Here is a 57,671-nt window from a genome sequence, read left to right as displayed (position 1 = left end):
ATGCCATTTGGAGGTATTAAGAAAAGTGGTTTAGGAAGGGAAGGTGTAAAGTACGCCGTAGAGGAGATGACTGAGATAAAAACTATTATAATAAAAAATATTAGATAAAAAATTAAAAAAGTTAATAAAAAAGGTTGATAGTAATGTCTACTAGGAATCTATTTACCCTAATTTTTATTACCTTTATCTTATTGTTAAGTTGTCATGCTATAGATACAAAATACAAATGGGTTTCAACAATACCCATCCATTACGTTCCTCTCTCCTCCATTACCAGTGAAGACCAGTTGAACTACTACCTAAAAAACGATGATATAATTGTTTTTTACATAGACGATAAGTTTAACAGGAGGAGGAATGACTGGAAACTCTACAAACTCAATATAACTAGAGTTGTCCCAGAAAAGATTCCAGATTATGGGGAGTATATCTTTGTAGACTTGGGGAACAGTATAGTACTCTATCCTGAAGATTTTATTACATCCACTACAAATACAAAGTATGTTCTCCGTGATAATGACGGAGGACTAATATACTGTCCACCGAAACCTGTAAATAATACTCAGTATATCGCTAAACATGTACCTCCTACATATGTAGAGGTACCAGGCAAGATTCCAAGATATGACGGTTATGCCGTAATAACCAATGGTACCTTCATACTTTACCCTGAGAAGTACGTAGTTAGAAGAGAGGACGGTGTTTTAACCTACCATCCACCTATGAACTCTAGTGAAGATGTTGAATACCGAGAGGTGTATGGATATACAGTTAACAAAACTCCAGACTACTACAACTATACCTTGGTTCCTACTGAAGATATATTTATAATATACCCCAAGAAATACATTGTAAGAACTGAAGATGGTGTACTGATCTACAATCCACCTGTAGATGTGAAGGAGGATCTTCCAATATACAACATCAGTACAAGGGTAATAGATGCCGAGAGAGGTATATTTGAAATCAGACCTAAAAAGGTGCTTATAACCCACCACATAGATCCAGATGACAAAGAGATACTGGACTTCCTAGGATACTATGTATCTAAGAACAGCGGAATCTTCGCCTATATAAATAAAGTACCTCCCAGATATAGACACACCCTTATAACAGGTGTGGCTGTACAGAGGGCTGTATTAGATGATAAGGGAGATTATATAATAGAAGTAGCAGGACGTAAATTAAAGGTAGATTGGAGAGATGATAAACTAATAAATAAAAAGATAAAACATCTAAAGGCACTTTCAAAACTCCTGAATATAAACATTACATATATCTCCACAGGTTCTGAACTTCTAGATGTTGTCGAAGAGAGTGATATAGATAAAAATGAGTTGGAAGAACTACTTAACGACTACTGGTTCAGGAAATGGCATGAGGATACTTACTTCCACACCTATGTAAGTTCCCTCAATAAAGGATACTACTCGAAAGATTTAGATATCCTATCCATGGGTTACTATCCAACTATATACGTCCATAAGGCACCTGAAACCTTTAAAAATGATCCTGTGGGAGGTTTCTATCCAGAAACAGTATCTTACGTAGGAACTGTTAAAAAGGGGTACTGGAGAAAGGAAATAACCTCTGAAAACGAGTACTATCATTACATAAAGGATGAACCTAGTACAGATAAAGATGGTGGTATTACCCTCTGGTACTATCAGGGAAAATCTGTACCTTTAACTACAGATTCCAAGTTAAGCGAGGACAAATACAAATACTTTAATCACTGGTTTGTAAAGAACTACGGCAACGCCTTAGCCAAGGGAGTAGATGGGTTGTTACTACCTTCAAGTGATAAGTACCTCTTAGATGCGATACTTGGAAGGAACAATAGGGAGTTAAATTGGAAGTTGAATATAAAAGATAATGTAGAGTATATTGTAATACCTGGAAAAGGGAAGTCTACTATAGAAGATAATATCACAATACTTAAAGTACCTGGCATATTTGAAGATCTCTATGGGGTACCCTTTATAAAAGAATGTTATGTCCCTCCAGAGGATGAAACACCTGGTGTATATATAGGAGATATAGTTGAATATAACTATAGCATCCTGTACCATTGGAAAGATAATTACACCTGGATCTGCTCATTTAGAGACTACTCTCGATGGATAGACAACTACATAAAAAGTAATATCTATATAAGAAACAACAGTATAGTCCTACAGTCAAATATTCCTATGAAGGTAACTGTATATAGTAAGGGTATTGTCTACCCAGAGAACGTATCTGTTGAAGAATACAATAAGGAGTTGAATAAAATAGTTCTATACCTCCCAGGAGGGGCCTATATTATAAACTGATTCCTCCCCCCTTAAAAGAGTGAATCTTTTAATTGTGAAATTTTTCATTTTTTTACTCTAATTACACTCTTAAACAAAACTCTTTTATATTAAAATTCTTTTAAAGATATCTTGATAGTATATAAAAGAATTTTTAATAATTTTTTATTATCTATTTATTTTAATTTATATGTTTAAAATAATTTTTGGTTATTACTATTTTTATTAATTAAATAATTTTTATATTATTATAATATTTATAGTATCATCTACTCACAACTGGTGGTATCAATGGATGTATGGATAGATTTTACAAATTCGCCTCATGTTCATTATTTTTCGCAACTTATAAAGAGGTTTGAAAGGAAGGGGATTGAGTACATCATAACCTACAGGAGATTTAAAAATCTTGAATCTATAGTTGAACTCTACAATTATAACTCCCATCCTATACTGGTGGGATCCCATGGAGAGGAATTGGATGAAAAACTTATTAACTCTGCAGATAGGATTATTAAACTGACTAAAATAGTAATGAAAAATAAACCTCAGGTGGCTATTGCAAAACACTCAGTTGAACTTCCAAGAGTGGCATTTGGTTTAAATATCCCTTCTATATTCGTAGTAGATAACGAGTATGCAGAGGCCCAGAATAGGCTGACATTACCACTAGTAGATGAAATAATATCCCCCCAGGGCACCAACAAGGATCTTTTAAGAAATCAGGGCGGTAGAGATTTTTTAACCTTTGATGGCACCTGTGAGGTGGCACATATCAATTCCCGGTTGAACAACGTACTACCCTTGGATAGAGAGATAGTAGAGAAGATGGGGCTAAGTAGGGATCTCCCTCTTATAGTTATGAGGCCCTGTCCAAATTCCTCCTACTGTAACGGTAAAAGGGATATACTGCCCTATATAATAAAGGAGTTAAGGAGGATCATGGACTGCAATATCGTAGTATTTCCAAGGAGTGAGAAACAGAAGAAGGTATATTCCCCTCTAGGAGTTACCATACCTGAGGTTGTAGACTCCATATCTTTACTTTACTATGCAGATGCCATGGTTGGTGCAGGAGGTACGATGAATAGGGAGGCTGCAGTTATAGGAGTACCTACTGTTTCATGCTATCCTGAACGTATTCTCGGTGTAGATAACTATCTGATAGAAATGGGCAGGATGGTACATCTACTATCTGTTAGGGAGATTGTAAATTATATAGAGGACAACATTGGAAAGAGGAACAACAGTATAAATTTGGAGGATCCTACAGATCTGATGTTTGAGAGGGTATGTGAATACTTAAAAAGATAAAGGGGGGGCTCTATGTTCAAGTTTAAAAAAAAATTTCCATTAAGGAGTCCAATATACTGATAAAAACAGAGAATAAGGTGTATATCGAAATAGCTAAGAGTGTACTCCTTAGGGAGAGGCTACTTCTTGAGAATTATATCAGAAAACATCCAGAGTTTTTAACAAGTTATGAGCCTTTAGAAGTTGAAGAGGATGCTCCAAGGGTTGTAAAACTTATGGCGAGATCTGGGGAGAATGCAGATGTCGGCCCTATGGCAGCAGTTGCAGGATCTATCAGCCAGATAATCGTTGAGGACCTCTCTAACTACGGATGTAGAAATATTATCTCTAACAACGGAGGAGATATAGCATTGAGGTCCACTGAGGATGTTGTTGTTGGATTGTATGCTGGGAATTCGCCACTCTCCGCCAAGGTTGGATTTAAGATAGATAGGGATCGGACAATTGACGGTTATGGTGTATGTACCTCCGCTGGAACTGTAGGCCACTCTGTAAGTTTTGGGAATGCAGATGCTGTAGTTGTCTTTGCAAAAGAGAGCAGTATTGCAGATGGGGCTGCTACCAGTATAGGAAACTTTGCAGTCGGCTCTCCAGAGGAGGCTATAAACAGGTCGTTGGAAAGGGCAGAGTGTATTGAAGGTATTGACGGGGTCTTTGTAGTTGTTGGAAAGTACGCTGGTAAGGTGGGAAGGATTCCTAAGTTAGTTAAAACAGAGAGGAAAATTACCTATGGAGAACTCTTTGAGATGATTTGATTTCAGAAAATAATAATTAAAAAAATAAGATAAAAAATGAAAAAATTTACTCTTTTACCTAAGATATTAAATATCTTTCAATTCCCTAACTTTTTTGATTTTTGTTAATTATTTTTTATTTATTATAATTTTTATCAAATTTCTCAGTGGCTATTGTTTGATGAAATATTTTACTATTTTAACATTTTATTAAAAACCTTACTCCATTGGCAATATTCCAGCGTCCCTACAGGTTTTTATATCCACTATTATACCATTCCATGGATTATCGTCCTGGAGAACATTCCAATACTCTTCCAGTTGTAGGTTTCCACTTATCCAGGCCTCTTCAAAACTTGAACTTCCAACCAGGGTTGTTTCAAGTGCGTCGATGATACCACTTCCAGGTTTAACCTCCCATGCTACAAAAGCATGTCCAGGAACTATTATAATATAGGGGTGCATTCCTAAAGCTTCAATGGCTGAGGCGAAAAGAACTGCTCCATCGATACAGTTACCAGAAAGTGTTTCCAAAGATTCCCTTGGTAGTTTCACTTTTTGAACATAATCCTCTCCAAAGGCAATTGGAGTATTAACGTAGGACATTCCAGCATCCTGTAAGGTGTTGTATATGGCCTTAACTTGTAGGGCTGTATATACCCTCCACTCTTCTATGGAATCTCCAGGGTACTGGTATCCAGGAAGACTTCTGTAAAGTCCATAACTTCTGTAAAGATCGTCAGTTGCATACTCCTTGGCTACTGCAAGTAGATATTGTACTGATGTATCCTTTGGAGTTACAAAAACAGCGATATATTCATACATTGGCCATAGATTACCCTTGCTATCTTTTATTGCCCAAACCATTGTATCCATTGGATAGACATCGATCATAGTAGTTTCTTCATCCCAAACCTTCCATTCTCCATTCTTTTCATACTCGATCTTATAATGTAAACTAAACTTGGTCTTTGTCTTAACATCTTCAATCTTTTCCCTGATTAGAGGAATAGTCTGATTTATTACCTTAGTTTCTCCTGGCATTACTGTTACTGTTGTTATTGCTGGATTACTGTAGGACTGATATTCAGATGTTAGTTTAACTGTTACTGGAATGTCCATTGGATTTTTTATCTCGAAAGTTATATCAGGTAATCCAAGTTCATAAAAAGCATTGTAAAAGGCTAAGGGATAGGGTTCGTAATAAATAGTTGTTGTTTCAAGTTTGATAGTTGAGGTCTGGGCCTGTTTTGGAGTTATCTGTTGCGGAGTTGATATCTGAATCTGTTCTGGAGTTGCCTGTTGTTCTATACATCCAGTGAGGATTATTGAGAGTGCTAAAACAAGGACGACCCATATCTTCTGGATCTGGCTGTATAACATAAATACACCTCAATTATTATAAGAGGATATATAAATTGTTTTATTTGTTCTTTTATAAAATTAGTATAGATCTTGTAGTTTAAAAAATAATTTAAAAAAATAAAAACAGTAATTAAAAAATTAAAAATTATAATAAAAATTATAAAAATTTACAGTAAAAAAGGTAAAAAAGATAAAATAAAGGATATATAATCTTACTTAATAGGCACGAACATGGATCCTCTAGTTGCTCCTACTCCTGGAGCACCATGTTTAACGATCTGTCTTGTCAGGGCAAACTCTCCTAGATACCTTCCAATAGCCTCCTCTACTATTTTTACCTCCTTAAACTCCTGTCCGTTATGTATTCCAATGGTTAATCCTACCATCTCAGGAATAATTATAAAGTCTCTACAGTGGGTCCTTATTACCTTAGGCTCTTTACCTCTGTTTAATAACCTTCTAGCCCTTCTAATCTTCTTCAACAACTTTCTATGCTTTGGGTTTATGCCCCTTGCCAAACTCCTTAATAAACTCCTCCTCTGTCTTGCTGGGAGAAGTTCTGCAAATTTTTTCAGTGGCATCTTTTGGAGTTCTTCTAGAGTATGGCCCCTATACTTAAACTCTCCTCTCCTCCTTAGAGTCTCCTGTTTTTTCTTCCTTGCCCTTCTTCCTCCAGATTTTTTAGCCATGTTTTCACCGTTTTATACTTTTTTACCTCCTTCTACCTGTTCTTCTAGCAGCAATATGTCCAACCTTTCTACCTGGAGGTGCATTTCTTGAAATTGTTGTAGGTTTACCAGTGTGCTGGTGCCTACCTCCACCGAATGGGTGATCTACTGCGTTCATTGCAACTCCTCTTACCCTTGGCCATACTACTGCCTTAGCCTTCATAGCGTGGTACTTCTTACCAGCCTTTGTGAAAGGCTTCTCCTTTCTCCCTCCTCCTGCTACAACACCTATTGTAGCCCTACACATGGGGTGTAAAGGTTTTATCTGTCCTGAAGGAAGTTTTACCATAGTTTTTTCACTGTCGTGGGCAATTATATAGGCGTAACTTCCTCCAGATCTAACTAACTTACCACCATCTCCAGGTATAGTTTCTATGTTGTATACAGGAATACCTTCAGGTATGTGGCCTATTGGTAGTACATTTCCAGGTTTTATCTCTGCCTTCACTCCACACTCTATCCTGTCGTTAACTTTCATACCCTCAGGGACTAACATCAGTTTCTCTTCACCGTTGTCAAACTTTACAGTAGCCACTGGGGCACTTCTTCCAGGATCATGTAGTATGTCTGTTATTATCCCGACAATTTTATCTTTTTTCTCCAATTCGTCAAACTTTCTATACTTAACCTTTCCTCTTCTCTTGTGGGTAGGTGAGGTGTACTTTGGAGTACCTCTACCCCTATTCTGGGATATCAGCCTTTTACCCATCTTATCACCTAAAAGAAATTAATTAGTAGATACCTAAGTTGGCTGCAACCTCTCCAGCGTCGTACTCGTCCTTCAGTTTCACATAGGCCTTTTTTCTTCCCTGGGGTGTAATAAGTACATTTACCTTACTTACCTTTACGTTGAAGAGTTCCTCAACAGCCCTCTTAATATCTCCCTTAGTAGCCCTCTTATCTACGTAGAACACCAACTTGTTCTCCTCCTCGATAAGTCTCATAGTCTTTTCACTTACTACAGGCATCTTGATAATATCAAAAACATCCATAGAACCACCTCATTAAAATCTCTCCCTTAACTTCTCTATAGCCCCCTCAGTCCAGAGTGTCAACCTCCCAGCATCTCCTCCTGGTGCTATATGAAGTATTCCTAAACTATCTACAGTTATCACATCTACACCTGGTAGATTCCTGGCACCTTTAACAGCATTACAGAGATCACTTACAACTACCAATACACTCTTAGGTTTTCTATATCTTCTACCTCTCATTTTACCTTTTCCAGCCCTGATCTTAATACCGTTTTTCGCCCTCTCAACGTCTTTATCTAAACCTAAGTTTTTAAATATCTCAAATACCTCTTTGGTCTTAGATACACCTTCAAATTCATTCTCTATAACTAATGGAATAGAAGGTACATCCTCTACAACATGTCCCCTGTTCCTTACCAACTCAGAGTTGGCAGAGGCTGCTATAGCACTCATTAATGCCTTTATCCTCTCTTTCTTGTTTATCCTCTCATGGAGTATCTTCTCCACTTTTGGAGGATGACATCTTCTACCTCCTACAGCCTGGGGCACAAATGCAGCCTTACCTTCTCTTGTTCTCCTAACCCTTGCCATACCATGTCCTTTACCTATGGACTTTGCAGAGGTCCTCTTACCTGCCATTGGATCTACTCCCTTTGGCTGCAACCTTGCAGTAAATGCAGATAGGAAAGCCCTCCTAATTAAGTCAGGTCTATAGTCAGTTTCAAATACATATGGTAATTCTATCTCCCCCTTTTCAGAGCCATCTACACCGTATACTTTAGTTCTCATATTAACACCTTAAAATTATTTTTTAATTGCCCTGTTTAGACTCCCTACTTAGATAGGTTATCTCAGGTAGTCCAAACTTATCCTCTGGACACCTTATAGCACTTCTCAATACAATAAGCCTCTTTGGAGGACCTTGAACTGAACCTTTAAGGATTACGTAGTTGTTCTTGATTATTCCGTAGTGTAGGAACCCTCCCTTAGGAGTTACTTCTTCTCCGTTATCTCCAATCTTCAGTATCCTCTTGTTGTACTCTGTCCTTTGGTGATACCCCATCTGTCCAGCCATTGGTACTGTCCACATAATTCTCTTAGGTGTCCAGGGTCCTATAGAACCTACGTGTCTACCTACTCCCTGTCTCTTATGTTTTCCAAACTGTATCTTTACCCCCCATCTCTTAACAGGTCCCTGGAACCCCTTACCCTTTGTAACACCTATTGTATCTACAAACTCGCCCTCTGAGAATACATCCTTTATAGACATTGATTTACCTAGTATCTCCTTGGCGTAGGAGAGTCTCTCGTTGATGTTTTTACCACCTATTCTTATCTCCAGTATCTCAGGCTTCTTCTTTGGGAGGCATGTATTTTTGGGATTTGTATGAACTATGGCCCTTACATCAACTATCTTATCTACAAGTTTATCTAACTTGTCCACGTCAGATTCTCTTTCCTTTGGAAGGGTTATTTTTCTAGACAGTTCTTTATCTAAGTTATCAGCCCATACCTCAGTTAACGTCTTTAAACCCCTTGTAGTCCTTTCATAGACTCTGATGCCAGCAACGTTAATATCGGGAGCCTCCAATATGGTTACAGGTGTAAATACCTCCTGTCCAGCGTTTGGGCTTTTTGGATTGTTCTCCTTAATTAGAGCGTGTGTAGTTCCTGCCTTATATACAGGGAAAGCCTGGAGTCTAATTCTCTCCTCATCTGGCCAGGACCTTATTCTTGGAACTGGTCTCTTAGCCCTCTTCCTTGGACTAAAGGCCAAAGAACCTCTACGAGGTCTATTTCTATTCATACCCATAGGTATAACCTCCAAATTTTAATTTAATTAATATAATTACAAAAATTGTTAGAAGAATGTGTTTTTAAAGAATTTAAAAAGAGGATAGAGATGGAATAATACTTGTATTCTTTACAGAGTCTTCTTATATATACTTAACCCATAAATATTAATAACCTTGAAATGCCCATAAGGATAAATTTAAGAATAGTATATAAAATTTTTGGTGAGGTTATGAAAGGGATGGACTTAATGAAGTACTTTGAAAAAAAGGATAGTACCAGAGAAGAGATATTGAAGATCTCCAGGGAGATAGTAAGAGATTGTGCCATGAATATCCGCCACGTTCAAAAGATGAAGAGGGATGAGATCTCCTTTGAAGTGGTAGAGAAACTTAAAAAGTTGGAGGAGTTAACAGAGGAGTACTACGATTTCGGAAAGTATCTAAATCTGCCTCAACAGGAGTATGTGGAATTTCAGGTATTTTACAGTATAGTGTTTGAGGGAAGATATTTAGATTACCATGAACTGGAGGTAGAGGTTAAACCTGAGAACTACGTTCTAGGGATCTGTGATGTAGTGGGGGAGTTGAGAAGGATGGTATTAGAGTCTATAAAAAAGGACGATATTGAAAGTGCTGAAAGGTACTATAAATTTATGGAGAAAATATACGATGAAGTAATAAAGTATGACTATTATTATGTAATTGAAGGTCTAAGGAAGAAGCAGGACATATGTAGAGGTATCCTAGAAAAAACCTACGGAGATATAGTTACCTTCGTTGAAAATCTAAAGTTAAGGAAAGAACTTGAGAAACAGAGGGAGATTAAAGATTAAGAAATTTAAAAAATATAATATTTTTTATTTTAATTGTTTAAGGTAATCTAAATATTTAAATAAATAAATACAGTTGATATTAAAAAATATGGTAGGGCAGCGGGGATTTGAACCCCGGACCACTCGGTTATCAGCCGAGCACTCTAACCAGGCTGAGCCACTGCCCTACTTTTTTCTCCAAATTGTGCAAAATTTAATAAGTCAAAGTAGTATATAAACTTTTCTATAATCACTTAATTTGAATATAAAAAAGTATGGATATGTAGGTAAAATTATAGATGTCCCATAATATTTAATCATTATAACAATAAATAGATCGAAAACTAACTAAAGGAAATTAAAGTTATGGATAAATAAGTTAAATATTATTTCACTAGAAATAGAATAAAGAATATTTTAGGGTGCAATTATGATACTGTTTAAGGCCGATTATAAAAATTATTCTGTTCCCCAGTTAGAGAAACTGAGATTTAAGGAAGAAGACTTCTATAAGAGATATAATCACTGTGTACTGCTACAAACCTGTAACAGGGTGGAGGCATACTTTGATCCAAACTTTACAAACTTGGAAGATCTTAAAGAGGATTTTAAAGACTTTGAATTGATAGAGGGTGATGACGCCATTATCCACCTCCTGAGGTTAGCCGCAGGACTAGAGTCTATGATAGTTGGAGAGGATCAGATACTTGGGCAGATAAAAAGGAGTTATCATACTGCAAAGAAGTATGGAAAAACTACAAAGTATCTAGATATAGTGTTCCTAAAGAGTATCCATATAGGCCAGAGGGTAAGGTCTGAGACTAAAATAAATAAAGGGAAAGTATCCATAGCAAGTGCTGCTATAGAACTGTTGGAGAAGACTGTAGGACTGAATAATAAAAATATATTAGTTATAGGTGCTGGGGAGATAGGGACCCTCGTAGGTAAGGTACTTATAGAGAAAAACATCAAGGCTATATTCGTTGCAAATAGGACCTATGAGAGGGCTGAAAGGCTTGCGGAGAAACTGGGAGGCATGGCTGTACATTTTGATAAATTGAAAGAGGCCCTCAACTTCTGCGATGTAATTATATGTGCCACAGCATCTCCTCATAAGATATTGGATAAGGAGATACTTAAGGATGTTAAAGGAGAGAAGATCATTGTAGATATTGCCAATCCAAGGGATGTAGATGATAACGTAAAGGAACTTCCAAATGTTAAACTGTACACTATAGACGACTTAAGACTTGTATCTAAGGAAAATTTAGAGAGGAGAAAGAGAGAGATACCTGCTGTAGAGAGGATCATAGAAGAGGAGTTCCCTATCCTTCGAAAAAAACTTGAAAAACTTAACCTTGAATATCTAATAAAAGATTATAGAAGTTATATAGAGGGTATAAGAAATAGGGAGTTGGAAAAGGCTCTGAAAAAAATAAGATGTGGAAAGGACCCAGAGGAGATTTTAGTTAAGTTTTCAGAGGTTTTTGCAAAGAGGCTGCTCCATGACTTTATAGAGATTATCTACAGTAGTGATGTAGATAGAGAGGTTATAAAGACCATAGTTGCCTTGTTAAAAGATAGGGAAAGATCTTTAACTTAGAACTCTATAGGTATTGTTTATCCATTCAACGTAGATAACATCTCCTTCTCTGTATACACCATCTACTAGTGCCATTACAGAGGCCTTGGTACCCCATCTATCTGAACCTGCAACTACCATTATGGAGTAGTTTGGATTGTAGGGGTTCTCTATAGTTTGTATTACACCTACATGTTTTCCAGGATATTCTCTAGTTATTGGTACCTTCAGATACTTTAAAATATCTTTGGTGAGTTTATTTGCTTCAGGTCCTCCTACTAGAATAATGTTACAATTTACTGTTAGTAGGTTTTCACTATCTAAAAGGACATTTGGAGTATAGTATTCCACTAAACTTCTGTTAAATACTTTTCCATCTTTCAAGATGAACATCTCACTGTCGTTCTTTATTAAGTAAGCACCTTCTCCAAAATCTACCATATCCCTATCTTCAAGACTTACCTTGTAGTTGTTGATGTAAGTTATCCTAAAGTATTTAAAAAGTGTACTGTTTACCATTTTAATATGGTAGTTGTATATACTAAGAGGCCCTTTAACATTCTCTGGATCTCTATAAATCAAATTTATTTTATCTTCAGATAAAGATACTGTAAAATTCCTATTGAGGGAAAAATCTTTACCATCTTCTAGGATAGCGATGTTGTATATTTTTATTATAAACTTCCTTTTATCTACTCCCTCATAAAGTAGGGCTATCTTTTCATCTAAATAACAAATCTTACCCTTTCTTAATTTTACATTTTTTTCTACCGATGTATTACCCTTGCAAATATCAACAATTAATACCTGATTATCGACAGATACTAACTTTGGAATTATTCTATAATCACTATAGTTGAAAGAGGAATTAGTAGCGATCTTTTTTACTGAAGTGTATAGAATCAATTTCTTGTCATCTCTATTTAATACCTCATATTTTTTACCTAAGAAATCTATTTCATTATCGTTAGTTATCTTAAATGAAAGAATTATTTCTTTATATCTTAATTTACTATTGTTCTCTATTTCATATTCTATATACAATTTATATCTACCTTTATCCAAAGAAAGGTTTTTATTGTCAAGTATAGGTACATATTCTACTTTTCTTTCTAGAATATCCACTGCACTCTCATTCAAGATTTGGATCTTCCTTTTTAAGTAATACTTGTCCATAATCATCTTAGCGTACTCTACATCTGGAGTATCCTTGTTGGATATCACCAAGGCTGGAGTGGAGGTTATCGATAGGGAATAACTTAAAGGAAGTATTAGAAAAACTACCGCCATTACCTTAACTATTTCAATACATCTCAAACTTATCACCATTTAATTTATGAGTATAATATTAATAATAAAGAGGTTATTTATTTTTTATTTATGTGAATATAATATAGGTGAGAGATTGAGTGATAGAGAAGAAAAGGATATAAAAAAGTTGAAAGAAGAGTTAATACATGCTCTAAAGAATAGAGGCTGTATCAAATTTGGTGATTTCATCCTTTCATCTGGAAAGAGGAGTAACTACTATATAGATATTAAAAGGGCCATTACAGATCCAAGGATATTAAAAACTATCGCAAAAATGATAAGTAATTATATAGATGAGGAGTTAAAAAATAAAAACTTAAAGATTGGAGGGATTGAATTAGGTTCTGTACCAATAGCCACTGCAGTATCTCTTGAAACAGAAAAGGAGTTAATAATAATACGTAAAAAATCCAAAGACTATGGTACTAAAAGTAAGATAGAGGGGGATTTGAAAGAGGGGGATATGGTTATCCTAGTTGAAGATGTTACCACCACAGGAGGGAATGTTATAAAGGCTGTAGAGGAGATTAGATCCATGGGAGGAGTTGTTGATAGGGTATTTGTAGTAGTGGATAGAGGGGAGGGAGCCAAGGATAACTTAGAAAAAATAGGTGTTAAGTTAATACCTTTAATTACTGTAGATGAATTGATGTAAAAGGTATTGGAAATTAATATTCCGATACTATAGCCTCTGCCATATAAACCAATTTACTAAAATTCCACCTTTTTAAGATACTAAGATAGAGTAAGTTTTAAATACTTTAAATTAAACTATATGGTGAAAAAATACTCCTAAAGAAAAGGAGTGGATTAAAAATCATAATTAAGGGATTTTTAAGTAAAATTATTTTTATTTTTTAAATTTTAATACAGTGTTATTGGGATAGAATGGGTCTAAGGAAAAAGATAGTAACCTTTCTTCTATATTTCTTAGGGCTAACTATTATTCTTGCCATAATCATACACGTTGGAATCACCGAGGTTGTATCTGTACTACTATCTACAGACCCTCTTATCTTTTTACTGGCGGTACTTCTCTATTTTTTAGGATGTTATATACTTACTTTAAGATGGAAAACTATCCTGTCTATAAGTAATTGTAGAGCATCTTCTAAAAACCTCTTTTTACTGATTATGATGGGACAGTTTATAAACAATATAACCCCATCTATGAAAGGAGGGAGTGAACCTTTTAGAGCCTATTATCTCTCGAAGTTGGAAAATATCCCAAAATCTATATCTTTCTCTAGTGTTATAGTTGAAAGGGTTTTAGACACTGTTGCCTTTTTAGTATTGTCCCTTCTTGTGATTCTGTACTTTCTGATAGAAGGTATCCCCCTTGTAGAAGAACTTGTGGTAGTGTGGTTATTAATAGGTGTCCTCATGGTTATCAGTGTATATATTATAATGCATAGATCCCTCCCCTACAAAGTGGCATCAAAGTTGATAAGGATAATATCCTATGTATCTTCTAAAAACATACCTGAAAAGGAGATTTATAAGTCGATAGAAGATCTACAACAGAATATACTTTTTCTCCATAACAATAGAAAAAAGATGGTAATGCCCTTTATCCTTACCTTTCTCTGGTGGTTTTTAGATATATTTAAAAATTACATACTCTTTCTGTCCATTGGTTATAGAGTATCTCCAATAGCCCTCTCTTCAACCTACTTAGTCTCCCTACTTGTAGGTATCCTCCCCACATTACCAGGTAGTCTTGGAGTATCTGACGCTGTATCTATAACACTCTACTCCTACTTTGGAATTCCTCACTCCATCTCCACTACTGGAACCCTCTTAGATAGGGTGGTATCTTACCTAATACCTACGTTGTTTGGATTTGTTGCCTACTATATAATAAGAAGAAAATTAAAGAAGTAAGGTGAAACAGTGATTATAAAGGCCATCACTGGAAAAATTATGAGATCCCTAGAGGCATTTAAAGGATCAAAGCCTATATACGATAGAAACGACCTTTTAATTGTTAGAGGTATTTGTAGGGATAAAAGGTTTGAAGAGTACAACTCAATTAAGGAGTATTTAGAGGATAAATTGAAAGAGAACGGTTTTGAGATCGTAAATAATAGAGAAGATATAGAGTTGTTCGTAGAGAAAATAGATGAAAAACTGGGAGGTAGAGATAACTGTATATACCCAGATACCTTCGGTTTTGAGAGATTAAAAAGATCTTTTGAGGAGATGGGATGTCTCTGTGATTATGTAATTGGTAGAAAGGGAGATATTACAGTAGGCATATGTATGTGGTACGACAAGATAAAAAGGGAGCCTAAATTTGTAGAGGTAATATGCTGTTAAATCTTAGTAGATAATATAATTAAATATTAATCTTTTAATTTTTAATAATAATTATAAAAAATAAGTAATAACTAATTTTTATTTTCATCCTTATTTTATTTTTCTATTTCTTTTTTAAATAAAGGCCATACCAAATTGTGATAAAATAGTACCATAGGTGAAACCATGAAAGAGAATTACACCCCTGAAGACCTTGCTCAATGGGATAAAAAGTACGTATGGCACCCATACACCCAGATGAAGGAGTACGATCCTCCCTTTAAAAATCTAATAATAGAGAGGGGGGAGGGCAACTACCTTATAGACATCTACGGGAATAGATACTTAGATGCAGTATCCTCGATATGGTGCAACCTCTTTGGTCATAGTGAAAAGAGAATTATTGAGGAGATAAAGAGACAGGCAGATAAGATATGCCACTCTACTCTCTTGGGATGTGGTAATATTCCCTCTATACTCCTGGCGAAGAAACTTGTTGAAATTACCCCCCTTCATCTAACTAAAGTATTCTACTCGGAGGATGGTTCAGAGGCTGTTGAGATCGCCCTTAAGATAGCCTTTCAGTACTACCAGTTAAAGGATCCTGAAGGAAATAAAAAGAGAACTAAGTTCCTCTCTGTGAAGGAGGGCTACCATGGAGATACCTTTGGAGCCATGAGTGTAGGAGGTAGTGAGATCTTCCACGGTTTATTTAAGCCCCTCCTATTTAAGGGATATCATGGAAATCCTCCCTACTGCTACAGGTGTAGATACGGCCACAACTTCAGGGATACAGATGAGAGGATGGAGAAGGGGTGTAGTATGGACTGCCTCGAGGATATGTTGAAACTCTTGGAGGAGAAGAAAGATGAGTTGTTCTGTATAATACTTGAAGGGGGGGTGATGGGCTCTGCTGGGATGATCCCATATCCAGATAACTACATAGAGGAGTTGGCGAGGAGATCCAAGGAGGAGGGTATAATATTTATATTAGACGAGGTTGCAACTTTTGGAAGACTTGGTAGATATCTTTATTCCGAGAGGGAGGAGTTAAGAAGCATATCTAAACCAGATATAATTACAATTGGAAAGGGAATAACTGGAGGGTATCTCCCCTTAGCAGTTACCATGACAACTGATGAAATATACAACCAATTCTTAGGAGATTTTGAAGAGTTTAGACATTTCTTCCATGGACATACCTATACAGGAAATCAGTTGTTATGTACCTCGGCACTTGCCACCTTGGAGATATTAGAGGAGAAGAACTTCTTTAAGAATGTGAATAAGAAGATAGAGATGTTCCATAGGGAGTTAGAGAGGTTGAAGGAGTTGGAACATGTGGGAGATGTTAGAAAGAGAGGTTTTATGGTAGGTATTGAGTTGGTGAAAGATAAGAGAACTAAGGAACCCTACCCATACAGGGAGAAGGTGGCCTATAAGGTTGCAGAGAACCTACTTAAGAGAGGTATATATATGAGACCTATCCTTAACACCATAATATTAGTTCCTCCTTTAACTATTACAGAGGAGGAGATAGAGTTTCTATGTAGAAATCTCTATGAGGCAATTAGGGAAACATTGGGATAATTTGTATAGTAGTTGATGATATAATATTAAATTAATGATAATACTTAATAAAGAATAAATACAGTAAAAAATAAAATATTACTTGGTTTTGTACTATACTGTTAACCTTAAACCTTTTTTATTTTTCTCCTCATTTTAACTATTTTTTATTCTAATTATAATTTTAATTATTATAATTATTTTTAATTTTATTTAATTAAAATAAAATTGTGAAAATATGGATGCCCTACTTATGGCTGGTGGAAAAGGTAGTAGGCTAAAAGTTAAAATAGAAAAACCACTATTACCAATTTTAAAAAAACCTATGATAGATTACGTAATTTACTCCCTTCTAAACTCCAAAATAGAGAATATATACATTGCAGTGTCTAAAAATACCAGAAAAACTAAGGAATATCTTTCTAAGAAGTATCCTAATAAAAGAATAAAAATAATTGACACTCCTGGAAAAGGCTACATCTATGATATAAACTACTCTATGAGGTATTTCTCAGAGCCTTTTATGGTAGTATCCTGTGATATACCTACTATAACTCCTAAGATTATAGATGAAATCGTTGATGAATATTATACCTTAAGGTCTCAATATAGAGATTTAGAGGCCCTCTGTGTGGTGGTAGAGAGAGATAAGTATCTTGGCAGGTCTACAGTAGCCATGGGAAAGTACATCCCAATAGGTATAAATATACTCTATCCTGCAAATAGGGAACAGGTAGAAAAACTGTATATTCTAGAGGAACCTATTCTAAATGTGAATACCTTAGAGGAGAGGGAAATAGCGGAGGCAATTATCAAGAGTATAAATAATGATAACACTAAGAAAGATAATATTATATACCTTAGTTCTCATCAAGATTGTGATTAGAAGAATAATAAAAAATAATAAAAATTCTTATGAGAAATAATAATAAAATAATTCTGAAGGGATGGAGATAAAAAAGTAAATAACCTTATCCCACCATAGTAGTAATTAAAAAAATAATAAAAAGATAGTCATTATAATTATAAAAATCATAATGAAAATAATCAATTATAAAAATATTAGATATCCTTAGGATCTTTTTGAGCACTTAGGTAAGATAAAAAATTCTATTCTAAATCCCTGTATTAGAAGATATACAGAGGACCATCCCCTCCAATCTTCTTTTTAAATTTTTGTATCTAGGATAATAAAAGTTTTTTGTTTTTAAACATTTTCTTTATTTTTTATTTTTATTATTTTTATAGTTATTTTTATTATTTTTTTTAAACTATCTTAAAAAAGTAAATTGTAGTAATTCTATTTTAGTTTTTATTTTTATTTGAAACTTTTATCACATCACTATATCCACCACCTCTCCACAGTTAGGACACTTTGGAATCCCAGAACTTCTATCGATATTAATAATTATCCCTGTAAATTTCGATCTGTCTATAAGTAGAGTTCCACACTTTGGACAGTAGGTATTCTCCCCCTCATGTCCTGGGACGTTTCCTATATAGACGTACTTTAAACCCTCCTCTAAGGCAAGGTTCCTAGCCCTTTCTAAAACCTCTATAGGTGTTGGAGGGATATCTAACAACTTATACCTTGGGAAGAACCTTGTGAAGTGGAGAGGTGTATCTCTACCTAAGTAGTCCCTTACGAAGTGTATTATATTTAAAATATCCTCTATGTTGTCGTTGTAGGTAGGTATTATAAGGTTAGTTATCTCCACATGGATACCCATCTTTTTGGAGAGTACGGCAGTTCTCAGAACAGGTTCCAGTGATCCACTACACACCTCTCTGTAAAACCTCTCGTTGCCTTTTATATCTATGTTCATCCCGTCTATCTTTAAGTTTCTCAAGGGCTCCTCGTTTATATATCCATTTGTCACCATGACGTTGTATAAACCTTTCCTCCTGGCTATATTCACAGTATCGTACATAAGTTCGTAGAATACTGTCGGTTCAGTGTAGGTGTAGGATATACCGTCACATCTATATTCTAGTGTCATCTTTACTATATCCTCGGGGTAGAGGGTAGTATAGATAATCTCGTCAGGGGCCCTCTGGCTAACCTCCCAGTTTTGACAGTGTTTACACCTAAAGTTACATCCTCCAGTGGCTATAGAGAATGTAAGGGAACCTGGATAGAAGTGATAGAGGGGCTTTTTTTCAATGGGATCTACAGCGGCGGAACATACTTTACCATAGTTTATGGCGTAGAGTTTTCCATCTATGTTCTCCCTACACCTACAGAAACCTCTTCTACCGGGGGGAATTACACAGTATCTGGGACATAGGGTGCATCTAACTAATTTATTATCTAAAGGCTCGTAGTACATAGCCTCGTGGAGTTTTTCTTCATTTTTTCTGATAACCATAGTTATCCCAATTATAGGTGTTCTCCAACATTAAATATTTCAGTGATCTCCATAAGTACCTTACTCTTATATATAATATGGTATGTTCTCTGGGGAAGAACTCTTTTCTCTGTATTTAGGTACCTTCTAACGGATTCTTCTACCTCTTTACAGGATATATCTACTATCTCCCGCCGAGTTTCCAAGTTATGTATTTTCAAGATCTTACCGATAGGAATATCTGCAGATAGTAGATCCCTCTTAATGTTGTCCCTTAATGTTTTGTCCTCGATACTCTTCAGGGGGATCTTTGAGGTGGCGTATACTAAGGGAGTATCTTTAATCTTAAGTATTACACTTCTGTAGTTTATACCGTCTACTATTTTCTGACTGATGGTTTCCACAGTGATCTCATCGTTGAAGAGAATCTCCAGTAGGTTAGTAACACTTCCGTCGGTACCTAAGAGCATCTTCTCCTCGTTTCTAAGAGAATACTTTTTAGATAACTCATTTATAATTCTGTAAGGTTTTAACACCATTAGACATTCACCTAATAAAAATAATAATTTTAATAAAAATAAAAAATTTTATAATATTTATTTTTAATAATAATTGATTTTTATCAAGATTTTTCTAATAGAAATTAAGGTTATTGGTAGCACCATCTTTCTATATACTAACAAAAAAATATATATACTATCAGAAAAAACAAAAAATATAATGATTAATAATGATAAATTATTGTAGCCTGGTGAAGTTTATGAGAGTTGAAAGAGACATAAAGAGGGCAATCGCTCCTACCATTCTATCTAAAAATCTGAAAATTAAGGGAAATATCACTGTAAAAGAACTTATAGAGGAGACTGATAAAGAATTGAAACTAGAAGGTCCCAACCCTATGCCCAAGGTAACAGATCTAAGATACTGGGACTTTAAACTCCTAAATAGGTACCAGCCCTTCTATATGCCCATCTGTGATATGTGTTGCCTCTGTACATATGGAAAGTGTGATCTAAGTAAGGGAAAGAAGGGGGCCTGTGGAATTGATATGAAACTACAACAGGCTAGGACAGTACTACTGGCATGCTGTATTGGAACTGCCTGTCACGCTGCACACTGTAGACATCTGGTAGATACTCTGATAAAGAAGTTAGGAAAGGACTATCCTATCGATCTCGGCAACAGTATAGAGGTGGAGGCCCCTATAATAAGAACTGTAACAGGAATGAGGGTTAAAACCCTTGGAGATTTAAAGAAGGTTTTAGAGTACTGTGAAGAGCAACTTACCCATCTACTCTCTGCCACCCATACAGGACAGGAGGGGGATGTACTAGACTTTGAAAGTAAGGCACTCCATGCAGGTATGTTAGATGATGTAGTTAGGGAGGTTGGAGATATAGCCCAAATAGTTGGGTATCGTATGCCTAAGGGAGATATTGAGACACCTGTTGTAGATATGGGCATAAATTGTATAGATACTAATAAGCCTGTAATCCTCTGTATTGGACACAATGTAGTACCTAGTACTTACATAATAGACTATATGGAAGAGAAGGGGTTGGAGGAGGAGATAGAGGTCTGTGGTATATGTTGTACCGCACTGGATGCCACCAGATACAGTAGTGATGCTAAGATAGTAGGGCCACTATCTAGGCAGTTGATGTTTATAAGGAGTGGGGTTGCAGATGTAATTGTAGTAGATGAGCAGTGTATAAGAGTGGATATCCTAGAAGAGGCGAAGAAAACAGGATCTGTGGTAATTGCCACCAACGACAAGATGTGTCTAGGTTTAGAAGATCTCTCCCATCTAAGTGAGGACGAGATCATAAATAGGATACTAAGGGAGGGGGCTGGGCTGGTTTTAGATGAGAGTAAGGTAGGAAAGGTGGCAGTTGAACTTGCAAGGATATTATTTAAGAGTAGAAGAGGTATGAAGGAGAGATGTCTCCCAGGTCTAGAGGGAATAAGGGCACTTGCAAATAAGTGTACAGAGTGTGGTTGGTGTAATAGGGTATGTCCCAACTCCTTCGATGTGATGGAGAGTATAATTGATGCCAAGGAGGGTAGATTTGAAAAACTTGCAGATCTCTATAAAAGGTGCTACAGTTGTGGAAGGTGTGAAAGTGAGTGTGAGAGGGATCTGCCCCTTGTATCTATGATAACAAAGGTTGGAGAACTCTATCACAGTTTAGAATTTAGAGTAAGGGCAGGTAGGGGGCCAATACAGGATGTGGAGATCAGAAAGGTAGGGGCACCGATAGTTTTCGGTGAGATCCCTGGAGTTGTTGCATTTGCAGGATGTACTAACTATCCAAATGGGGAGGAGGAGTTGGCACTGATGGCAAAGGAGTTACTTGAGAGGAAGTATATAGTAGTCGCCGCAGGATGTGCCTCTATGTCCATAGGGATGTGGAAGGATAAGGACGGTAAAACACTGTATGAGAAGTACCCCGGGGAGTTCAAGGCTGGGGGACTGATCAATGCAGGTCCATGTCTATCCAACTGTCATGTAAGTGGTGCCGCCATAAAGATCGCAAACATCTTCGCCAAGTTGCCATTGGAGGGCAACTTCGCCCAGGTTGCAGATTACATATTAAATAGAGTTGGAGCCGTTGGTGTTGCCTGGGGTGCCATGAGTCAGAAGGCTGCAGCAATTGCAACAGGGTTCAACAGATGGGGGATACCAATAATAGTTGGACCTCACGGTATAAAGTATAGGAGACTGTACCTAAGTGATGGGGAGGACTTCGAGGTGTATGATAAGAAACTTAAGAAGGTTATAAAGATAGATCCTACCCCTGAACATCTGATAACCGCTGCAGAGAACTTCAAGGAGTGCCTCTGTATGATACCAAAACTCTGTATGAGACCTAACGATGGAAACAAAGGTAGAAGTATGAAGGTATATCACTATGTAACATTGTACGAGAAGTACTTCGACTGTATGCCTCCAGATCTGGAGAAGTTCATAAGGACAGAGAGGGATATACCATTTATGTTGAAGGATAAGATAATGGGGTATCTGAAGGAGAAAGGTTGGGAACCAAGGAAAGAGATACCTCAGGAGCCTACTCTACTTTATTAAAAATAATATAAATCTTTATAATAATTAAAAATAATTAAAAATGGATCTTTAAGATCTTCAAAACTAAAGAAAATAAACAGATCCTCTTTAATAATTATTTCCTCTAGTAGGTCTCTAAAAAGGGTTATAGGCAGAATATGGCAGACATGTTGGTTTGTCTTATAAATTTTTTCCTGGTGGAAGTATGTTGGGAAGGAATATTCCATATCAACCTACAGCAGGTACCAATCTACACCATGCAGAGGTTGTAAGTACAAAGATAGCAGTTAGTATGGTTAAGAGGAGTAAGAAACCTCTCTTGGTAATAGGGGAAAATGGGGGCGAGGCTGTTAAATACCTGGAGGATCTAAATATAAAGAAGATATACACACCTAAGGAGATGAACCTCTTAGATATTATAAAGAGGGTAACAAGGGAGGATTACGATCTAGTAATATTCATCGGTATAACCTACTACTACCTAAATCAGGCACTCTCTCATCTAAAAAACTTTTCAAATACGATAACCTTAACTCTCGATGGGAAGTATATACCAAATGCCCGCTACTCCTTTCCAAATATGGAGTATAATGAGCATATAGAGGCAATAAAACGTTTTAGGATGTTGTTAGATAACCTCTAAGGTGGTGTAATGAATCCTAAGATAGTTGTAATAGATCCTACAAAGTGTTCAAAGTGCAACGACTGTGTAGTTAAATGTGAAGAGGTACATGGGGTGGCAAGGATAAAGAAGGCGGAGGGAGTGCCTATCTTCTGTATGCAGTGTGAAAATGCTCCCTGTATGAATATCTGCCCTGTAGATGCAATATATCTTAAAGATAATATACCAGTTGTAGATAGGAACAGATGCATAGGATGTAGTATGTGTGAGATAGCCTGCCCAATTGGAGCCATATTCACAAAGGACAAGGTTGCCCATAAATGTACCCTCTGTCTAGATGTGGAGAGGATAACTCCTGCCTGTGTGGAGGCCTGTGGAGATAGGGCTCTAAAGTTAATATGTGATGAGTGTCTAGAGGCTATAAAGGAACCTAAGAGGAAAAAACTGATAAAGGTACTCTCAGAGGGGATAAAGGAGATACTTCATTAATTACAGTTAAGGTGTGTATGTATGATAAGGATCTTCGGTGTAAGTGGTAGTCCAAGACCACAGGGTACCCACTACTTAGTCAATTACGCCTTGGAGTATCTAAAGGAGAAAGGTTGTGAGGTAAGGTACTTCTCAGTTTTCAGAAAGGATATAAAATTCTGTATCCACTGTGATTACTGTGTAAGAAAGAGGGAGGGATGTATCCACAAAGATGACTTAGGGGAGTTCTACGAGAACCTCATATGGGCAGATGGGGTAATAATAGGCACTCCTGTATATCAAGGTACTATAACAGGACAGTTGAAAACACTGATGGATAGGTGTAGGGCTATAGTTGCAAGGGATCCCAAGATCTTGAAGAACAAGGTAGGTATGGGTATCGCTGTAGGGGGAGATAGAAATGGGGGGCAGGAGATTGCACTAAGAACCATCCACGACTTCTACATGATAAACGAGATGATACCTGTAGGAGGGGGATCCTTTGGAGCCAACTTAGGTTCCACATTCTGGTCAAAAGATAAGGGGAAGGAAGGAGTTGTAGAGGATGAGGAAGGGTTAAGATCTCTAAGGAAAACCTTAAAGAGATTCTTAGACACTTTGAAGAGTACTAGATAATATTTACTCCTCTTCCTCTTCTTTACTTATTATTTTAACACTGTTTATTTTACTTTCATCAATTACTACTACATCTTTTATACCTAAAACTATCTTAAAGGGTATCAATTTATAGTACTCATCTGAGGAAGGTATTGGGCTATTTTCTGAAGGTTCTATATCTAAAGAGATTATTTTTCCAGTATTTTCGTCGAAGACAACATCTGTTACCTTTCCTATGATACCTCCCATATTACCTATTATAGATTTTCCACAGAGTTCTCTAAAGGGTATCTTAGTCATAATCTCACCTCATTTTAATAATAAAAAATAATAATAATAATTATTTTTATTTTATATAAAAAGTTAAAAGTGATAAAAATGATTTTGATAATAAACAATGGAGGTCAGTACGTTCATAGAATACATAGAAGTTTGAGATACTTAGGGGTGCCCTCAAAGGTAGTTCCTAATACTATATCTCCCGAAGATATTGGAGAAGAGGTAAAAGGGATTATACTAAGTGGAGGGCCAGATATCGAGAGGGCTTCGAAGTGTATAGATATTATCTTGAATGCAAAGGTTCCAATACTAGGTATATGTTTGGGGCATCAGTTGATATGTAAGGCCTATGGTGGAGTAGTTGGAAGGGCGGAGATGGAGGAGTACGCATACACTAAGATATACGTAAAGGAGGAGAACGATATATTTAAGAATGTTCCAAGGGAATTTACAGCCTGGGCCTCCCACAGGGATGAGGTTAAAGTACCACCTAAGGATTTCAAAGTTTTAGCATACTCTGATATCTGTAGCGTGGAGGCTATGAAACATAAGGAGAAACCTATATATGGCGTACAATTCCATCCAGAGGTCTCCCATACCGAGTATGGTCCAGAGATCTTGAAAAACTTCTGTAATGTTTGTAGAGTAGATTAAACCCTAATTCTCATCAAAATGATAATTTTTAAAGAATAATAAGAATAATTATAAAAATAAAATAAAAAAATAAAAAAATGTTAAAAAACAAAAAACTTCCATTATCCTAGATACAAAAAATTTTAAAAAGAAGATTGAAGGAGAATGATCCTCTGAATATCTCCTATATTATGTTTGATGGGAAGTAAGATTACATTATTATTACCCTTAAACTTTTATTATTTTTTATAATATTTATTTTCATTATTCTTCTAATCACAATCTTCATGGGAATTAGGGTTAGATTAATCTTTTTATATGGAAAAGGTTTTTAAAATATAATTAAAGGGGATTTTACCAGTTTCCAGTGTATAATTTAGCCTAGGAGGTAAGAATTATTACTTTTATTTTTTATATTATGATAATTATTATTATTTATTATTCTTTTAATTACTATCTTGAGGAATTAGAGTTTTAAAATAATAGTATATATTAAAACTCATCAGGTAAGATCATGACAACATCACTTAAAACCTTACCTCCAACTTTAAGGGAAAAGAAGAGATACATATCTTTTAAGATCATATATCCAGAGGAGTTATCCAACAACGAAGTAGTTCAAATAGTTAGATCTGCGATTATCAACTACTACGGTATATGGGGGTGCTCAAAGAGTAATCCCTGGTTAATAAGTTATAACCATCCAAAGGGACTTCTGAGGGTGCAGAGGGATGAGGTGGATTTTGTAAAATCTGCATTGATAACGTTTAACGAGTATAAGGATAAACCTATAAATATAATAGTGTTGGGGGTTTCTGGTTCCATTAAAAAATCCAGGGAGAAATTCTTAAAGGAGCCTCATATAGAGTACTATAAGGTTATAAGGATGAAGAAGAGGGAAAAGAAAAATAAGGGATAACTATGTTAAAGATCGAGATGTGTGGCATATGTTTTAAAAACCCTGTATTCCTGGCGGCGGGGGTTATGGGGGAAACTGGATCTGCTTTGAAGAGGATGGCGAAGAATGGGGCGGGGGCTGTATGTACAAAATCTGTTGGGCTGGAAAAGAGGTCTGGCCATAGAAATCCAACTATAGTGGAGGTTGAGGGGGGATTTCTAAATGCAATGGGACTACCAAACCCTGGAGTTAAAGAGTATATTAAGGAGTTGGAGGGTATAAGGGATTATTTAAAGAGGATAGACGTAAAAATTATAGGCTCTATATACGGGAAGGATCCTAAGGAGTTCTCGCAGGTGGCAGAGATTATGGAGCCCTACGTAGATCTTTTAGAGTTGAATATCTCCTGTCCTCACGCTGGAGGGGGTTACGGTGCTCAGATAGGCCAGGATCCAGATCTATCCTATAAGGTGGTTTCAAGTGTTAAAGATAGTGTAGATATACCTGTGATGGTAAAACTTACTCCCAATGTAAGTGATATAAAGGAGATTGCAATAGCGGTGGTTGATGGGGGTGCAGATGCCATTACTGCAATAAACACCTTAGGTCCAGGGATGGTTATAGATATAAAGACTGGTAGGCCTGTACTTGGCAACAAATTTGGAGGTATGTCTGGGAAATCTATAAAACCTATAGCGATAAGGTGCGTTTATGAGATATACACCGTTGTAGATGTGCCTATAGTTGGGGTGGGAGGTATTACAACAGGATACGATGTTGTTGAATTTATGATGGCAGGTGCCACCGCTGTACAGGTAGGTACTGGGGTGTATTACAGAGGTTACGATATATTCTACAAGATATGTAGGGAGTTGGAGGAGTATCTAATTGAGAACAACTTGAAGATAAAGGATATAGTGGGGAAGGCCCATGAGTTCTGAGGTATTTAAACACTTTGAGGACTATGTAGGTTTTTTAGAGTGCAGGGATCCTACAACTGTTATCAACACTTTAAAGTTAGTTATTGAAAGGGAGAAGGGAAAGAAGTATATTACCTACTCCAAGAACGTATTTATTCCATTGTGCAACTGGTGTAGGAACTTCTGTGGGTACTGTACCTTCAGGAGTGAGAATTATAAACTTATGAGGGAGAGGGAGGTTAAGGAGGTACTTCTAAAGGGAGATAGATACGGATGTAAAGAGGCACTATTTACCTTTGGGGAGAGGGTGGATGAGCATCCTAAGATAAGGGAGGAGTTAAAGAGGATGGGTTACGAGAGTATCTTAGAGTACCTCTATCATCTGGAGGATTGGTGCCTCAACAACACCAACTTACTACCTCATACAAACTGTGGCCTCTTGGAGTACGAGGAGTTGAAGATGTTGAAGGAGGTTAATGCCTCCATGGGTATTATGCTGGAGAACTCCAGTGAGAGGTTGATAAATACCATAGCCCACAAAAACAGTCCAGGTAAAGATCCTAAGAAACGTTTAGAGATGATAGAGAACGCAGGTAAGTTGAAGATACCCTTTACAACAGGTATCTTAGTGGGTATTGGGGAGAACAGTGAGGAGATAGTCAGATCCCTTATGGATATTAGGGAGTTATCAGAGAGGTATGGACATATCCAGGAGGTTATAATCCAGAACTTCAGATCTAAGAGAGGTATCCCTATGGAGAACTTCAAAGAACCTTCACCTTTCAAGATGTTGAAGGTGATATTAGTAGCCAAGATGATACTACCTCCAGAGGTATCTATCCAGGTGCCACCTAATCTGAACAGGGAGACTGGGCAGTTGTTCCTACTTGCAGGTGTCGATGACTGGGGAGGGGTGTCTCCAATTACAAAGGACTATGTAAATCCAGAGGCACCATGGCCTGAGATTGAAACCTTAAGGAAGTATACAGAGGAGGTAGGTTATAAATTGAGGGAGAGGTTGCCAGTGTACGATAGGTATATAAGTAGGGAGTGGTTAAGTGAGAGGGTTTTGGATAAGATCTACAGTTTTTATAGGGATGAATAAAAAAATAATTTAAAAATGATAAAATAATAAAAATAATTAGAATAATAAAAAAGTAGTAAAAGGTAAAAAACTCCCTTAAGGAGAGGAATTAATAGGAATCCTGCTCTACTTTTACAGTACTTGGGTAAATTGGAGGATAAGGATAATATTTTGCTTTTTTACCGTATAAATTCTGATAAGAACAATAATAATTATAAAAAATAAAAGTATAAAAAGAAGGGTATTAAAATCAGAATAAAAGATAATTTCCTGGAATGCTCTAAGATGCTATGGAAGTGAAGTAGATTCTTCTTAATAGATAGCATTAATTTTAATCATTTTTTTTCAGTCTTTTTTATTATTTAAATCATTACTTAGAATGGGAATTTAAGGTTATTTAACTTTTTTATCTCCATTCCTTCAGAATTATTTTATTATTACTCTTTAAGATTTTTAACCTTAGTTCCCATCAAGATCGTGATTAGAAGAATAATAAAAATTAATGATTATTATAATAAGAATAATAACCCCAGTTCCCATCAAAGTAGTGATTAAAAAATAATAATTATAATAAAAATAATAAAAGTTTAAGAGGAAATTAATAAAAGGTAAAAAATAAAATAACTCTTTCTTTCTATATTGGACACTGGAGAAACTAGTTAGGATTACTACCTTAGTTTCCATCAGTAGTGATTAAAAGAAACTATGAAAATAAGAATCATTAAAATATTCCGAGATCTTTCCGAAATTCTCCTTCAATCTTCTTTTTAAAATGGTATACCTGAGATTATAGAAGTTTTTATTTTAAAATCTTTTCTTTATTATTTTTATTATTTTATAATTATTATCTTTATTAATCTTTTAAACTATTCTTTTGATGGGAACTAGGGTAAGATTTTTATTATTTTTTATTATTCTTCTAATCACAATCTTAATGGGAACTAAGGTTATTGTTTTTTGTATCCAATATCCTCGATGGTTATAGATTATTTAAAAGAAAAAACTTTTTTAATTACTCTTTCCTAGGAATCCGCTACTATTTGGAGGGAAATAGTTTCTACCTTTTTAGAAATATTCCCTTTTAGGATTTTTAATCTTTTTGATAAATTTTTATAATTATTTTAATTAAAATTATATTAACAATTATTATAAAAAATTTTAAAATGGTGGGTTAGGATGAAGAGTTATTTTAACTACATCAACGTTATGAAGGAGAGATTAGGTGATGAAGGTATATCCCTAGAGGATATAGAGAGTATGGAGGATATTACTGAAATATCTTACAGTAGGACTATGGAGAGGTACGAGAGGGGAGAGTTAGGGTTTATGGAGGTAATATATAACGATGTTAAACAATACCGTCTAAGTGATAGATACAGGGATTTTAAGTATATCCTCGTTATTGGAATGGGTGGATCTATCTTAGGTACCCAGATGGTGTATGAAGGTGTTAAGGGCATCTATGCCAACGAGTTAAACTCTAAGAAGGTTTTCTTTTTGGACAACTCAGATCCTGAATTACTTCACAGTATCCTTAATATAGTGGATCTCAGGGAGACTTTAGTATTTGTAGTAAGTAAATCTGGGAACACCGTGGAAACCCTTGCAAACTTCTTTATACTTAGGGAGAGGATGAAGGAGGTAGGGTGTAAGGGGGATAACGTTGTTATAATCTCAAGTGGAGGTATGTTGAAGGAGATAGGGGAGAGGGAGGGCTATAAGATGTTTGAAATACCTGAGAATGTTGTAGGTAGGTTCTCTGTACTCTCCTCCGTCGGACTAGTTCCACTGTCCTGTATGGATGTGGATATTGATAAGTTAGTATCTGGGGCTAGGGATATGGATAAACTTTGTAGGAGGGAGGATGTATTTAAGAACCCTGCCCTTATGAATGCCTTAATTCACTATATATTTTTAAATAGGGGGAGGAGTGTCTCGGTGATTATGCCCTATATAGAGAGGCTCTACAGGTTTGATATGTGGTATAGGCAGTTGTGGGCTGAGAGTCTTGGGAAGGATGGGAAGGGACAGACACCTGTGGCGGCGTTGGGGGCTAAGGATCAGCACTCCCAACTTCAACTCTACTTAGATGGTCCAAAGGATAAGATAGTTACATTTATAAAGGTTAGGAGGTTTAATGGGGACTTTACTATAAGGTATAAAGGGCACTATCTCGATGGACATAGTTTGTCCCAGTTGATAAACTTCCAACAGTTGGGAACTGAGAGGGCTTTAACCTCTAGGGGAGTACCTAATGTCTCCATAGTACTTAAGGAGTTAGATGAGTACTCCCTTGGGAAGTTGATATACATGTACGAGATGACAACCGCCTTTATGGGGGAGATGTTAGGGGTTAATGCCTTCGATCAGCCTGCAGTGGAGGAGGGGAAGAGGATAACAAGGGAGTTATTGGAGGGGAAGGGTAATGGGGAGGAGGTAGTTGAAGATTATATTATCGAAATATAGGACTTTTTAAATTAACAATAACCTTGGAATCTTGAATAAAAAAATAATAATAAAAAAGAATAATTAAAATAAAAAATAAAAATTTTTATAATTAGCCTTCATACCAAAGTATTGGAAAAAAGAGAAGAGATCTCTATTAATTCTTTTTCTTAAGGGTTTTTTACCTTTTTTCCTGTTATTTCTTTATTTTATTATTTTAAAAGGTATGTTCATAAGTGTAATATAAATGATATAAATAATAACAAAATCTCATGAAAAGTAATTTTATTTTAAACTGTTCCCTCCGTTATTTTTTTATGTTTATTTTTTTATGTTTTATGACGAAACTATGGGTGAAATTAAAACAAAATAAATTTCATTAAACTGTTGATAGAATACTCCAATGATTGAAATCTACCAATAATTCAACTTTTCTCAAGTATTTCAGGGATGTTCTAGAAAGATGATAAATATACTTATTCCTTTTCTAACAACTTTTTTATATTTAGATGTTTATAGAGCTGCAAATTATGTCCTCTCTTATCTCTGCTCCCGAGGATCTTCTGGAGGATGAGGTATTATAATATAATAGATTTGGATTAAATGGGATCCTTAACACAACTTATATTAATACCTTACTTCCCATCAAAGTGAGTGTTTTAAAAATAATAATAATTATAAAAATAATTAAGATAAAATAAGGAAAAGGTTTTAAAAAATAAAAAAAAACTCTATCCACCTCGAACATAAATATATCTCCCTTCTACTCCTAAACATTGGAGGAAAAGGAATTCTCCCTAATATCTTCTAACTACAACGATATATCCCTAAGAAAATTTTCTCATCTATATTATTATTTTTATTATTCGTTTAATTACTACTTTAATGGGAACTAAGGTTTATATTAATATACCTACCAATCTACAGAGGGTTGAGAGATGGTTATTAAATCTCTATTAGAATCAAATCTTTTAATTACCCTACCTATAGAGAGATAGGAAGAAACTCTTAGATGATCTGTAGGTGGAATAGATAGATTAATAAGGAGATAGAAAATATAAAAACCTGAGGAGGATCACCGATTACTATAAAAACTGTCAAGTACTACGGATGTTAGATACCAAAGGTATGTTTAACTACCAGGCTTCGAAAAATATAGAATATCTTCTCCAGTTCTACTTAGATATATAAAAAAGTAAAAAGTAAATAAAACATTAGTGAAACTATGAGAACTGTAGTTATAGGAAGTGGAGCAGGAGGATTAACTACAGCATCCACTATAAGAAGATACAACAAAGATATGGAGATAGTGGTTATTACAAAGGAGAAATATGTGGCCTACTCACCCTGTGCTATACCCTACGTTATAGCCGGGGAAATACCTTCATTCCAGGATATAGTAATGCACACACCTGAGGACTACAGGAAAAACAAAAACATAGAGATAATTACAGAATCCACTGTTGTAGATATAGACTCCGAAAATAAAAATGTGATCTACTACGACAAAGATAGAAACAAAAATACCCTAAAATACGACTACCTCGTTATTGCAACAGGAGGAGAAACTTTTATTCCTCCCATAGAAGGAAAGGATTTAGAGGGCGTATTTAAGGTAAAAACCATCGAGGATGGGATGAAGATAAAGGATTACGCCGAAAAGTCCAAGAGTGCCACTGTTATAGGTGCTGGTGCCATAGGTCTCGAGATGGCCTACGCACTGAAAAAGTTAGGTCTTAAGGTAACTGTTGTTGAAATGGCTCCCCAGGTACTACCAAGGGCCTTGGATATAGATATGGCAAAGATAGTCCTAAAGTATCTTAAGGATCTAGGTATAGAGGTTATATTGGAAAAACCTGTTAGTAAGATCCTTGGAGATGAGAACAATAGAGTAAAGGGGGTTGTAGTAGGAGAGAAGTCCTACAGTTGTGATATGGTGGTAATGGCTACAGGAACGAGGCCAAATTTAGAACTAGGTAGAAAGGCTGGATGTGAAATAGGGAGACTTGCCATAAAGGTAAACAGTAAGATGGAAACCTCTGTTCCAAACATCTACGCAGTGGGAGACTGTGTAGAAACAGTGGATTTCATAACAAAACAGGTAACACTCTCGCCCTTTGGATCAACTGCAGTGAGACAGGGTAAGGTGGCAGGAAGAAATATCGCCGGTATTCCTTCAGAGTTTAAACCTGTTTTAAACGCCATGGTGTCTAAGATAGGAGATTTAGAGATAGGAGGTACTGGTATAAGTGAACTTAGGGCTCATCAGAATAGATTGGAGGTAGTAGTAGGTAAGGCAAAGGCCCTCACAAGGGCTAGGTACTACCCTGGAGGAAAACCTATATATGTAAAGTTAATCTTCGACATGAATAAAACCCTCATAGGTTGCCAGATAGTTGGAGGAGAGAGAGTATCTGAGAGAATAGACGCCATGTCCCTTGGAATATTGAAGGGAGTTACCTGTGAAGAGTTAGTTAATATGGAGTTCTCCTACGCCCCTCCAGTATCTATGGTTGTAGATCCTATAGTTCTCGCAGCAGAGGACGCCTGGGAAAAGTTCCGGAAATTGGAATAAATTTAGTACCCTAGTCCCCATCAAGATTGTAATTAGAAGGATAATAATGTATTATGATAAAAATAATAAAAATCTTAAGAGGAGTAATAAAATAAACCTTATTCCCATCATAATAAGATTTAGATAATAAAAATAATAAAGAAGACTGAGAAAATATTAAAATATGGATAATAATAGCAGACTGTTAGGGAGGATCTGTTTTATCCCTACAGTATCTTAGAGCATTCCAGGAGAAATTATTTATCTCTTGTTTTAATTTCAATAATTTTAATACTTCTTTTTATATTTTTATTTTTTATAATTATTGTTATTCTTATTAGAATTTTTTGATGGGAATTAGGGTAAATAGTTTAATTTTTTTCCAAATATTCTTTAAGGATGAGATAAAAATTGAAACTAAATAAAACATCCTACGTTTTCACCATATGGAAATATCCACGAGAATACTATATTTTAATTTAACAGTAAAATAGTTATTATTATGGATGATAAAAATTTATTTTAACAGTTTTTTATTATTTTTGAGATTAGTAGAAAATTTTTAATAATTTAGCCCTTATTCTTCCCTAGTTTTCCTATCTCCAATATAACTTCTGCACCTATACCAGGTTCCATAAGACCTTCATAGACCTCTGATACTATATCACCTATCCTTTTAACCTTCAAATCCTCGTTTTCTTTAAGAGTTTGTATCATCAAGGGACATTTTAAGTAAGGATAGTTTTTCCTTAGGATATCTCTCTTTAAAGGATACAACTTTAAAAAATTTATTATATAAACATCTTCTAACCTTTCTATCTCCTGAGACGTATGGTTATTATTTATTAAATACCTTATTTCCATCCTCCTACATTCCTCTATAAGGTACTTAAATACAATACCGTTACAGAGATCGCAAGGATAACCACCTAGTACTTTCCTTATATCCTCTCCCTTTAATTTTATTGGATCTAGAGACTTATGAGGTATTTTATACCTTACAAAGTAATCCTCTATCAATTTTCTGTTCTTAGGAGGGAGTACTACAGAGCCAATATTTAAAGATACTGCAAATACCTTAAAGCACTTCCTCAAAAAATCCAACACCCCTAGATCGTAGGAGCACTGAACAAGTACAAGAACCCTTTCACCCTTTTTTAACCCAATCCTTTTCAGGATAGACAGTGCCCTCTCCTCTTTTTTCTTTAGAATGAGTCTATCAGTGTAGGTGTCTACAAGGATTTTTAAATTTCCTGGAAATCTATCCTTTAGATATTCCCTTAACTTACCTACAACCCATCCCCCAGGTCCTATTATTGTAGATTTATCAGATCTTGTTGGGACACATATATTTAAAAATGTATCATTATCTTCCCATATTATCTCTATATCTACGATCTCAAAGTCCACATCCTTTAAATTTAATTCCCTACGTATCTCTCTAATCTTTTCAGAGATCTCCTTTATAAGTAGATCCTTCTCGATGTTGATGTTTTTCATTCTCTCCCTTAAATTTAAAACGATATTTTTTCTGGCACTTTAGAAAAACCGTTCCTTAGGAAGGGAGTAATAATAAAAAAGGTTATCTGTTGAGTATATTGAAAATAAATTAACTGAAAGTTTTTTTCATTCTTTCTAACTACAAATATTGAAATATCTTTTATATCATAAGAGAATTTTTCATTCTCTCTAGCATTTAGAAAACATTTGGAAAACATTTGGGAAATAGGATATAGTTTAAATAATTCTACTTCTTTTTTACTATATTATTTTTAATTATAAAGCCTAAAGGTTAAAAATTTAATCTACTAGTTCTTATTAAAAATTTCATTATAAAATTGATAATTATTATAAAAAACCATGATAAAATGATGAAAGTTGTTCAAAAATAAAAAACTCCGATCTCTGTCTTAAATATAAATTTTTGAAGTGTATTATAAATTAGTGATACTTTTTTACTACTAATATCTTGGGAAAATATAATTTTTTACAAAATAGACATTATATTTTTTAAGTGTTTGAGAATTAAGAATAGTTATTATTATTTTATACTTTATTTATTTTTTAATTATACTTATTATATTTTTATGTAAAATATTTTTTAATAAAAAGAATCTAATTTAAATAGATAAAGGTGAAGAGATGAGGAAAGTATTTCTAATTTTTCTAATACTTCTCCCCACCATTACAGGAGCCCAGTTTGGAGAGGATGAGATAATCTATCATTACTTCCAGGGTCTTATAGATAAAGGACATGAAAGTCTCCAAAATCTTACCTATAACAGAAAGGGAGAGGAAATATCAGCAGAAGTTTTTAACGTTACAGAAAATCTAGAGAAGTATGATATAGACCATAAACTTTTGGAGATATCACCATCTTTTAAAACTTTTTTAAAATCCCTCAATAACATTGTACTAAATTACAACAGGATGATAGACCATAGAAATATTGAAAATTCTCAAAATTTTTCTATTTTTAAAGTTTCTTTAAAAAATGTGTTGGAAAATATAGCTATTCTAAATAGGTCCTTGGATGAAATAGATAACATAACGTTAAGAGATGACAAAGAGAATATATTGAGATTCAACACTACAAATATCAGGAAAGATATAGATGAGATATTAAAAAATATAAAGAAATATTCAAAAAAATTAGAATATATAGAACCTGAAAAAAGAGGGTTCTTTGTATATGTTGATAAAGATACTGTCTATCTAAACTCTAAGGTAAGAGTATATGGATATGTTAACTATGGTCATGATCTACATTCTATAATTCTCATTCACAATAATAAACGTTATGTGGTAGAGGTAAAAAATAACAGTTTTTCAAAGGATATCTATATAAAAACTCTAGGAGATCATATTATCTATGGAATCTCTTCCTTTGGATCCTCCAATAAGGTAGTAGTGAAATGTCTAAAGATTCCAACATATATAGAGGTTTATCCTAGAGATAACTTAACAGCACATCTTGAAGAAGAGATCAATTTAGAAGTGCACCTTTACGACTACTACGGTCATCCTTTGGAAAATAGAACTGTGTATATAAAGTATCTAAATGGGGAGTTTAGGTATAACACTCCTTTAAATCTAAGGTTTAAGTTAGACGATAGGTATATTGAATATGTTAACAGATCTGTACCTGTAGATATAATATTTAAGGGAGACAATGTCTACAACTTCTCTGAAAAGAGATGTTATATAAAAATTTTGAAGATCCCCACATATATAACTGCAAATTACGATAATGGCTATATTGTAGGTAATCTCTACGATTTTAAAAATAATCCTCTAGATAACAAAAAGATATACTTAACTGTTGGTAATAATACCTACAGTACCACAACAGAAAATGGTAGTTTTAGATTCCAAATTTCTAAATTTAAGGAAGGCCGTATTACATTTAAAGGAGACAGGAAATACGCCTCTTCCTCTAAAGAGTTGTCGTATGGGAGTATATTAGGAGGCTTATGGAGTTCCTCAGACATTTATCCATTATTATTCCTTATTTTTGTTATTGTCCTACCATTTACTATATTTAAAATATATAAAGAAAGATATAAGTTAGATAATAAAACTGAAAAAAGAGAAGAACAGAAATACTTAGATAGAAATACTAAGTTGGACATACTCCATAGATTTTACAAGTTAGTGGAGAATAAAATGTTTAGGGAGGCTGTAATTTTCGCATACCAACTCTTTATAAGGTCCTTAAATATTAAAAGATCCTATACACCTAGAGAAATATGTAAAGTATACAGGGAAATTCCAGGGATAAAAACTATTACAGAGATATTTGAAAGGATATACTATGGAGATATACCTCCTACTAAAAAAGATGTTGAAGAATATGAGAGATTCCTCAGGGAAAAGGAAGGTAATTAAGGGGAAGTATGTTTAAAAAAGTATGCCCTATAATTTCTAAAATAAAGAAAATATTTTCAACTTCCAGGGATATCTTTAAAGATTTTCTAAAAATGAGTTTTACAGAAAAATTTTTTATAACCTACGTCGGATGTTGGATCAGTTTTTTATCTGTAGTTGCACTCTCTAAAACACTAATATTTTTCTCCTCTCAGTTAACTCCTTCTCACTCAGAAAGTGTTATAAAAACTGTAGAATACGTTGCAACCAAGAAGTTTGAGGTAGTATCTTCTTCAGTATCAACACATGTAGATTACAGTTATCTGTCCTTAGTACTCTCCTATTTTGTAAATAACTCTATATCGTGTATAGTAATTCTCTTGGCATATATACTTGTAGCCTACCTTTACAGAAAAGAGGTTGAAAGGGATCCTGGTGCCCTTGAAGATTATATAAATGCTCTTATGTTATTCTATCTAGTTACAGTTATAAACCCCCTTACTGGTCTTTTAGGATACAAAATAGATATAGAGCACCTTCCCGTAGTAGTGCCCCATGGACTCTTTGAGTTTGCTGGCCTTTCCCTATCTATAGTGACGGGTCTTACCGTTGCAGAACGAATACTCTCTATAGAGTACTCTAAGTCCAATATAGGAATAAAAAGGATCTTCAGTAAAGATGTTATTTTAAAGATATTTATCGCTTTAGTTCTTATTGGACTTGCAGCTTTCTTGGAACCTATAGATTGGATGGTATATCAGTATTCTATATATCACAATTTAAACATTGTAGAGGTACTTGTTAAAACTTATATTAATATATTGAAAATTCTTCTAACATCTTTTTTGTCTTGATAGAAATTCTATCCATGGAGGAAGTTAGTGAAAACAATATATAAAAAGATAAAGATTAAAAATATTCAGAATATTTTTTTAGAAGAAAGATTATTTACTTTTTTATAATAATCTAACCTTGTTTCCCAACAAGATTGTAATTAGAAGAATAATAAAAATAACAATCACAATAAAAAATAATAAAAATCTGAGAGTAATAACAATAAAATAATTCTGAAGGGATAGAGACAAAAAATAAATTACCTTAATTTCCATTCTAAGCAATAATTTAAATAATAATAAAAATATAATAAAAAAGTAATAAAATTAATAATAGCAACCTGTTAAGAAGGATCTGCTCCACTTCCGTAGTATCTTAGAGCATCCCAGGAGAGACTATTTATCTCTCTTATTAATACCTTATTTATCCTATTTATTATTATAATTATTATTTTTATCAGGATTTTTTGATGGGAATTGGGGTAATAATCTAATAATTCAGGATTTTTATTTCTGATTTTTAGCTAATAACCGGGCATATAAAAACATTTTAGAATTTAAAAATAAAAATGGGACCTGTCCACTTAACATAAACACCACCTTAGTTTATTATAATACAGAACAAATAACCTACAAAAGAAGTTCCAGTTTCTAACAGGATTTTTAGCATTAATAGAGCAGAAAAAGATCTTTACCCTCTGCTTCAGAGAAGAAAACACCGATTCTATCAAACTCCCCCGCCCAAAGGTCTGATGTTCAAAGTTTAAATTAAGACTTTTTAGAGCACTAATTAGCCATGGGGCTTTATCTATAAGGAATTTAGGCTCACCCCTACAGTACTTCAGTACTTTCTTTACAAAGGACCTCGTAATTAGATGATTCCTTATTGTATAGACTCTCATTAAAATTAATTCATTCCTCTCAACATCTACAGCTGAATAAACGTAATAGTGCTTCCCGCCACCTTTAACAACAGTTTCATCCACCGCTATTAGATCTCTTTCTCTTTCCTCTGTTGTAATGGATAATTCTTCTTTAAACTTATTTATCCAGTTCCAAACTGATGTTTTTGAGACTGGATAAATCTCTGAAAGAATTCTGGCAGTTCTTCTTACTGAAGATGTCTGAATGTAGGTTGCAATGGCGAGTGTTTTAATTTCTATAGGTATTTTGTTCCTCTTAAAGATTTTTAATTCCTTTATAATATCTTTTACTCTTAGCATAATAGTATCTTATGTACATTGTTATATATGATGTTTGTTTTATGTGGACAGGTCCATAGTATCTTATGTACATTGTTATATATGATGTTTGTTTTATGTGGACAGGTCCGTGGGAACTAAGGTAAAAAATAAAAAAGAAAAGAATTAGAAAAATAATAGTAAAAATTACTTTTTTATCTGTATTATAAATATACATTTTGATTATTACAATCATTTTATATATCACAATTTTCACTATTTCCAACAATCTATTTTATCTATTATTATAAATATAAAAATATTCAAAAACGGTGATAGTTATGGAGGTACAAAAAATAGATCAGAACACATACAGGAATTTTATAAGATGTATAATTAAAAATTTACTGGAAAAAAAGGATATTTTAAAAAATCTACCTCCTAAGAAGAAGAAGCAGAAGATAGAGGACATTAAAAGGGAGTGTATAAGGAAGTTCCAACTGGATATAGGTTTTCCACCAAATTCAGAGATCATAAGGTATGCAACAGAAGAAGAAAAGAAGGAGTTAATACCTATCCTAAGGAAGAAACCTGTTAGAACCATTTCAGGTGTGGCAGTTGTGGCTGTTATGACATCTCCCGAGAAATGTCCTCATGGTAAGTGTATCTTCTGCCCAGGAGGTGTAGAGAGTGTATTTGGAGACGTACCTCAGAGTTATACAGGTAGGGAGCCTGCTACTATGAGGGGCCTCATGTACAACTTCGATCCCTACGTCCAAACTAAGGAGAGGATAAGACAACTGGAAAAGATAGGACATCCTACTGATAAGATCGAACTTATCATCATGGGGGGGACGTTTCCAGCGAGGGATATTGAGTACCAGGACAACTTTATAAAGGGATGTCTAGATGCCCTAAACGAGAGGCCCTCTAGTACCCTTGAGGAGGCACAGAGAATAAATGAAACTGCTAAACATAGGTGTGTGGCCCTTACAGTGGAGACTAGACCTGACTACTGTGGTGAGAGGGAGATAAATCAGATGCTCAAGTTAGGTACTACCAGGGTGGAGTTGGGAGTTCAAACTATATACAACCATATCTTGGAGTACGTTGAAAGGGGACATACAGTTGAGGATACTATAAGGGCAACACAACTTTTAAAGGACAGTGGTTTAAAGGTCTCCTACCATATTATGCCAGGTCTTCCAGGTTCCACGATAGAGATGGATAAGAAGGTATTTAGGGAGATATTCGAGAATCCTGATTTCAGGCCCGATCTTGTGAAGATCTACCCATGTCTCGTAATAGAGGGGACAAAACTCTATAAACTCTGGAAGGAGGGGAAGTTTAAACCTATGAGGGAGGAGGAGGCTGTAGATATCATAGTGTATGCAAAGTCCATAATGCCAAAGTGGGTTAGGACGTCCAGGATACAGAGGGATATTCCGGCAACTGTTATTGTAGATGGTGTTAAGAAGAGCAACTTAGGGGAGTTGGTGTATAAAACCTTGGAAAAATCCGGTATAAGGTGTAGGTGTATCAGGTGTAGAGAGGTTGGACATGTGATATACAAGAAGGGCATATATCCAGATCCTGAGAATATAAAACTCTGTAGGGAGGATTACAGTGCAAGTGGGGGACATGAGATATTCCTATCCTACGAGGACGTTAAGAAGGATATTCTTATAGGATATTTAAGGTTGAGGATACCCTATAAACCATTTAGGCCGGAGATAGACGATAAAACTGCATTAGTTAGACAGTTACATGTATGTGGTCAGGAGCAGGCACTATTTGAAGAGAGTTATAAGGAGGAAGAAATATTGTGGCAACATAGAGGTTACGGTAGAGCCCTACTTAGGGAGGCTGAGAGGATAGCGAGGGAGGAGTTCCAGATGAAGAAGATACTTGTTACAAGTGGTATAGGTGCAAGGGAGTACTATAGGAAGTTAGGGTATAGAAGGATAGGCCCTTACATGGGAAAGGAGTTGGAATAAAAATAATTAAAAATAAGGATCTACCACATTGAGATGAATATAAAAATATATACTTATTTAAGAAGATATTTAAGAAGATACTCCTTCTCTAACCTTTGTTGGAATATCTTAAAATAAAGGATGGAATATCACTCCTAATATTTATTTCCTGTTCTTTAGTTAGAGACACCCAGTGATTAAAAAGGATTGCAGTGTTTTTCTTTATATTAGACTCTCTAGTTTTTTAATCCTACATATCTCTTCTAATTTTATGAAAAACTGTCAAAAATTTTAATAAAATAATAAATAATTATCCCTATATAAATAGTATAAAAAAGTAAAAATATAGACAATATCTTTCTAATACCTCCTGAACACTGAAAAAAAGAGATAATTCTCCCTATCAAAGTGCACTATAGATCTCACCGATCTATTAATCTTCTCCATGATTTTCCATAATTGATTTAGAGCCCTTTTATATAAAATGAGAAACTTTTAAGTCCATTAGTATTTTAAAATTTTTAAATATCTTTATAATAGAATATTTTATAATTTTTTATAAATTAAATTATTCTCCATCCTCTCCAGCCTATTCTTAAAACTCTCAAAAAGAGAGAATCTTCCACAAACTACAAACATGTAGTAAACCTTAACATAGATAAAGATAAAATAATAACTACTATTTTATCTTTTAGAATTTAGAAACTCCTCTATCTTCTCTCCAAGGGTATCGTATATCCACTTTAGTTTTTCCCTATCTTTCTCCAAGAGTGTGGATCTAAATCCATAGAGATGACTGTTGAAAGAGGATAAAGGTACTACACAGATACCAGTGGATGCCAGGAGATAGTAGGTAAATCTCATATCTTCAGGTTTTCCCTCTGAAACCCTCTCTATGTACCTTCTAAGTTCCCTATTCTCCACTTCGAGATGATTGCCATTTAAGTAATCCCTCTCAAATACCACTCCCATATAGAAGGCTCCACAGGTTTTATTTACAACAAGGCCATCAATAGACTTTAACCTCCGATATGCAATGTTGGAGGCCCATTGATAGTACTCTCTCCTCTCCTCCAAGTACTTCTGAAACCTTGGATCACTCATAACCTTTGGTATCACCTTTTGAGGCAATGTAGTGGAACACACCTCTATCATCTTAAATTTACATATACCTTCAATGTACTTTTTAAATACCTCATCCCTATCGGCGTTGTACACCTCTATCCAGCCACATCTTGCACCTGGCCAGGGAAACTCCTTGGATATTCCCTTTAGAGATATTCCACAGACATCATCTATAACCTCAGATAGATAGATGTGTTTCTTACCGTTGTATACCAAGTTGTGATATATCTCATCACATAGTATAAAAAGGTCGTACTCGTTGGCAATATCTACTATCTCATCTAGTACCTTCTTTGGATAAACTCCACTTGTAGGATTACCTGGGTTTATCACCAGTATTCCAGATACTACAGGGTTGTACTTAACCTTATTTCTAAGGTCGTCTAGATCTGGATACCAGTTGTTCCTCTCATCTGTTATATAGGTTAAAGGATGACATCTAGCATGTAGGCCCTCTGCAGAGGAGTGAGTAGGATAGGCAGGAGAGGGTCCAATAATCCTAGTTTCCTTTTTCAACAGTCCGTATATCTTTGTAATGGCGTCTCCAAGGCCGTTGAAGAAGATAATATCTTCGGGAGTTATCTGAACACCATTCTTTTTGTTGTTCTCCTCTGCCAGAAATTCCCTAGTCTCTAAAAGTCCTTTAGTTGGACAGTAGAGATAAGAGTCATCCTCCATCACAGTCTCTGAAATAATCTCCTTTATCCATTGAGGTACTTTCTCTCCCTTTATTATAGGATCTCCAATATTCTCCCAGGTGATTTCAATCCCATAACTTTCAACCTTTTTTGCAACATCTACAATTTCCCTTATTTCATAGGTTAACTCATTGACACCCTCGTGTACTATATCCATCCTCATTATCATCACTTTCCACTGTTTAATGGAGTTCTATTTTATAGTTATGTCCTTTTGAATAGAGGTTTATTTAGAGGAAAAGGAAGATTATGGTATATAAATGTTTTTAAGATAATTTTTTAATAGGGTGGTATTTTAGTAGTTAATATATTTTTTTATTTTAATAATAAATATAATTCTTATTTAGAAAGAGGTTTTTAATATTATAATCTTTTAAATCCATCCTTTTTTATAAGATATAGATCCTCTATCCTAACACCAAAATCCTCCAGGTATATACCTGGCTCAATAGTTATTACCATGTTTTTCTTTAAGGTTAAGTTTTCCTCTGCCTTTGAACTTATAGAGGGCTCCTCGTGGACATTTACTCCTACACCATGTCCTAGAGAGTGTATAAAGTACTTCTTATATTCACCCATAGACTCCCTTGCTAATTTGTCCAACTCCCTTATTGAGGTACCCTCTCTAAGATGATCCTCCACCTCCTCCTTTACATCACTAACTAACTGATAAACTTCCCTATACCTCCTATTCTCCTTCAGAATTATCGTCCTTGTAATATCTGAACAGTACCCTCTATAAACTGCTCCAATATCTATTAACACTATATTTTTAATTTCATCCTCAGAGGGCATGCCATGGGGGAGTGTTGTTTTCCTATCTGATAGTACTATGGAGTCAAAGGCTGGTTTTATACTACCCATCTTTTTCATCATATATTCTATCTCCCCTGCCAACTCCATCTCAGTAATGCCCTCTTTATTTAGACAGTCGATACCATATTCCAACGCCTTTTTACTAATCTTAGATGCCCTCTTAATAAACTCTATCTCCCTCTCTGTCTTTATACTTCTCATCTCCATTAACTTCTTAGAAATTATTTTGTAGTCTTGAGAGATGTACTTCATATACCTCAATGGAAACGTTTCTTCAACACCATCACATCCTTTAATTATGTCCTTTACATTTTCCATTAAGGAAACCTCTATCCTTTCATCCCTATATCCCTGAAAACTCCTATACTCCAACTTTGAAAGATGAAGTACAACTCTTTCATTTTCCACATCGAAAGTTAGAAGGGAATAGTGGGGGGGATATCTTTCTAAGAAGTAGTTTATATTTTCCCTATTTAACAGGACACACTTCTTTACATTATTCTCCTCTAAGTACTCTAAAAAAGTTTTTATCTTATCCACAGTTTCACCTTTAAATTTATTTTAATAGATAAATTTTTATAGTATAATAATAATTTGTTAATTACTCTTTAGAACATAGAAAACACAGATTGTTAATTGGTGATAGAATGGGAGTATGGCAGGGCGGAAGTAAGAGAAAACCCTCAGGAGGTAAGTATAAGTTAGTTGTTAAAAAACGTAAAAGAGAGATGGGTAGAGAACCTACAGAGACACTCTTAGCAGATGAGGTTAGAATAAAAATAATAAGAACAAGAGGAGGAAATAGGAAAGTTAGACTATTGAGAACAAACTACGCCAATGTAATGGATCCTAAAAAAGGTGTATGTAAAAAGGTAGCAATACTGAATGTAGTAGAAAGCGAGGCTAACAAACACTATATTAGAAGAAACATTATTACAAAGGGAGCTATTATTGAAACTGAGATTGGTAAGGCAAAGGTTACATCAAGACCTGGACAAGATGGAGTAGTTAATGCAGTTCTTATAGAATAATTTATCTCTATTTTTTATAGATAGTAGTTAAGACTAAACTTAAAAGTTGGACATTTTCCCTTTTCTTCTTCTAAATTTTAGTTATTGCTAATATTTTATTAGAATTTTTTATTTTAGGAGTTTTAAAAAATAAGAATAATTTTAATGTTAGAAATAAAATAGTAGAGTTTTTTCTCCTTTTTTATTTAAAAAGAATAAAAAATAAATTATCGTTAAAATCGGGAATTTTATAATAAACTATTATATCCCTTAAAAATATTTTAAAGAGAACAGAGGGACTATACTATTCTTTTTTATTCGTCATCTTCTATTTCTATCCTCTCTATAGTACTTTCAATTTCATCCAGGGAATAAACACCAATACTTCCTTCCTTAACAGCTTTTATAGCCTCAATAGTGGAAAGTGCTCCTCTTATGGTGGTAATGTATGGTATATTAAACTCCACTGCAGCCCTCCTTATGTAGTATCCCTCAGATTTAGCCTTACCTCCAGAGGCTGTATTTATAATTAGATCTATCTCCCCCTTCTGGATCAACTGGAGTATATTACCTGTGGAGCCCTCAGATATCTTCTTAACTACCTTAACCTCTATTCCTTCCCTTCTAATCACCTCTGCAGTACCTCTAGTAGCTGCTATATTAAAGCCTAACTCCTTAAACCTCTTGGCAATATATGGTGCATACTTTTTATCCCTATCTTTCAAACTGATGAACACTGTCCCAGAGGTTGGAAGTTTCATATTTGCAGAGAGTTGTGCTTTATAATATGCCTTACCAAAATCTACATCTATACCTATCGCTTCTCCAGTGGATTTCATCTCTGGCCCTAGGACAGGATCCACTCCAGGTAACTTCTGGAATGGAAATACTGCCTCCTTTACACTTACGTACTTACTCCTTGCAAGACCCACATATCCCATATCCCTCAGTTTCTCCCCCATTATAACCCTTGTGGCGATTTTAGCCAGAGGTATCCCTATGGATTTACTTACGTAGGGCACAGTTCTACTTGCCCTGGGATTAGCCTCCAGTACATAGACGGTATCATCCTTGATTGCAAATTGGATGTTTATCAGTCCAATTACTCCCAACCCCTTACTTATCTTCACAGTATATTCTACTATCTTCTTTACGATCTCCTCGGAGAGGTTCTGAGGTGGCAATACACAGGCACTGTCTCCACTGTGCACCCCTGCCTCCTCTATATGTTCCATTATACCCCCTATGAATACGTCTTCCCCATCACATACCGCATCTACATCTACCTCTATGGCATCCTCCAAGAACTTGTCTATCAGTATAGGGTGCTCTGGAGATACCTTAACTGCCTCCCTTATGTAGTCCCTCAACTCCTCCTCACTATACACTATCTCCATAGCCCTACCTCCCAGTACATAGGAGGGCCTGACGAGGACAGGATAACCTATCTCCCTTGCAACCTCTATAGCCTCCTTCTCGTTATATACTGTAGCACCCTCTGGTTGTGGTATTCCCAGTCTCTTTAAAAATTTCGAGAACTCCTCCCTATCCTCTGCCAGGTGTATTGATTGAGGGGAGGTTCCCAGGATCTTCACATCTGTCTTACGGTACAACTCCATAGCGAGATTTATGGCGGTCTGCCCTCCAAACTGCACTATAACACCTAAGAGGTTCCCATCCCTACTCTCGTTTTCAATAACGTTCATTACCTCCTCAAATGTTAAGGGCTCGAAGTAGAGTTTATCTGAGGTATCGTAATCTGTGGAGACAGTCTCAGGGTTGTTGTTTATTATTATAGCCTCTATACCCATCTCCTTCAGTGCCCATACTGCATGAACTGTAGAGTAGTCAAACTCCACCCCCTGCCCTATCCTGATAGGACCAGAACCTAAGATAATTACCTTGTCCCTCTTCGATGGAATACTCTCGTTCTGCTCCTCGTAGAACAACTGCTCATAACAGGAGTAGAAGTAAGGAGTTTTAGCCTCAAACTCTGCTGCACAGGTATCTACCATCTTGTATACAGGAAGGATGTTTAGTTCCTTTCTTAATCCCCTGATCTCCATCTCATCTTTTTTTAGTAAATGGGCAATCTGTTTATCTGAGAATCCCAACATTTTACACTCTAGAAGTATCTCCTTAAGTGAATCTCTATCTATAGCCATTTTATCACCGAATATTAAAAAATCAAGTTAGTTCCTTAAATTAAAATTGAATAAGGGGGTTAATCTGGGAAAGTAAAATTTTACTCTTATTCCTTGAAATATCTTAAGTACTGTGGATTTCATTAAATTTTTTCTATTTTTTTGTTTATTTTTATTATACTTCTTTTTATAATTTTTTATAATTTATAATTATTATAATATCTTAATAAAGAGAAAATATAACTCCTATACCAGATTCGCCAGATATTCCAACCTCTTCTTCATATCCACGATCTTCTTAATCTTCTCTATAAAGAAGGGATGTATAGAGGTTAATTCAGATATCTCTGAGACTGTCCAACCTCTATCTAATGCCTCTGCAATTACGAAGATCCTCTCATCTGTTGGATTCTTCAGTAGATACTCTATCTCCTCGTTGCTGTATCCCTTCTCCTTCCCATCTCCAATAATACCATTCCTTCCAATATCTAAACTTCTAATAGCCTTCTGGAGTGCCTCCTCGAAGGTTCTACCTATCGCCATAACCTCTCCAGTGGATTTCATAGAGGTTCCCAAAGTTTTATCCACAGTTCTAAACTTGTCAAAGGGCCACCTTGGGATCTTTACAACTACGTAGTCTATTGTAGGCTCGAAGACTGCAGGTGTCTCCTTAGTTATATCGTTCATAATTTCATCTAGTGTCATCCCTATCGCTATCTTCGCTGCTATCTTTGCAATGGGATACCCTGTTGCCTTACTTGCTAATGCAGAACTTCTACTCACCCTGGGATTAACCTCTATAACCCTGTACTCTGTCATATCCTCATTAACTGCAAACTGTATATTACAACCTCCCTCTATGGAGAGGTGTCTGATAACATTCAGAGAGGCGTTTCTCAGTATCTGGTGCATCTCATCGCTGAGTGTCTGGGATGGTGCAGTGACTATACTCTCTCCCGTATGTATCCCCATGGGATCTATGTTCTCTATGTGACATACTACGATACAGTTGTCCTTACTGTCCCTCATAACCTCGTACTCGTACTCCCTCCATCCAAGGACACTCTCGTCTATTAACACCTGATTTATTAAGGAATACGTTAATCCCCTCTCCACTATCCTCTTCAACTCCTCCTCGTTATGGGCTATCCCCCCTCCAGTACCTCCCAAGGTAAAGGCAGGCCTTACAATCACAGGATAACCTAACTTAGATACTGCATCTAACGCCTCCTCGAAGGAATTTACAGCATAACATTTAGTTGTAGGTTCTCCTATCTCATCCATCGCCTTCTTAAATAGATCCCTGTCTTCACAGGTTTCTATGGTTTTAATCCTTGAACCTAGGAGTTCCACGTCGTACTTCTCCAAGATACCTCTACTGTGTAGTTCCATCGCCAAGTTTAAGGCAGTTTGCCCCCCCATAGTTGGAAGTATAGCATCGGGCCTCTCCTTCTCTATGATCTTCTCTACAATATTCACATCCAAGGGTTCCAGATAAACTTTATCGGCAATACCTTTATCTGTCTGGATGGAGGCAGGGTTGGAATTTACTAAGATAGTGTATATTCCCTCCTCCCTTAGGGATTTACAGGCCTGGGAACCTGAGTAATCAAACTCTGCAGCCTGACCGATTACAATAGGACCAGATCCTAATATCATCACACGCTCAATATCCTCCCTCTTCAAAATTTCACCTCTAAAAGAATAACAGTTTATTATATTTTTATGGGTTAATATATTTATAAACCTTAGTTTTATCGAAGTAATTGTTTAAAAAATAATAATGGGAATAATTATAAAAAACCTTAATTCCTATCAAAGCAATAATTTAAATAATAAAAATAATAAAAAGATTAAGAAAATATTAAAATACCCCAATTCCCATCAAGATAGTGATTAAAAATATAATACCTTAGTTCCTACCAAGTAGTGATTAAAAGAAGAATGAAAATAACCAATATAAAAATATTGAATACCCTTAGGATCTTTCTGAATACTTAGTTAAGATAGGAGATCTTATTCTGATATCTACTATATTAGAAGGTATCCAGAGGATCATTCTCCTCCAATCTTATTTTTAAAATGTTATATCTGAGATTAATAGAAGTTTTTATTTTAAAAACATTTTCTTTATTTTTATCTTACTATTTTTATAATTATTTTTATTATTTAAATTATTGCTTTGATGGGAATTAGGGTTTTTATTATTATTTTTTATATTATTACTTTGGTGGGAACTAGGGTTATTATATTTTTATTATTTATGGATAATTATCATCATTTATTATTAATTTATTATTTTGTTATTAATTTCTCTTAAAGGTTTTTATTACCATAATAATAATTATAATTTATTATAATTTTTAATTTAACATCTCTATCAACTTCTTAGCAGCCTCCTCCATAGAATCCTCAACAGGTATGCCATTCTCCATAAGTATCCTTCTACCCTCCTCCTCGTTGGTACCTATCATCCTAACTGAAAATTTCACATCAGGGTGTTTCTTCAGTACCTCCACTATCCCCCTTGCAACCTCATCACATCTGGTAATTCCCGCCATTATGTTTATAAACACCCCTCTTATATCCTCCCTCTCAAGGACCTTCTCAAGGGCCTTTTTAACAATATCCTCACTGGCTCCCCCTCCAATATCTAGGAAACATGCAGGATTACCACCGTACTCCTTTATTATATCCATACTTGCCAAGGTTAAACCTGCCCCATTCCCTATAACTCCAATATCCCCCTCCAGTTCTACATAGGCAAAGGGTAGGTTCTCCCTCTTTCTATACTCCTCGAATCTACTGTAATCCTGTCTAAAGTGGGCGTCATCATCTAGATGTATCACCCCATCCACAGCCACAACCTTTCCATCCTCTGTAATCACCAGTGGATTTATCTCCACAAGGGTGGCGTCCCTCTCCCTGAATATCTTATACACCCTGTATATAACATCTGCAACCTTAGGTATCTCCTGGGAGGGCAAACCGAGATCCTTCAACACCCCCCTGATCATATAGGGTAGAAACCCCTCCTGTGGATCTACGTAGTACCTTACTATCTTCTCAGGGTTTCTCTGGGCAACCTCCTCTATATCCACCCCTCCCTCTGTGGAGAATAGAATAAGGGGTTTCTTCTCTACCCTATCTATAACTACACTTAGGTAGTACTCCTTTTTAATAGGTATTTTCTCCTCTATAAGTACCTTCTCTACCTTCTCTCCCTTTATACTTTTATTCAGTAACTCCTCAATTTTCCTATTCGCCTCCTCCACGGTATCGGCGAATAATACACCTCCAGCCTTACCTCTACCTCCCACTAAAACCTGGGCTTTAATTACAACTGGACCGTCTATTTTCTCAACCTTCCCTGATGTTATAAAACCCTTTGGAACTGGTATTCCATACTCCTTAAAGATCTCCTTGGCCTCGTACTCGTGCAACTTCATACCTTCACCTAGTTATTAATAGTTAAAAATAATAAGGATTATGATAGTCATTGCTCTTTATTAATTTAACTTAGAAATAAACAAAGGTAAAATTATGATGTGGAAGGGACATACAATTCTTGGATTGGCTATGGGATTGCCCTTTATATCCTCTCCAGAGCAGGTATTCCTCCTAGTTGCAGGTGCCCTCTATCCAGATTTAGATCATGACGTAAAATCGGAGATCGTAAATAGAGGTATATATCTCTCAGGAGGTTTAGTATTAATTAATATATTACTCTATCTTTTTAAACCTTCCTACTTCGACATAGGTTTCTTTGTAGTATCCACTGCAGTACTGATACTGTACCTAATACCATACTTTGCCAACCACAGAGGTATAACCCATACATTCTTATGTATGCTTGTGGTTTCTGCCATCTTAGGGTTTTTAGCCTATAAACTTTCAGTGTTCTCTCCAATAATTGCAGGGATAATAGCCCTGAGTATGGTAAGTAGTGAGAAGATCCTAGGTAAGGTAATTCCTATATGTATCTTTGTATGGATCGTGATATATCTCATCTTCTCAGGTGTAAAACACCCTTTAATAAATTTCCCCGGTATGTATCACTATATAGTACCTGTAGGTATCGGTTACTTCTCCCATATATTGGGAGACTCTTTAACACCTGCTGGATGTAATGCCTTATACCCTCTAAATTATAAACTTTACAGGAGAGAAGGAATAATACTTATGGGGGTATGGATCTTACTGCTACTACTGGTTATTTACAACTTTGTAAGTAAGTATGGTAAGGGACTGTTATAATTTATTAAAAGAAAAATAATTATAACTATTTTTATTTTTATATTTCTTCTAATCCTACTTAATTGGATTCAAGATCAAAAAATTACAACAAGTGAAAATATGGCGATATTAGGACTTGTAGGAAAACCAAACGTAGGGAAATCTACACTATTCAATGCAATGACAGAGAAAACTGTAGATATTGCCAACTACCCCTTTACAACTATCGATCCAAATGTTGGAATATCCTATATTACTACACCTTGCCCATGTAAGGAGTTGAACCTTAAATGTAATCCTCAAAACTCCAAGTGTATAGATGGTATAAGACATATCCCTGTGGAAATTGTAGATGTTGCAGGACTTGTTCCAGAGGCTCATAAGGGAAAAGGGATGGGAAATAAATTCTTAGACGATCTAAGACAGGCTGATGCCCTTGTATTGGTGGTAGATGCAAGTGGTAAAACAGATCTAGAGGGAAACCCTACTGAGAATCACGATCCTGTGGAGGATGTAAAGTTTTTACTTAAAGAGTTAGATATGTGGATATATGGAATACTCTCCAAGAACTGGGATAAGTTGGCCAGGAGGGGACAGCAACAGAAGAACATCGTTAAGGTTATCGCTGAACAACTTAGTGGTTTAAACATTTCAGAGGATCAGGTAAAAAGTGCTATAAATACCCTTAGTTTAGATGAGAATCCTCAGAGATGGAGTGAGGAGGATCTACAGAACTTGGCAGGAACCTTGAGAAAACTCTCTAAACCTATGATCATTGCTGCAAATAAGGCTGATCATCCAGATGCCCAGGAGAATATTAAGAGGTTAAAGAGGGAATTTAAGGACTACATAGTTATACCTACATCTGCGGAGATAGAACTGGCATTAAGGAGGGCGGAGAAGGCAGGGTTGATAAAGTACGACAGGGTAAAAAATGACTTTGAGATAGTTAGTAATTCATTAAACGATGCCCAGAGGAACGCCTTGGAGTATATCAGGGATTATCTAAAAAAGTACGGTAGTACAGGGGTGCAGGAGATCCTCAACAGGGCATACTTCGATCTCCTAGATATGATAGTTGTCTATCCTGTAGAGGATGAGAATAAGTACTCAGATAAGAAGGGCAACGTACTCCCTGATAGTTTTCTGGTAAAGAGGGGGACTACAGCTAGAGATTTGGCATATATGATACATACAGAGATAGGGGATAAATTTATATACGCTATAGATGCAAGGAGGAAGATGAGAGTTGGAGCAGATTACCAGTTAAAGGATGGAGATATTATAAAGATAGTATCTGCTAAGTAAAGTGATTATGATAAATAATTATAGAGTACATAAAGATTTAAACTAGAAAATTACCTCAGTTCCCATCAAGATTGTAATTAGAAGAATAATAAAAATAATGATTATTATAGCAGAAAAATAAAATATAACCTTTTCTTTCTATATTGGACACTGGAGAAACAAGTAGGATTACTACCTTAGTTCCCATCAGTAGTAATTAAAGAATAATAAAAAGATAATTATTATAGTAAAAATCATAATTAAATAATCAATTAAAAATATTTAGATATTCTAAGATCTTTCCGAACCCTTAGGTAAGATAGAAAAATCCTATTCCAAATTCCTGTATTAAAAAATATTCAGAGGATCATTCTCCTCCAATCTTCTTTTTAAAAGATAGAAGTTTTTATTTTAAAATATTATTATTTTTATAATTATTTTTATTATTCTTTAAACTATCCTTTTGATGGGAACTAGGGTCTAGAAAATTATATTTTTTGTTTCTGTCTTTTTATTATTTTTTTATTTTATTTTATATTTTTATAATTATTCTCATTATTTTTATAATGATATTTTAAAAATAGAGACTGGATTTTTTATTAATATCCCATTTTAATCATTATCATGATTTTTATAGTTTTATTCTAAAATATTTATAAAATTACTATATCTCAGGTGGAAAAATGGACATCCTGACAGTAGTATATTTTATCAACTTCATTCTCCTTTTAATAGCCTCATATACTGATATTAAAACTAGGGAGATACCTCATACTGTTGTTATCCTTATGTTGTTGATAAACCTACCAGTTGGCTATTACCTCTTTGGATTAGATGCCATTATTTCCTTTTTTGCCACGTTAATACTCTGCCTCATACTAGGTATAGGTATGGGAGGGGGAGATGTAAAGATATTTACCACTTTGGCACCTATATTCTCCTATGGAGGTAAGATATTATACGTGCCGATACCTATACTCCTCTTGATAGGTATAAGTGCCGTAATTGTAGCCTTCTTCCCTTTAATAAACATCCTTAGAAAGTACTGGAAGAGTATTATACCATCTTCCTTAGGTTTAAGTGTATTTTATGGCTTTCTGACGTATCTATTTTATAAATATAAAGTACCCTACGCCTCCCTCCTCCTCTGGATGTATGTAATCGCCTCTATATTTATCTCCAGGAAGATACCATGGTACAGAGAGATGATAAACAAATTAAGTTATTTAACCCCTCTCTACCTCCTTGGTATCTATGTGATAGATAGAAATTACTTTACAGACAACAACCTCCTGATATCCTTTGTAATATGTGTATTTGAATTCATCCTTATATCTATAGTAATATACGCATTAACTGGTGCCGAGGTATCTGTAAAAAAACCTATACCTCAGTTGAAGGAGGGAGATATACTGAGGGATATCATCTTCATAAAGGATGGGAGGGCTAAGGTGGAAGGGGCTGGATTGTGGAGGAGGTTTAAGATAATGGTAGATATGGAGATGGGGAAAAAGGGGGACTACGATAAGATCATCTTAACAGATGGAGATGGGCTAAAGAAGGAGGACCTAGAACTTCTACAGAGGTTGCACAGGGAAGGTAAGATACCTGTAGATGAATTAACTCTAATTACAACATATCCCTTTGTGCCCTTTGTACTTGTAGGGTACCTGGTGGTGTTGATACTTCACTACTACTTTGGAGTAGTATAGTAACACCGAAAAATATATATATGAGAAATAACTTAAAATATCCCGCACTGTGGGCTGGTAGATCAGTCTGGGAGATCGCCGCATTGGCTGTGCGGAGGCCGCGGGTTCAAATCCCGCCCAGTCCACCACTTTTTTGTAGTATTGTTATTAATTTTTTTTAATTATTTTTAACATTATATCTATATATTTGCATATATTTTTACTATTTTAAAAATTAAAATTGAAAAAGAGAGGATAAAGTACACATCATTCTAAAAATTCCTGCTGGTTTTCTAAAGATACAAGGAAAATAGTAGAGTTCTGTTAATTCCTATTTTTCTCTCAGTGAACTTTATAAAGTTCTTAAATCTTATAAATAGTATATTAATAAAAATATAGTATTAATCAACTCATTTTTTGACCAACTTTAATAACGAGAATCTGTTAAAAAGGGATAGTATGAACAAAGATATAGTTAAAGAGACTATAGAAATAGCCTCCGATTTAATTAGAATAAAATCTGTTAACCCTGCCTTTGGTGGTACTGGGGAGAAGGAAAAAGGAGAGTACATTTTAAATAAGTTGAAGGAGTATATAGAGAGATATAAGATAAAAAACTGTCGTATTGTCAACTACGATGTAGTAGATGAAAAAGGAATAGTTAGACCAAATATTGTTGCAAAATTCGACTTTAATAGAGGTAGAACTTTACATATTATCTCCCATATAGATACAGTACCTGAGGGTGAGTTGAGTCTCTGGGAATCTCCTCCCTATGAACCGAGAATTAAAGAGGGAAAAATATACGGGAGAGGTAGTGAAGATAACCACAAGGGGATAGTGTCCTCACTGATACTTTTAAAGATGATATTCGAAAGTGAGGAATTTAATCCAAAGTATAACCTAAGTTTAATATTCCTATCTGATGAGGAGTGTGGTAGTAGATACGGTATCCAACACCTCCTAAAGTACGAGGAGGAGGTATTTAACAAAGATGATCTAATAATAGTACCAGACTTTGGTACTCCTGAGGGTAATTACATAGAGATCGCAGAGAAAGGGATACTCTGGATAAGATTCAAGATTAAGGGAAAACAGTGCCATGGAAGTACCCCAAATGATGGAATAAATGCCAACGTATTAAGTGCAAACTTTATAAGGGATCTCTATAATAAACTCTACTCCAAGTACAACAGGGAGGATCCTCTCTTCTCTCCCCCTTACTCAACCTTTGAACCTACTATGATAATCAACAACGTAGAGAATGTAAATACCATTCCAGGGTATATAGAATTCACCTTTGACTGTAGGATACTACCAGATTACAAACTTGAGGAGGTTCTAAGAGATATCGAAGAATTTATAGAGGATTTCAAGAAAAACCTCGATAGATATTTAATACATTACGATAGGGAAGCCCTTGATGAAGTTTCCATAGATTACGAGATACTTCAGAGGGGAGAGCCTTCAAAAACCCCTGAAGACTCTGAGATCGTCCAAGAGATAGGAAAAGCCATAAAAAAGGTGTTAAATAAGGAGCCTATTCTCTGTGGTATGGGAGGGGGCACCATTGGGGCATTCCTGAGGTATAAGAACTACGATACTGTGGTGTGGGGAATAGGTGAGGAGACTGCACATCAGCCTAATGAACATATAAAGATAGAGGATCTGATAAATATGGCTAAGGTCTATTATGAGGTACTTAATGATGAATAAAAACTAGAAAAGATGATTAAAAAATAGTTAATAAATATAACATTTTATAATAAATATAATGAAATTAATAAAAATAATAAAAAATTAAAAAATAGATAATAATTTTGGAAATATCGTGAGGTCTTAAAAAAGGATGCCTCTTACACATAGGTAGAACTCTATCTGCATATTATATTTTTAGGATTAACAAACCTTTGTAAGAAAAAGAACCTACAAAATCTATCTTATCTCTTAAGTACTTAGAGCATCCTAAGGTATTTTAAAAATATCTTTTTTATTATTTATTTTATTTTTATAATTATTTAAATAATCATTTTTTATTGAAATTTCTTAATGGTCGATGGTTAAAATTATTTAAGAATATATTAGTTAATACTACCTATCCAATAAAGGTGACACTATGAAAATCGATCACGACTATAAGGTAAAACTCTTTGAAGAGAAAGGTTTTGTAAGAAAGAGATGTGAAAAGTGTGGCCAGTACTTCTGGACCTTAGATGAGGATAGAAAGACCTGTGGAGACAGTCCCTGTGATATGTACTCCTTCATTGGAAACCCAATAACTAATAAAAAGTACTCCTACACAGAGATGGTAAAAACGTTTTTAAAGTTCTTCGAGAGGCATGGACATACACCTGTAAAGAGATACCCTGTAACTGCAAGGAGATGGAGGGACGATATATTATTAACTATAGCCTCTATTGCAGTATTTCAACCATGGGTTACAAAGGGAATAGTGGATCCTGTGGCAAATCCCTTAGTAATAGCCCAACCCTGTATTAGGTTGAACGATATAGACAACGTTGGAAGAACTGGGAGGCACCTAACATCCTTTACAATGGGAGGACACCACGCCTTTAATAAAGAGGATAGAGAAATCTACTGGACAGATGAAACTGTAGAACTATGTTTTAACTTCATGAAGGAGTTAGGTATTCCCGAGGAATCCTTAACCTTTATAGAGAGTTGGTGGGAAGGGGGAGGAAATGCAGGGCCATGTTATGAGGTAATCTCCCATGGTGTAGAGTTGGCTACATTGGTATTTATGAAGTACGAGAAGGTAGGAGATACTTACAAGGAGATGCCCTTGAAGATAGTAGATACAGGTTATGGGATAGAGAGGTTCCTCTGGGTGTCCCATGGAACACCTACTGTATACGATGCCCTATTTGGTAATATCATCGAGAGGTTAAAGGAGAGTGCTAAGAACATCCCTGGGGAATCCTTAGATATGGAGGAGATACTAAAGGAGAGTGCTACACTTGCAGGCATTATGAACATCGAGGATACAGGAGATCTTAAGGTGCTTAGAAAGGAGGTTGCCAAAAGGCTCAATATGGATGTGGAGAAGTTGGACAGGATACTTACACCTATAGAGTACATATACGCCATAGGGGATCATACGAGATGTTTGGCATTTATGCTTGGAGATGGTATAGTTCCATCTAATGTTAAAGATGGCTACCTGGCAAGACTCATCCTGAGGAAAACCCTCAGGTACATGGACAAAGTAGGTATTACCCTCTCCCTTGGGGAGATAGTAGATCTACACCTTGAGGAGTTAAAGGAACTCTACCCAGAACTACTTGAGATGAGGGACTACATAATGGATGTAATCAAAGTAGAGGAGGAGAGGTACAGGGAGACTGTAAGTAGAGGTAGGGGTATAGTGGAGAGGCTCCTGAAATCGAAAAAGAAAATATCCACCGAGGATCTAATAGATCTATACGACAGTAAGGGAATACCTCCAGAGGTTGTAGTTGATGTTGTCAAGGAGATAGGAAAGGATGTTAAGGTGGAAATTCCAGATAACTTCTACACCTTAGTTGCAGAGAGACATGAGAGGAAGAGATCTGAAGAGAAGAAGAAGGAGAAGGATCTGCCTCCAGTAGGTGAAGATGTTGAAGAAACCCAACTACTCTTCTACAGGTATCCTAAGATGAGGGAATTTGAAGGTAAGATATTGAAGATAGTGGATAACTACGTTATCTTAGATAAAACCCTCTTCTACCCTGAAGGAGGGGGGCAGAAGTGTGATACTGGAACTCTTGGAGGTAGGAGGGTTTTAGATGTGCAGAAGAAGGATGGTATAGTTTATCATAAACTCTCCAGTGTAGAGGGGTTGAAGAAGGGGGATGTAGTAAGAGGTGTTATAGACTGGGAGAGGAGGATCAACTTAATGAGAAACCACACTGCAACCCATATTATTAATGCTGTCGCCCAGATGGTGTTAGGGAAACATGTATGGCAGGCAGGATCTGACGTAGATCCTGAGAGAGGGAGGTTGGATATTACCCACTACAAGAGAATATCCAGGGAGGAGTTAAAGAGGATGGAGGAGTTAGCAAATAAGATTGTATTGGAGAATATACCTGTAAGAT

General features: G+C 35.4%; 47 protein-coding genes and 2 tRNA genes (2 of these 49 only partly in view). 31 read left to right on the top strand and 18 right to left on the bottom strand.

The window, feature by feature from the left end; translation table 11 throughout:
- The 4 genes from CFE53_RS02950 to CFE53_RS02935 form a co-directional block, all read left to right on the top strand.
- On the top strand, positions 1-108 hold the 3' end of the coding sequence (locus CFE53_RS02950; protein WP_148120405.1) for a lactaldehyde dehydrogenase. Its footprint begins 1,293 nt before the window's first position; the window shows 108 of its 1,401 coding nt (coding positions 1,294-1,401); the start codon falls outside the window, past its left edge; the stop codon is at positions 106-108.
- Positions 109-143: 35 nt separating this feature from the next.
- Complete coding sequence (locus CFE53_RS02945; protein WP_148120404.1) at positions 144-2,315, top strand: hypothetical protein; 2,172 nt, start codon at positions 144-146, stop codon at positions 2,313-2,315.
- 270 nt (positions 2,316-2,585) lie between these two features.
- On the top strand, positions 2,586-3,608 hold the full coding sequence (locus tag CFE53_RS02940; protein ID WP_148120403.1) for a DUF354 domain-containing protein: 1,023 nt from the start codon (positions 2,586-2,588) through the stop codon (positions 3,606-3,608).
- A gap of 32 nt (positions 3,609-3,640) precedes the next feature.
- Positions 3,641-4,363 (top strand): UPF0280 family protein, encoded by a 723-nt coding sequence (locus CFE53_RS02935; protein WP_148120402.1) that lies wholly within the window; start codon positions 3,641-3,643, stop codon positions 4,361-4,363.
- A gap of 198 nt (positions 4,364-4,561) precedes the next feature.
- On the opposite strand, the gene CFE53_RS02930 is transcribed toward CFE53_RS02935, so the two are convergent.
- The 6 genes from CFE53_RS02930 to CFE53_RS02905 form a co-directional block, all read right to left on the bottom strand.
- Entirely contained in the window at positions 4,562-5,725 is a 1,164-nt protein-coding gene (locus CFE53_RS02930; RefSeq protein WP_148120401.1) for a hypothetical protein, read from the bottom strand.
- A gap of 194 nt (positions 5,726-5,919) precedes the next feature.
- Positions 5,920-6,396 carry a 30S ribosomal protein S19 gene (locus CFE53_RS02925; RefSeq protein WP_148120400.1) on the bottom strand — a complete coding sequence of 159 codons (477 nt, stop codon included), beginning with the start codon at positions 6,394-6,396 and terminating at the stop codon, positions 5,920-5,922.
- A 22-nt stretch (positions 6,397-6,418) separates the two neighbouring features.
- Positions 6,419-7,144 (bottom strand): 50S ribosomal protein L2, encoded by a 726-nt coding sequence (locus CFE53_RS02920; RefSeq protein ID WP_148120399.1) that lies wholly within the window; start codon positions 7,142-7,144, stop codon positions 6,419-6,421.
- 22 nt (positions 7,145-7,166) lie between these two features.
- Positions 7,167-7,427 carry a 50S ribosomal protein L23 gene (locus CFE53_RS02915; RefSeq protein ID WP_148120398.1) on the bottom strand — a complete coding sequence of 87 codons (261 nt, stop codon included), beginning with the start codon at positions 7,425-7,427 and terminating at the stop codon, positions 7,167-7,169.
- Positions 7,428-7,439: 12 nt separating this feature from the next.
- A complete protein-coding gene (gene rpl4p, locus CFE53_RS02910) occupies positions 7,440-8,198 on the bottom strand; it encodes a 50S ribosomal protein L4 (protein WP_148120397.1) in 759 nt (252 codons plus the stop codon).
- A gap of 22 nt (positions 8,199-8,220) precedes the next feature.
- Positions 8,221-9,222, bottom strand: a complete 1,002-nt coding sequence (locus CFE53_RS02905; protein ID WP_148120396.1) for a 50S ribosomal protein L3 — start codon at positions 9,220-9,222, stop codon at positions 8,221-8,223.
- Between the two features lie 213 nt (positions 9,223-9,435).
- On the opposite strand from CFE53_RS02905, the gene CFE53_RS02900 reads away from it, so the two are divergent.
- Complete coding sequence (locus CFE53_RS02900) at positions 9,436-10,038, top strand: haloacid dehalogenase (protein WP_253254773.1); 603 nt, start codon at positions 9,436-9,438, stop codon at positions 10,036-10,038.
- An 89-nt stretch (positions 10,039-10,127) separates the two neighbouring features.
- Here CFE53_RS02900 and CFE53_RS02895 read toward each other — a convergent pair.
- Positions 10,128-10,205: transfer RNA gene (locus CFE53_RS02895), tRNA-Ile, on the bottom strand.
- A gap of 242 nt (positions 10,206-10,447) precedes the next feature.
- Between CFE53_RS02895 and hemA the strand changes: the two genes are divergently transcribed.
- Complete coding sequence (gene hemA, locus CFE53_RS02890) at positions 10,448-11,620, top strand: glutamyl-tRNA reductase (RefSeq protein WP_148120395.1); 1,173 nt, start codon at positions 10,448-10,450, stop codon at positions 11,618-11,620.
- Here the strand turns inward: hemA and CFE53_RS02885 are convergent.
- Positions 11,612-12,916 carry an S-layer protein gene (locus CFE53_RS02885; RefSeq protein ID WP_172456349.1) on the bottom strand — a complete coding sequence of 435 codons (1,305 nt, stop codon included), beginning with the start codon at positions 12,914-12,916 and terminating at the stop codon, positions 11,612-11,614. The genes hemA and CFE53_RS02885 overlap by 9 nt on opposite strands.
- A 121-nt stretch (positions 12,917-13,037) precedes the next feature.
- On the opposite strand from CFE53_RS02885, the gene pyrE reads away from it, so the two are divergent.
- The 5 genes from pyrE (at position 13,038) to cobY (ending at position 17,663) form a co-directional block, all read left to right on the top strand.
- Positions 13,038-13,565: an orotate phosphoribosyltransferase gene (gene pyrE, locus CFE53_RS02880; protein WP_148121138.1), complete on the top strand. Its 528-nt coding sequence runs from the start codon at positions 13,038-13,040 to the stop codon at positions 13,563-13,565.
- A 233-nt stretch (positions 13,566-13,798) separates the two neighbouring features.
- On the top strand, positions 13,799-14,794 hold the full coding sequence (locus CFE53_RS02875) for a UPF0104 family protein (RefSeq protein WP_148120393.1): 996 nt from the start codon (positions 13,799-13,801) through the stop codon (positions 14,792-14,794).
- Positions 14,795-14,803: 9 nt separating this feature from the next.
- Positions 14,804-15,229 carry a DUF2120 family protein gene (locus CFE53_RS02870; RefSeq protein ID WP_253254771.1) on the top strand — a complete coding sequence of 142 codons (426 nt, stop codon included), beginning with the start codon at positions 14,804-14,806 and terminating at the stop codon, positions 15,227-15,229.
- Between the two features lie 165 nt (positions 15,230-15,394).
- Positions 15,395-16,798 (top strand): adenosylmethionine--8-amino-7-oxononanoate transaminase, encoded by a 1,404-nt coding sequence (gene bioA / locus CFE53_RS02865; RefSeq protein ID WP_148120392.1) that lies wholly within the window; start codon positions 15,395-15,397, stop codon positions 16,796-16,798.
- Between the two features lie 217 nt (positions 16,799-17,015).
- Positions 17,016-17,663: an adenosylcobinamide-phosphate guanylyltransferase gene (gene cobY / locus CFE53_RS02860; RefSeq protein WP_148120391.1), complete on the top strand. Its 648-nt coding sequence runs from the start codon at positions 17,016-17,018 to the stop codon at positions 17,661-17,663.
- Between the two features lie 448 nt (positions 17,664-18,111).
- Here the strand turns inward: cobY and amrS are convergent, their stop codons facing one another.
- Both amrS and CFE53_RS02850 read right to left on the bottom strand, forming a co-directional pair.
- Positions 18,112-19,146 (bottom strand): AmmeMemoRadiSam system radical SAM enzyme, encoded by a 1,035-nt coding sequence (amrS, locus tag CFE53_RS02855; RefSeq protein WP_148120390.1) that lies wholly within the window; start codon positions 19,144-19,146, stop codon positions 18,112-18,114.
- Positions 19,147-19,157: 11 nt separating this feature from the next.
- Positions 19,158-19,664, bottom strand: coding sequence for a chorismate pyruvate-lyase family protein (locus CFE53_RS02850; RefSeq protein WP_148120389.1), 507 nt, complete (start codon positions 19,662-19,664; stop codon positions 19,158-19,160).
- A gap of 209 nt (positions 19,665-19,873) precedes the next feature.
- Between CFE53_RS02850 and cdhA the strand changes: the two genes are divergently transcribed.
- The 4 genes from cdhA to CFE53_RS02830 all read left to right on the top strand — a co-directional run bounded on the left by cdhA (position 19,874) and on the right by CFE53_RS02830 (position 23,915).
- Complete coding sequence (gene cdhA / locus CFE53_RS02845) at positions 19,874-22,210, top strand: CO dehydrogenase/acetyl-CoA synthase complex subunit alpha (RefSeq protein ID WP_371678275.1); 2,337 nt, start codon at positions 19,874-19,876, stop codon at positions 22,208-22,210.
- A gap of 184 nt (positions 22,211-22,394) precedes the next feature.
- Complete coding sequence (locus CFE53_RS02840; protein ID WP_148120387.1) at positions 22,395-22,832, top strand: carbon monoxide dehydrogenase beta subunit family protein; 438 nt, start codon at positions 22,395-22,397, stop codon at positions 22,830-22,832.
- Between the two features lie 9 nt (positions 22,833-22,841).
- On the top strand, positions 22,842-23,300 hold the full coding sequence (locus tag CFE53_RS02835; protein WP_148120386.1) for a 4Fe-4S dicluster domain-containing protein: 459 nt from the start codon (positions 22,842-22,844) through the stop codon (positions 23,298-23,300).
- Positions 23,301-23,324: 24 nt separating this feature from the next.
- Positions 23,325-23,915, top strand: coding sequence for a flavodoxin family protein (locus CFE53_RS02830; RefSeq protein ID WP_148121136.1), 591 nt, complete (start codon positions 23,325-23,327; stop codon positions 23,913-23,915).
- 3 nt (positions 23,916-23,918) lie between these two features.
- On the opposite strand, the gene CFE53_RS02825 is transcribed toward CFE53_RS02830, so the two are convergent.
- Complete coding sequence (locus CFE53_RS02825; RefSeq protein WP_148120385.1) at positions 23,919-24,197, bottom strand: PRC-barrel domain-containing protein; 279 nt, start codon at positions 24,195-24,197, stop codon at positions 23,919-23,921.
- A gap of 78 nt (positions 24,198-24,275) precedes the next feature.
- Here CFE53_RS02825 and CFE53_RS02820 point away from each other — a divergent pair, with 78 nt between their 5' ends.
- The 6 genes from CFE53_RS02820 to CFE53_RS02795 all read left to right on the top strand — a co-directional run bounded on the left by CFE53_RS02820 (position 24,276) and on the right by CFE53_RS02795 (position 32,731).
- The gene (locus tag CFE53_RS02820; RefSeq protein ID WP_148120384.1) at positions 24,276-24,830 is read left to right on the top strand and encodes a GMP synthase subunit A; all 555 of its coding nucleotides are present in this window, start codon (positions 24,276-24,278) and stop codon (positions 24,828-24,830) included.
- A 493-nt stretch (positions 24,831-25,323) separates the two neighbouring features.
- Positions 25,324-25,728: an Rpp14/Pop5 family protein gene (locus CFE53_RS02815; RefSeq protein ID WP_148120383.1), complete on the top strand. Its 405-nt coding sequence runs from the start codon at positions 25,324-25,326 to the stop codon at positions 25,726-25,728.
- A 2-nt stretch (positions 25,729-25,730) separates the two neighbouring features.
- Positions 25,731-26,648: a dihydroorotate dehydrogenase gene (locus CFE53_RS02810; protein WP_148120382.1), complete on the top strand. Its 918-nt coding sequence runs from the start codon at positions 25,731-25,733 to the stop codon at positions 26,646-26,648.
- On the top strand, positions 26,638-27,732 hold the full coding sequence (cofG, locus tag CFE53_RS02805) for a 7,8-didemethyl-8-hydroxy-5-deazariboflavin synthase subunit CofG (RefSeq protein ID WP_148120381.1): 1,095 nt from the start codon (positions 26,638-26,640) through the stop codon (positions 27,730-27,732). The genes CFE53_RS02810 and cofG overlap by 11 nt, the downstream gene beginning before the upstream one ends.
- A 1,155-nt stretch (positions 27,733-28,887) precedes the next feature.
- Positions 28,888-30,177, top strand: coding sequence for a glucose-6-phosphate isomerase (pgi, locus tag CFE53_RS02800; RefSeq protein ID WP_148120380.1), 1,290 nt, complete (start codon positions 28,888-28,890; stop codon positions 30,175-30,177).
- 1,204 nt (positions 30,178-31,381) lie between these two features.
- Complete coding sequence (locus CFE53_RS02795) at positions 31,382-32,731, top strand: NAD(P)/FAD-dependent oxidoreductase (RefSeq protein ID WP_148120379.1); 1,350 nt, start codon at positions 31,382-31,384, stop codon at positions 32,729-32,731.
- Positions 32,732-33,280: 549 nt separating this feature from the next.
- On the opposite strand, the gene CFE53_RS02790 is transcribed toward CFE53_RS02795, so the two are convergent.
- Positions 33,281-34,210 (bottom strand): hypothetical protein, encoded by a 930-nt coding sequence (locus CFE53_RS02790; RefSeq protein ID WP_148120378.1) that lies wholly within the window; start codon positions 34,208-34,210, stop codon positions 33,281-33,283.
- 642 nt (positions 34,211-34,852) lie between these two features.
- Here CFE53_RS02790 and CFE53_RS02785 point away from each other — a divergent pair.
- Together CFE53_RS02785 and CFE53_RS02780 are read left to right on the top strand one after the other, a co-directional pair.
- Positions 34,853-36,598 carry a DUF4129 domain-containing protein gene (locus CFE53_RS02785; RefSeq protein ID WP_148120377.1) on the top strand — a complete coding sequence of 582 codons (1,746 nt, stop codon included), beginning with the start codon at positions 34,853-34,855 and terminating at the stop codon, positions 36,596-36,598.
- Between the two features lie 8 nt (positions 36,599-36,606).
- The gene (locus tag CFE53_RS02780) at positions 36,607-37,431 is read left to right on the top strand and encodes a hypothetical protein (RefSeq protein ID WP_148120376.1); all 825 of its coding nucleotides are present in this window, start codon (positions 36,607-36,609) and stop codon (positions 37,429-37,431) included.
- 563 nt (positions 37,432-37,994) lie between these two features.
- On the opposite strand, the gene CFE53_RS02775 is transcribed toward CFE53_RS02780, so the two are convergent.
- The gene (locus tag CFE53_RS02775) at positions 37,995-38,633 is read right to left on the bottom strand and encodes a DDE-type integrase/transposase/recombinase (RefSeq protein ID WP_148119920.1); all 639 of its coding nucleotides are present in this window, start codon (positions 38,631-38,633) and stop codon (positions 37,995-37,997) included.
- Positions 38,634-38,932: 299 nt separating this feature from the next.
- Between CFE53_RS02775 and CFE53_RS02770 the strand changes: the two genes are divergently transcribed.
- Positions 38,933-40,588: a tRNA uridine(34) 5-carboxymethylaminomethyl modification radical SAM/GNAT enzyme Elp3 gene (locus CFE53_RS02770; protein WP_148120375.1), complete on the top strand. Its 1,656-nt coding sequence runs from the start codon at positions 38,933-38,935 to the stop codon at positions 40,586-40,588.
- A 663-nt stretch (positions 40,589-41,251) separates the two neighbouring features.
- On the opposite strand, the gene CFE53_RS02765 is transcribed toward CFE53_RS02770, so the two are convergent.
- Complete coding sequence (locus CFE53_RS02765; RefSeq protein WP_148120374.1) at positions 41,252-42,553, bottom strand: pyridoxal phosphate-dependent aminotransferase; 1,302 nt, start codon at positions 42,551-42,553, stop codon at positions 41,252-41,254.
- Positions 42,554-42,753: 200 nt separating this feature from the next.
- Entirely contained in the window at positions 42,754-43,746 is a 993-nt protein-coding gene (locus tag CFE53_RS02760) for a Xaa-Pro peptidase family protein (protein WP_148120373.1), read from the bottom strand.
- Positions 43,747-43,853: 107 nt separating this feature from the next.
- Between CFE53_RS02760 and CFE53_RS02755 the strand changes: the two genes are divergently transcribed.
- Complete coding sequence (locus CFE53_RS02755) at positions 43,854-44,237, top strand: 30S ribosomal protein S8e (protein ID WP_148120372.1); 384 nt, start codon at positions 43,854-43,856, stop codon at positions 44,235-44,237.
- 293 nt (positions 44,238-44,530) lie between these two features.
- On the opposite strand, the gene carB (CFE53_RS02750) is transcribed toward CFE53_RS02755, so the two are convergent.
- From carB (CFE53_RS02750) to sucC, 3 genes are all read right to left on the bottom strand, one after another.
- Complete coding sequence (gene carB / locus CFE53_RS02750) at positions 44,531-46,375, bottom strand: carbamoyl-phosphate synthase large subunit (protein ID WP_148121135.1); 1,845 nt, start codon at positions 46,373-46,375, stop codon at positions 44,531-44,533.
- 231 nt (positions 46,376-46,606) lie between these two features.
- Positions 46,607-48,046: a carbamoyl-phosphate synthase large subunit gene (carB, locus tag CFE53_RS02745; RefSeq protein ID WP_148120371.1), complete on the bottom strand. Its 1,440-nt coding sequence runs from the start codon at positions 48,044-48,046 to the stop codon at positions 46,607-46,609.
- Between the two features lie 677 nt (positions 48,047-48,723).
- The gene (gene sucC, locus CFE53_RS02740; RefSeq protein WP_148120370.1) at positions 48,724-49,809 is read right to left on the bottom strand and encodes an ADP-forming succinate--CoA ligase subunit beta; all 1,086 of its coding nucleotides are present in this window, start codon (positions 49,807-49,809) and stop codon (positions 48,724-48,726) included.
- 94 nt (positions 49,810-49,903) lie between these two features.
- Here sucC and CFE53_RS02735 point away from each other — a divergent pair, with 94 nt between their 5' ends.
- The 6 genes from CFE53_RS02735 to alaS form a co-directional block, all read left to right on the top strand.
- Positions 49,904-50,617 (top strand): metal-dependent hydrolase, encoded by a 714-nt coding sequence (locus CFE53_RS02735; protein ID WP_148120369.1) that lies wholly within the window; start codon positions 49,904-49,906, stop codon positions 50,615-50,617.
- A 99-nt stretch (positions 50,618-50,716) separates the two neighbouring features.
- Positions 50,717-51,904, top strand: coding sequence for a redox-regulated ATPase YchF (locus tag CFE53_RS02730; protein WP_148120368.1), 1,188 nt, complete (start codon positions 50,717-50,719; stop codon positions 51,902-51,904).
- Positions 51,905-52,566: 662 nt separating this feature from the next.
- Entirely contained in the window at positions 52,567-53,595 is a 1,029-nt protein-coding gene (locus CFE53_RS02725; protein WP_148120367.1) for an A24 family peptidase C-terminal domain-containing protein, read from the top strand.
- A 51-nt stretch (positions 53,596-53,646) separates the two neighbouring features.
- Positions 53,647-53,723: transfer RNA gene (locus CFE53_RS02720), tRNA-Ala, on the top strand.
- Positions 53,724-54,033: 310 nt separating this feature from the next.
- Positions 54,034-55,290 (top strand): M20 family metallo-hydrolase, encoded by a 1,257-nt coding sequence (locus CFE53_RS02715; protein ID WP_148120366.1) that lies wholly within the window; start codon positions 54,034-54,036, stop codon positions 55,288-55,290.
- Between the two features lie 400 nt (positions 55,291-55,690).
- Positions 55,691-57,671 carry the 5' portion of an alanine--tRNA ligase gene (gene alaS / locus CFE53_RS02710; RefSeq protein WP_148120365.1) on the top strand. Its footprint extends 722 nt past the window's final position, so the window shows 1,981 of its 2,703 coding nt (coding positions 1-1,981); the start codon lies at positions 55,691-55,693; its stop codon lies beyond the right edge, outside the window.

The sequence above is a fragment of the Methanofervidicoccus sp. A16 genome (assembly GCF_003351865.1).
Taxonomy (GTDB): Archaea; AGJL01; Methanococci; order Methanococcales; family Methanococcaceae; genus Methanofervidicoccus.
This window is presented reverse-complemented; position numbering and strand designations above follow the sequence as displayed.

Coding starts and splice junctions, on each gene's coding strand:
- CFE53_RS02945 (WP_148120404.1), top strand. CDS start 144: ATGTCTACTAGGAATCTATTTACCCTAATTTTTATTACCTTTATCTTA.
- CFE53_RS02940 (WP_148120403.1), top strand. CDS start 2,586: ATGGATGTATGGATAGATTTTACAAATTCGCCTCATGTTCATTATTTT.
- CFE53_RS02930 (WP_148120401.1), bottom strand. CDS start 5,725: ATGTTATACAGCCAGATCCAGAAGATATGGGTCGTCCTTGTTTTAGCA.
- CFE53_RS02925 (WP_148120400.1), bottom strand. CDS start 6,396: ATGGCTAAAAAATCTGGAGGAAGAAGGGCAAGGAAGAAAAAACAGGAG.
- CFE53_RS02920 (WP_148120399.1), bottom strand. CDS start 7,144: ATGGGTAAAAGGCTGATATCCCAGAATAGGGGTAGAGGTACTCCAAAG.
- CFE53_RS02915 (WP_148120398.1), bottom strand. CDS start 7,427: ATGGATGTTTTTGATATTATCAAGATGCCTGTAGTAAGTGAAAAGACT.
- rpl4p (WP_148120397.1), bottom strand. CDS start 8,198: ATGAGAACTAAAGTATACGGTGTAGATGGCTCTGAAAAGGGGGAGATA.
- CFE53_RS02905 (WP_148120396.1), bottom strand. CDS start 9,222: ATGGGTATGAATAGAAATAGACCTCGTAGAGGTTCTTTGGCCTTTAGT.
- CFE53_RS02900 (WP_253254773.1), top strand. CDS start 9,436: ATGAAAGGGATGGACTTAATGAAGTACTTTGAAAAAAAGGATAGTACC.
- hemA (WP_148120395.1), top strand. CDS start 10,448: ATGATACTGTTTAAGGCCGATTATAAAAATTATTCTGTTCCCCAGTTA.
- CFE53_RS02875 (WP_148120393.1), top strand. CDS start 13,799: ATGGGTCTAAGGAAAAAGATAGTAACCTTTCTTCTATATTTCTTAGGG.
- bioA (WP_148120392.1), top strand. CDS start 15,395: ATGAAAGAGAATTACACCCCTGAAGACCTTGCTCAATGGGATAAAAAG.
- cobY (WP_148120391.1), top strand. CDS start 17,016: ATGGATGCCCTACTTATGGCTGGTGGAAAAGGTAGTAGGCTAAAAGTT.
- amrS (WP_148120390.1), bottom strand. CDS start 19,146: ATGGTTATCAGAAAAAATGAAGAAAAACTCCACGAGGCTATGTACTAC.
- CFE53_RS02850 (WP_148120389.1), bottom strand. CDS start 19,664: ATGGTGTTAAAACCTTACAGAATTATAAATGAGTTATCTAAAAAGTAT.
- CFE53_RS02840 (WP_148120387.1), top strand. CDS start 22,395: ATGTTGGGAAGGAATATTCCATATCAACCTACAGCAGGTACCAATCTA.
- CFE53_RS02835 (WP_148120386.1), top strand. CDS start 22,842: ATGAATCCTAAGATAGTTGTAATAGATCCTACAAAGTGTTCAAAGTGC.
- CFE53_RS02825 (WP_148120385.1), bottom strand. CDS start 24,197: ATGACTAAGATACCCTTTAGAGAACTCTGTGGAAAATCTATAATAGGT.
- CFE53_RS02820 (WP_148120384.1), top strand. CDS start 24,276: ATGATTTTGATAATAAACAATGGAGGTCAGTACGTTCATAGAATACAT.
- CFE53_RS02815 (WP_148120383.1), top strand. CDS start 25,324: ATGACAACATCACTTAAAACCTTACCTCCAACTTTAAGGGAAAAGAAG.
- CFE53_RS02810 (WP_148120382.1), top strand. CDS start 25,731: ATGTTAAAGATCGAGATGTGTGGCATATGTTTTAAAAACCCTGTATTC.
- cofG (WP_148120381.1), top strand. CDS start 26,638: ATGAGTTCTGAGGTATTTAAACACTTTGAGGACTATGTAGGTTTTTTA.
- pgi (WP_148120380.1), top strand. CDS start 28,888: ATGAAGAGTTATTTTAACTACATCAACGTTATGAAGGAGAGATTAGGT.
- CFE53_RS02795 (WP_148120379.1), top strand. CDS start 31,382: ATGAGAACTGTAGTTATAGGAAGTGGAGCAGGAGGATTAACTACAGCA.
- CFE53_RS02790 (WP_148120378.1), bottom strand. CDS start 34,210: ATGAAAAACATCAACATCGAGAAGGATCTACTTATAAAGGAGATCTCT.
- CFE53_RS02785 (WP_148120377.1), top strand. CDS start 34,853: ATGAGGAAAGTATTTCTAATTTTTCTAATACTTCTCCCCACCATTACA.
- CFE53_RS02780 (WP_148120376.1), top strand. CDS start 36,607: ATGTTTAAAAAAGTATGCCCTATAATTTCTAAAATAAAGAAAATATTT.
- CFE53_RS02775 (WP_148119920.1), bottom strand. CDS start 38,633: ATGCTAAGAGTAAAAGATATTATAAAGGAATTAAAAATCTTTAAGAGG.
- CFE53_RS02770 (WP_148120375.1), top strand. CDS start 38,933: ATGGAGGTACAAAAAATAGATCAGAACACATACAGGAATTTTATAAGA.
- CFE53_RS02765 (WP_148120374.1), bottom strand. CDS start 42,553: ATGAGGATGGATATAGTACACGAGGGTGTCAATGAGTTAACCTATGAA.
- CFE53_RS02755 (WP_148120372.1), top strand. CDS start 43,854: ATGGGAGTATGGCAGGGCGGAAGTAAGAGAAAACCCTCAGGAGGTAAG.
- sucC (WP_148120370.1), bottom strand. CDS start 49,809: ATGAAGTTGCACGAGTACGAGGCCAAGGAGATCTTTAAGGAGTATGGA.
- CFE53_RS02735 (WP_148120369.1), top strand. CDS start 49,904: ATGATGTGGAAGGGACATACAATTCTTGGATTGGCTATGGGATTGCCC.
- CFE53_RS02730 (WP_148120368.1), top strand. CDS start 50,717: ATGGCGATATTAGGACTTGTAGGAAAACCAAACGTAGGGAAATCTACA.
- CFE53_RS02725 (WP_148120367.1), top strand. CDS start 52,567: ATGGACATCCTGACAGTAGTATATTTTATCAACTTCATTCTCCTTTTA.
- CFE53_RS02715 (WP_148120366.1), top strand. CDS start 54,034: ATGAACAAAGATATAGTTAAAGAGACTATAGAAATAGCCTCCGATTTA.